The organism is Kribbella sp. NPDC051770, from assembly GCF_040681455.1.
In the GTDB taxonomy this organism is placed as follows: Bacteria; Actinomycetota; Actinomycetes; order Propionibacteriales; family Kribbellaceae; genus Kribbella.
Window position 1 is genome coordinate 57,172 of the sequence record NZ_JBFAYT010000005.1, and the last position, 55,253, is coordinate 112,424.

Genomic DNA, 55,253 nt, shown 5'->3' on the forward strand with positions numbered 1-55,253 from the left:
GCGCGGTTTGACGATGTTGTAGCAGTAGAGCAGCTCGCCGGCCGACGCGTGCCCGGACACGTGCACCAGCGCGTTGCCCTTGTGGATCACGTTCGCGCCGTGCCGGGTCAGGCCGTTGATCACCCGGTAGACCGAGTTCTCGTTGCCCGGGATCAGCGACGAGGCCAGTACGACGGTGTCGCCGGGCTGGATGTGCACGACGTGGTGGTCGTTGGCCGCGATCCGCGACAGCGCCGACATCGGCTCGCCCTGCGAACCGGTCGAGACCAGCACCACCTGCTCCGGCGGGTAGTCGTCGAGCTCGCGCATGTCGATCAGCGTGTCCCCGGGGACCTTCAGGAACCCCAGGTCCCGGGCGACGGCCATGTTGCGGACCATCGAGCGGCCGACGTACGCGACCTTGCGGCGGTGCTTCACGGCCGCGTCCATCACCTGCTGGACGCGGTGCACGTGGCTGGCGAAGCAGGCCACGATGATGCGCTGGCTCTTCGCGGCGGTGAAGACCCGGTCCAGCACCGGCGCGATGTCGCGCTCGTGGGTGGTGAACCCGGGCACCTCGGAGTTGGTCGAGTCGACGCAGAACAGGTCCACGCCCTCGTCGCCGAGCCGCGCGAACGCGTTCAGGTCGGTGATCCGGCCGTCCAGCGGCAGCTGGTCCATCTTGAAGTCGCCGGTGTGCAGCACCAGGCCGGCCGGGGTCCGGATCGCCACCGCGAGCGCGTCCGGGATCGAGTGGTTGACCGCGACGAACTCGCAGCCGAACGGGCCGAGCTGGATCGTCTCGCCCTCGACGACGGTCTGCTGCGGCACGTTGCGGTGCCGGTGCTCGCGCAGCTTGCCCTCGAGCAGCGCCAGCGTCAGCTGCGAGCCGACCACCGGGATGTCGCCGCGCTCGCGCAGCAGGTACGGCAGACCACCGATGTGGTCCTCGTGCCCGTGGGTCAGGACGACCGCCACGATGTCGTCCAAACGCTCCCGGATCGGCTCGAAGTCCGGGAGGATCAGGTCGACACCGGGCTGGTTCTCGTCCGGGAAGAGCACGCCGCAGTCGACGATCAGCAGCTTGCCGTCGTACTCGAAGACGGTCATGTTGCGACCGACCTCGCCGAGGCCGCCGAGCGGGATCACCCGCAGGGCGCCTGCGGCCAGTGGTGGTGGGGCGGACAGGTCGGGGTGGGGATGACTCATGCAACCAGTCCTGACGTCTTGAGGTCTGTGGTCAGTGCGGCGGTCTGGGCGGTGGTCGCCTCGACCAGCGGGAGCCGGACCGTCGCGTGCTCGATCACCCCGAGCAGCTTCAGCGCGGCCTTCACCATGATCGCGCCCTGGGTCCGGGTCATGATCGCCTCGACGGCCGGGATCAGCCGCCGGTCGATCTCGCGCGCGGCCACCAGGTCCTGGGCGACGGCGGCGTCGATCAGCTGCCGGTACTGCGGACTGGCGGCGTGCGCCACGACGCTGGCGATGCCGACGGCACCGATCGACAGCCAGGCGAGGTTGAGCTCGTCGGCGCCGCAGTAGTAGGCCAGGTCGGTGTTCGCCATCACCTTGGTCGCGGCGGCGACGTCGCCCTTGGCGTCCTTGACCGCGACGACGCGCGGGTGCTCGGACAACGCGATCAGCGTCTCGGTCCTGATCTCGACGCCGGCGCGGCCGGGGATGTCGTACAGCAGGTTCGGCAGGCCGGTCGCGTCGGCGACCGCGGTGAAGTGCGCGATCAGGCCTTCCTGCGGCGGCTTGTTGTAGTACGGCGTGACGACGAGCAGCCCGTGCGCGCCCGCGGCCTCGGCGGCCTTGGCCAGCTCGATCGTGTGCGCGGTGTCGTTGGTGCCGACGCCGGCGATCACCTGCGCGCGGTCGCCGACGGCCTCGACGACGGCGCGGACCAACTGGTCCTTCTCGGCGTCGCTCGTGGTCGGTGCTTCACCGGTGGTGCCGTTCACGATCAGTGCGTCGTTGCCCTGGTCGGCCAGGTACCCGGCGACCTTCTGCGCAGCGTCTACATCGAGCGAGCCGTCCGGCCGGAACGGGGTGATCATCGCGGTGGTGAGTCGGCCGAAAGGCGGCGACGTCGGGCTTGAGGACATGGGGGTCAGATTACCGCTCCGAACGCCTCAGGAAATGAGTAGGCCTGGTGGCTGTCCGCTCGGGGGTCCGGGCAGCCACCAGGCTCACTCGTCCTATCGGGTGCGGCCCAGGAGTCGTTACAGCTTTCGGGGAAAAAGTCAGAAAAAGTTTCTGTCGGAACGCTGCGTCGATCGATTTCACTCTCCGCAGCTGATTTCGGGGCCAATAGCAACCGGGAACGGCCCGGAAACGGCACAGCCATGTCAGCGTCAGTTTTCTGCCATGCCGGATTCCGCCAGGGCCGAGCCGACGACGCCCGCCGCACCGGGTGCCAGTCTGAGGCCAGTCCCGCTGGAGCCGGTTCCGCCCGGCGTACTCCTGAGGAGTGTCATGAAGAAGTTTGTGAGGCTGCCCGCCCTGGCCGCCACCCTCGGCCTCGCGGCCGCCACCGTGTCGGTGCTGCCCGCCGACGCCGCTCCGCAGGCCGGCAACCCGGTCACGCTCGAAGCGGTCACAACACTTGTCGGACCCGAGATGCTGAAGGCGTCCGATGCGCTCGAGACGACGCATTACCAGTCCGCGGTCCTCGGCGCGATCAACCCCGGTGAGTTCGTCTGCGGTACGACGCCGTTCACCAACTGGCTGGCCGGGCAGCTGACCGGCTGGTCCAACGAGCAGAAGCTGTACCTGGCCGCCTCGATCCTCAGCAACATCACCAGCTTCGCGGCCATGATCAACGTCCCGGCGCGGCCGTCGTTCGGGATCAACGGTGAGTACACCAAGAAGCTGACCAGCACCCTGCAGGGTCTGAAGGGTTTCTGGGACATCAACGGCAGCGCAATCAAGATGGTGCCGATGCACAGCTCGATCATGGGCGACCGCGCGGCGCTGGTGAAGGTGTACGAACAGATCGGCCGCCGGACCCCGGCCGAAGCCGCCGGCTTCGCCAACACGTACGCGACCTGGTACGAAGGTCTGGTCAAGCAGTTCGGCCGGAACATCCCGCTGATCAGCGCGAACGCGTTCGCCTTCAGCCCCAAGGGCGACCCGAACCCGGCGCTCGCCGCACTGCCGTACATGATCATCATGGGCGACGGGGTGCTGCAGGGCTTCGACTGGCTTCAGCTGGGCAAGGTCGCACCGCAGGCGGTGCTGGCCCACGAGTACGGCCACCAGGTGCAGTACAAGCGCTTCCTGGACGAGTCGTCGCTGACGACTCCGGAGGCGACCCGGCGGATCGAGCTGATGGCCGACGCGTTCAGCGGCTACTTCCTGGCCCACGCCAAGGGCGCGAACCTGAACCGCAAGCAGCTCAAGCTGTTCGCCGAGATGTCGTACAACATCGGTGACTGCGGCTTCGACGCCCCCGGCCACCACGGCACCCCGAACCAGCGGCTGCGGTCCAGCGAATGGGGTGCCGACCTGGCCACCGACGCCCGCAACCAGAAGAAGATCATGCCGAGCTGGAGCTTCATCGGCCGCTTCGACGCCGCGCTGCCGGTGCTCGTCGCCCCCGACGCCCCGGCGGTCCCCGCCGCGGCCTGATCCCTCGCAGGTGGCTGACCCCCTTTCCCCACGAGCGGTCACCCGCGAGTACGGCGGCTCGTGGTGCGTCACCCCAAGGACGCACCACGAGCCGCGCCAGCATTCGGCCCGCTTCGTGCCTCCCCGGGGAGGCACCGCGAGCCGCTACCGTTCTGCCGTGTCCAACCCGCTGAACGCAGCCCCTCCCCCAGCCGCGGCCTCGCTGACGCTGGTCGTCCGCACCATGCTGATGGCGATCCCGCTGATCACGATCGTCCTGTACTTCGTACTGGTGACCGACGGGTTGGGCCCGTTCCCCGCGCTCTGGGCGCCGGCCGTCGTGGTCGCCGCCGCGGCCGCGGCGTACGCACTCGCCGAACTGATCGGCTTCCGCGCCGTCCCCCTCGAGCACGGCGGCCGCCCCGCCGACGTCGAGTCCGACGCCTGGCGCCGCTTCACCGCCTCCACCTTCGTCCGCTTCGCGATCTGCGAGGCGGTCTTCCTGCTGTCGATCCCGATCGCCTTCGTGGTGAACAGCTACTGGGTCGTGCTCGTCGGCGCCGTTCTCGCCATTCCGCTGGTCGCGTACGAGGTGCTCCCTTCCCGCCGCAACCAGCAACGCTTCGCCGCGTCGCTGGAGGCCCGCGGGGTTCCGTCGTATTTGCTGGGCAGACCGCAGGACTTCACCCGCCCGCAGGACTAAGCGGCAGTCCGGTACACCAGGCAGCCCCGGCGCTCGAGCTGATGCACCCACTCGGGCACGACCGGTAGGTCCAGCCAGCGCAGGTCGAGCTTCTCCAGCGCGGGGAACGCATCAGGCCCGAGGTCAGGCAGCCAGGTGATCTGGTTGGCCCGCAGATCCAGGTGCCGCAACCGCGGCAACCTGGCGACCGCCACCGGGAAGTCCGTCAGCGCCGCACCACGCAGGCTCAGCACGCGCAGCTCGGTGAGCTGGTCGAACGTCTCCGGGATCTTCACCAGCGGATTCCCGTCGAGATGCAGCTCGCGCAACGACGCGAGGTCGCCGTACGAGTCGGGCAGCGCGGTCAGCTGGTTGCCGTACAGGCGGAGCTCGACGAGCTCGTGCAGGCGGCCGAGGGACTCGGGGACTGCCGCGAGGTTGTTGTCGGTGGCTCCGAGATACCGCAACGACGTCAGGTCGCCGAGCGTGTCGGGCAGCGCGGTGATCGCGAGGTCGCTGACGTACAGGAACTCCAGGTTCGTCAGCCGGCCGAGGGTCTCCGGCAGTGCGGAGATCGGCTGGTGACTCAGGTCGAGGATGCGTAGCTCGGGGAGGTCGCCGAGCTGGTCGGGCAGCGTGGTCAGGTGGTTGTCGTGAAGGTAGAGCTCGCGCAGGCCCGGTGACAGTGGGACCTCGGTGAGGTCGGTGGCGCCGAGGTTGAGGGTGCGGGTCATCCGCCGGCGATCCAGACCGAGGTGGTGGACCAGAGTCTGGTGGCGAGGTCGGCTGCGATCGCGAAGGCGCCGGGGAGCAGGAGGACGCTGCCGACGATGAGGGCCGGGGCGATCAGGAGGTTCTCGACCGGGCCGTTGGTGCGGAAGCGGAGGAGTTTGGGGAGGCGGATCTCGTACCAGGTCTCGCCGCGGATGGGCAGCGGCCAGAGCCAGGGGCAGCCGGAGCGGGTGAGACTGTCGCCGAGGCAGTGGACGAACATGCCGAGGGCAACGGCCACGCCGATCCAGCTGCCGATGCCGTCGAGGCCGGCGCGGAGTGCTTCGACCGCCGACGTACCGGGGAGCCAGCCGCCGATGATCGTCCAGCCGCCGGCGGCGATCACCACGAGCAGGATCCAGTCACCCAGTACGTCGGCCGCGAGGATCAGGCCGAGCAGGGCGATCGCGAGGACGGTCCGCCAGCCGCCGGCCGCGCCGGCGCTCGACGTGGCGAAGCCGAGCAGGACGGCGGCGACGACGGTGTGGCTGAAGTGCCGGTGCTGGCCGGTGCTGTCCTCGTCGCGGGGGCCCTTGGTCAGGGAGTAGAGCAGCGCGGAGAACGCGCGGATCACGTTCGAGACGAAGCCCGTCAACGGCCCGAGCAGCCGGGACGCGGACGCGCCCGGGTGATCGAGGTCGGGCAGCAACGCGTAGCCCGCCGTCGCGGCCGCGAACGGCACCACTTCGGCGACCGTCGTCAGCCCCACCAACGGCGCGACCGCCAGCCCCGCGCACCAGCCGGACAACGCATGCGAACGCCCCATCACGGCGCCCCACCCCCATCTGTCGTGAAGCGCCGATTGTTTCAGCGCCCACCGACAGATTCAGGGAGGCACAACGCTAGGCGTCGAAGTCGAGTGTGACCTTCGACGACGTCGGGTGCGACTGACACGTCAGCACGTACCCAGCCCGGATCTCGTCCGGCTCCAGCGCCCAGTTCGTGTCCATCCGGACCGACCCGTCCACGACCTTCGCCCGGCAAGTCCCGCACACCCCGCCCTTACAAGCGAACGGCGCATCCGACCGCACAGCCAGCGTCGCGTCGAGCACAGCCTTCGCGTGCTCCCCCAGCGGAAACGTCGACCGCCGCCCGTCGAGGATCACCGTCACCTCGGCCGCGTCCTCGTCGACGGCCGTCTCCTCGACCCGCGCGACCGGCGCCTCGTCGCCGACATGGAACAGCTCCGCATGCAGCTGCTCCCGCGCAACCCCCTCGCCGAGCAGCAACTCCTGCGCGCCGACCACCATCGCGTAAGGCCCACACAAGAACCACTCGTCGACGGTCTTCACCGGCAGGATCGTCGCCAGCATCCGCTGCAGCCGCTCGCTGTCGATCCGCCCGCTGAACAGCTCGACCTCGGTCGACTCCCGCGACAGCACGTGCACGAGATGCAGCCGCTCGGCGTACCGGTCCTTCAGGTCGGCCAGCTCGTCCGCGAACATCACCGATCCCGCGGTCCGGTTCCCGTAGAGCAGCGTGACGCGGCTCAGCGGCTCGACCTGCAGGATCGTCGCGACCAGCGACAGCACCGGCGTGATCCCGCTGCCCGCGGCGACGAACGCGTAGTGCTTGTCGTGCTGCGGGTCGAGCGTCGTCCCGAACCGGCCGAGCGGCGTCATCACCTCGATGGTGTCGCCGGGCTTCAGCACGTTCGCGGCGTACGACGAGAAGTCGCCGCCGGGGATCTTCTTCACCCCGATCCGCAGCACGCCCGACCCGGCGGGCGAGCAGATCGAGTAGCTGCGCCGCACGTCCTCACCAGTACGCCGTACGGTCAGGTGCTGCCCCGCCGCGAACTCGTACTCGTCGGCCAGCGCGGCCGGCACGTCGAAGGTGATCGCCACCGAGTCCTCGGTGATCGCGTCGACGGACTGCACGGTCAACGCGTGGAACGTCGCCCGGCGCTTCGGCAGAACACTCATCAGATCGCCTTGAAATGGTCGAAGGGTTCGCGGCAGGAGTTGCACCGCCACAGCGACTTGCACGACGTCGAGCCGAAGCGGCTCAGCTCGGTCGTGTCCGGCGACCCGCAGAGCGGACACCGCAGAGTCAGCGACACGGACACCGGTCCACCGACGGCCCGCGTCCCGGTCGGCGGCGCGATCCCGTACTCGGTCAGTTTCGCCTTGCCCGACTCGCTCATCCAGTCGGTCGTCCAGGCCGGCGACAGCACGGTCTCGACGCGCCCCTTGAGGTGCAGCGAGTCCAGCGTCAGCTCGACCTCGTGCCGGATCAGGTCCATCGCCGGACAGCCCGAGTACGTCGGCGTGATGGTGACGACGACCTCGTCGCCCTCGTGCCGGACCGCCCGCAGTACGCCGAGGTCCGCGATCGTCAGCACCGGCACCTCCGGGTCCGCGACCTCGCCGACGGCCTCCCAGATCGCGGTGTCGGTCACCATGTCGCCCCCGGGTGCGACCGCGCGACGTGCTGCAGCTCGGCGAGCAGGTAGCCCAGGTGCTCGGTGTGCTTGCCCTCGCGTCCACCACCGTGCTGGTACGCCGAAGCCGGCCGCTCGCAGGTCGACTCGTCGATCACCGCGTGGACGCGGCGCAGCCACTCCTCCTCGAGCCCGGCCGGGTCCACCGCGACGTCGAGCCGCTGGACCAGCGAGTCCGTCGCGAACAGCTCGGCCGTGTACGGCCACAGCGCGTCGAGCCCGGCCTGCATCCGCCGGTGGCTCTCCTCGGTGCCGTCGCCGAGCCGGAGCACCCACTGGGTCGCGTGGTCCACGTGGTACGCGACCTCCTTCACGGCCTTGCCGGCGACGCCCGCGAGCATCTCGTCGGCGCTGCCGCGCAGCACGTCGTACAGGAGGTGCTGGTACGTCGCGAAGTACAGCAGCCGTGCCATCGCGTGGCCGAAGTCGCCGTTCGGGAGCTCGCACAGCTGGACATTCAGGAAGTCGCGCTCGTCGCGGAAGTAGGCCAGGTCGTCCTCGGTGCGGCCGGCGCCCTCGACCTCGGCGGCGTACTGGAGCAGTGACCGGGCCTGGCCGAGCTGGTCCAGCCCGATGTTGCCCAGAGCAACGTCTTCCTCGAGCTGCGGGGCGGCCGCGATCCACTCGGCGGTGCGCTGCGCCGCGATCAGCGCGTCGTCGCCGAGCCTCAACGCGTAGCGGAAGAGGTCGCTCACAGGTGGTCGACGCCTTCCGGGACGGTGTAGAAGGTCGGGTGCCGGTAGACCTTGTCGCCGGCCGGGTCGAAGAACTCGTCCTTCTCGTCCGGGCTGGACGCGGTGATGTCGGCGGCGCGGACGACCCAGATCGACACGCCCTCCTGGCGGCGGGTGTAGACGTCGCGGGCGTTGCGCAGTGCCATCGTCGCGTCCGGCGCGTGCAGGCTGCCGACGTGCGTGTGCGACAGGCCGCGGCGCGACCGGACGAAGACCTCCCACAGCGGCTCGATCATGCCGCGCTCTCCTTCTTGTCGGCCTGCTTGGCGGCGTACGCCGAGGCTGCTTCGCGGACCCAGGCACCGTCCTCGTGCGCCTTCACCCGGTGCGCCAGCCGCTGCTGGTTGCACGGGCCGTTGCCCTTGACCACCTCGTACAGCTCGGCGAAGTCGGGCTCGGTGAAGCTGTAGTGCCCGGTCTCCTCGTCCAGCCGCAGCCCGTCGTCGGGCACTCGCAGGCCCAGTACGTCGGCCTGCGGCACCGTCATGTCGACGAACCGCTGCCGCAGCTCGTCGTTGCTGTGCCGCTTGATGCCCCAGGCCATCGACTGCTCGGAGTGCGTCGACGACGCGTCCGGCGGGCCGAACATCATCAGCGACGGCCACCACCAGCGGTCGAGCGCGTCCTGCGCCATCGCCTTCTGGCCGTCGGTGCCGTTGCACAGCGTGTGCAGGATCTCGAAGCCCTGCCGCTGGTGGAACGACTCCTCCTTGCAGACCCGGACCATCGCCCGCGCGTACGGCCCGTACGAGCAGCGGCACAGCGGGACCTGGTTGACGATCGCGGCGCCGTCGACCAGCCAGCCGATCGCGCCGATGTCGGCCCAGGTCAGCGTCGGGTAGTTGAAGATGCTGGAGTACTTCTGCCGGCCGCTGTGCAGCAGGTCGAGCAGTTCGGCCCGGTCGACGCCGAGGGTCTCGGCGGCGGCGTACAGGTAGAGGCCGTGGCCGGCCTCGTCCTGGACCTTGGCCATCAGGATCGCCTTGCGGCGCAGCGACGGCGCGCGGCTGATCCAGTTGCCCTCGGGCTGCATGCCGATGATCTCGGAGTGCGCGTGCTGCGCGATCTGCCGGATCAGGGTCTTGCGGTACCCCTCCGGCATCGCGTCCCGCGGCTCGATCCGGCCGTCGGCGTCGATGGTGGCCTGGAAGCTGTCCATGGTCGTCAGCATAGCCCAGTTGTGACACTTCATCGCCACTTCGAGCGGAAAGTGTCACAAGAGCGGACAGGGTGGTGGTAGCACCACCTCAGCAGGGGTGTCAGGCCGCTGGGAGGGCCGGCCCGGCGACGGCAGGATTCAGGTAACAGTTCAAAGCCTGCACAGTTTCCTGGAAGGACGAACCGCCGTGGCACACACAGCGACTCCCCCGGCCGTCGAGCACCGCGGCCCCGTCACCCGCCGGGAGCGCGCGCTCGCCCCGGACCTGATCCGCGGCGCGATGCTGCTGCTGATCGCCCTGGCCAACGCCGCCAACTTCGGATTCGCCGGCGCCCCCGGCGTGAACGGCACTCCGCACGGGCTCGAGCGGGTCTTCAACCTGCTCAAGCTGACCCTGGTCGACGCCCGGGCCTACCCGGTCTTCGGCCTGATGTTCGGGTACGGGCTGGTCCAGCTCGCCCGGCGGCAGCAGAACTCCGGCAGCTCGGTGGGTGCCGTGCGTTCGATCCTGCTGAAGCGGCACCTGTGGATGGTCGGCTTCGGCCTGGTCCACGCGACCCTGCTGTACTTCGGCGACTTCCTCGGCGCCTACGGCCTGATCGGCGTGCTCTGCACCTTGCTGCTGCTCAACCGCAGCGACAAGTTCCACCGCCTCATCATCGTGATCTGGGCCCTCCAGGTCCTGTACGCCGTAGGCACCGGCGTGCTGGCGCTGATGGCCGCGCTCAACTCGACCGGCCCGGCCGCGTCGATCACCAACAGCCCGAACCCGTCGCTGGCTGCCACGTCGTACGGGCAGAGCCTGGTCGAGCGGCTGCAGGAGTACCCGGCGCACACCGCGTTCGTCCTCGGCCTGATCGTCGTCGTCTGGCTGGGCATGTGGGCCGCCCGCCGCCAGATCCTGGAGAACCCCGCGCAGCACAAGACCCTGCTGACCCGCGTCGCCGTCCTCGGCCTCAGCATCACCGTCCTGGGCGGGCTGCCGCTCGGCCTGGTCGGCGCCGGCTGGCTGCACGTCGACTCCAGCGCCGTCAGCTCGTTCGAGTTCCTGGCCCAGATCAGCGGGCAGTTCGGTGGACCCGGGTACGTCGCCCTGTTCGGCCTGATCGTCGCCAAGCTGCTCCGCCGCCCCCAGCTGGGTCGCCCGCTGACCGCCATCTCCGCCCTGGGCCAGCGCTCGCTGAGCGGGTACCTGTTCCAGTCGGTGGCCTGGACGATCCTGCTGGCGCCGTACGGCCTGAACCTCGACCTCGGCAACACCGCCTTCACCGCGGCGGCCGCCGCGATCGCCATCTGGATCGTCTCGGTCCTCGCCGCCAACGCCATGCAGCACCGCAACTACCGCGGCCCTGCCGAGACCCTCCTCCGCCGCCTCGTCTACAACCGCTGATCCTCTCCGACCGACAAGCGGCTCGGCCCGGCCCTCCCCGGCCGGGCCGTTTGTCATGCGCTTTGCGAGGATGGAGCCATGAGCGACGAGTTCGGCGTACCGGAACCTGAGAGCCTGGCCGCGATGCACGGGGAGTCCCCGATCGCGGAGACCAGTGTGCGGTTGGCGCTTCCGGCCGAGGCGAACGCGATCGGCGAGGTGCAGGTGGCCGCGTGGCGGCGCGCGTACGAGGGGCTGCTGCCGGCGGACGTGCTGCTCGATCTCAACCCGGCACAGTTCGCCGCGCAGTGGCGGGCCGCGCTGCTGTCACCCGGTGAAGCGCGGAACCGCGTGATGGTCGCCCTCGACGGCCGCGACCTGGTCGGCTTCGCCGCGATCACCCCCTCGGACGACCCCGACGGCGACCCCCGGCACGACGCGCTGATCGCCGAGCTCGCGGTCAACCCCGAGGCCACCCGCGCCGGGCACGGCTCACGACTGCTGAACGCGGTCGTCGACACGGTCCGCGCGGACGGGTTCACCCGGGTGACGGTGTGGGTGAACGCGACCGACGACATCCTGCGGGCGTTCTACACCGAATCCGGCTGGGCCCCGGACGGCGCCCACCGCGAGCTGGACCTGTACGGCGACGCCTCGGTCCGCATCAAGCAGATCCGCCTGCACGCGGCGCCGGGCAGCGACGACTGATCAGGTCAGCGCGAAGCGGCGGCGGTACGTCGTCGGGGTGAGGCCTGTTGTGCGTTTGAGCTGGAGTCTCAGGTTGGTGGCCGTTCCCAGGCCGGACTGACGGGCGATCTTCTCCAGGGCGGGTTCGCCGCGTTCGAGGAGGCGGCAGGCCAGAGCTACGCGTTCGGTGGTGAGCCACGCGAGCGGTGTCGTGCCCAGCTCGGACTGGAAGCGGCGGTGCAGCGTCGCGACGCTGACTGCGGCGTGGTCGGCGAGGTCGGTGACGGTGAGCGGCTCGGCGAGCTGGGAGCGGGCCCAGTCGAGCAGCGGTGCCAGCGAGGTGTCCGGTACGGCGGGCACCGGCTGGTCGATGAACTGGCGCTGGCCGCCCTCGCGGTGGGCGGTGAAGACCAGGCGGCGGCTGACCGCGTTCGCGATCTCGGCGCCGTGGTCGGCGCGGACCAGGTGCAGGCCGAGATCGAGCGCGGCCGCGCTCCCGGCGGCGGTGTAGACGTTGCTGTCAGCAACAAACAGGACGTCGGGCTGGAGCTCGACCGCCGGGAACATCCGCTCGAAGGCTGCCGCCCAGCGCCAGTGGGTGGTCGCTCGCCGCCCGTCCAGTACGCCGGCCGCGGCCAGCGTGAAGGCGCCGGTGCAGAAGCTGACCAGGCGGGCGCCGCGCGCGGCGGCTCGGCGTACGGCGTCGAGGACGGCGGGGCTGACCGGCTCCTCGGGATCGGGCCGGTTCGGGACGATCACCGTGTCGGCGGTGTCGACCTCGCTGAGGTCGCCGACGCCGCTCAACGTGAAGAAGCCGAGATGCATCGGCACCTCGGGCGACGGCGTACAGAGCGCGAGCTCGTACCACGGCACGTCGAGCTCCGGGCGCCGCAGCCCGAACAGCTCGGTCGCGACACCGAGCTCGAACGGGTTGGAGCCGGCGTCGACGATCACCACGACCCGGTGCGAGAATTCTTTCGGCACGTGCCATTTCTAGCACTCACGCTGGGCCCTGTGCACCGGTCAGGCTCGAGACATGAACGAACCAGTCGACCTGCACGCCGTCCTGAAGACCTTCGACGACCTCTGGAGCCCGCGGATCGCCGCCCGCCTGAACGACTACGACGTCCGGGTGACCAAGGTGGCCGGCGAGTACATCTGGCACCTGCACGAGACGACCGACGAGTTGTTCCTGGTCCTCGACGGCAAGCTGGGCATCGGCATCCGCGACCCCGACGAGCGCACGGTCGTCCTCTCCCCCGGCTCGGTCTTCGTCGTCCCGCGCGGCGTCGAGCACCGCCCGTTCTCCGACGGCGGCGCGTCGATCGTGGTGATCGAGCCGGCCGGCATCCCGACCACCGGCGACCGGCACGACCCGATCCCCGACCACATCAAGACTCACACCGGCCTGACAATGGAGCCGTGATCTGGAGCCCGCCCAAGACCCATGAGGTCGCCGTCGGCGACCGCGTCGTCCAGTACTGCCGGTACGGCGAAGCGGGATGGGCCGAGGCGGACGCGGTGCGGGTGATCTCGCTGCACGGGACTCCCGGAACGCGCTGGGAACGGCCGGATATTGTTGCCGCGATCAACGATGCCGGGCTGCGGGTGGTCGTCCCCGGGCGGCCGGGCTACGGGTCGGCGCGGCGGGCCGGGCGCTCGGTGGCCGACGTCGCGGACGACGTACGGGCGGTGGCTGATGCGGAGGGGTGGGAGCGGTTCGCTGTCACGGGCTTCTCGGGTGGGGCGCCGCACGCGCTGGCGTGTGCGGCGCTGCTGCGGGAGCGGGTGACGTTCCGCAGCACGGTCGCGGGGATCGGGCCGCTGGAGCTGGACTGGTGGGCGGACGCCCGGAAGGGCGAGGAGCATTTGCGGAAGCACCTGAGCCGACGGGCTGACGAACTGCTCGCCGCACTCGGTGTCCGCCGACGCGGCGTCGCGGGCGAAGGCGAGGGGGACGACGGCGGGCGGTCAGTGCGGTTACGGGCGAGCCTTGTGGACGGGATCGACGGATGGATCGACGACTACCTCGCGCTGGTTCTCCCCTGGGGGTTCGATCTCGGCGAGATCCAGGCGCCGGTGTCGGTCTGGTACGGCACAGGTGACGCCAACAGCTCGATCGAGCACACGCGATGGTTGCTGGCGAACGTCCCCGGCGCGACGGCCCACGAGTACGCCGGCGGGCACGATCCCTCGGACGCCGTGCAGCGGGAGATCCTCGCGGAGCTCAGCGGCGATGGTCGCCGCGGCCCACGGCGTACGCGCGGGTGAGCCAGTCGGTGAACTCTTCGTCGACGTCCAGTGGAGTGTGAGGGGCGAAGGCGGAGAACCTCAGGCTCGGGCGCGGTAGAGGTCCCGGAGCAGCGAGATCTCGGCGCCGTGGTGGATGGTCTCGCGGTTGATGTGGGTGATCAGCGCGAGCATCGAGTCCTCGGCGAACGGGCCGCCCTTCGGGCCCAGCGGGCGAGCGAGCGCCTCCGCGTCGAGCGAGCGGATGTTGTCGTGCCAGCGGGCGTACCAGTGGTCCAGGAACGCCAGCGCGTCCGCTGCGGTGAGCGGCAGGTCCGCAGGCTCCTGGCGCGGGTCGAACATGTCCGCGTCGGCCGGTGTCGTGCCGTCGTTGAAGAACGTGTTGGCGCGGATCGCGAAGCAGCCGACGCCGATGTGGACCAGGCGCCAGGCGATCGTCGTGACCGGGGGTGGCTCCGGCGCCGGGTTCTCGAGGTCCGCGACGACCTGCCCGTCAGGACCACGCCGTACCGTCCAGGCCGGTTGCGCGGGCTCCCACAGGTACTCCTCGTCCGTCAGCCCGTCGAGCCGCGGCCGGAAGTGCACGTCCCAGTAGAACTCCAGCTGTCCGATCAGCAGTTCACCCATATACCGACCCTAGAGCCCGGCACCGACAGAACTACTCCCCCGTGAAGCACAAGCAGAACGGATGTCCCGCCGGATCGGCGTACACCGGACAGCCACCGCCCTGCGGCGGCACCTTCGTCGCACCCAGCCGAAGCGCGACCTCCTCGCGCTCCACCCGGTCGTCGGAGAACACGTCGAGATGCAGCTGCGACGGATAGTCCGGATCCGGCCACCGCGGCGCCTGGTAGTCCTCGACCCGCTGCAGCGCGATCATCGGCAGCCGCCCGTCCGGCCGGGCGATCACGATCCGGTCGGCCGTCTCCTCGACCCGCTCGGGCATTTCCAGCAGCCCGCCCCAGAAGTCAGCCAGCACGGCAGGATGCGGGCAGTCGATCACCACGCGCGCGAGCTCCCGGGTCTCGCCGGCGTACAGGCAGAAGGGATGCCCGGCCGGATCGGCGTACACCCGGAACGTCCCCGAGTCCCGCAGCTTCGTCGCACCACCAGCCAGTACGTCGGCCTCCGCCGCCTCCAGATCCGGTACGACGACGTCGAGGTGCAACTGCTGCGGGTACGCCGGATCAGGCCACCGCGGCGCCCGCCCGTACCCGTCGCCGAAGTTGAGCGGCGTGTCGACCAGCCGCTTCCAGAACGCGCGCAGCTCGTCGTGCTGCCCGTCGGCGCAGCCGATGCAGACCGCGAACCTCCAGTCCTGGACCTCGGCCGCGATGTCCAGCCCATACAACCCGTCCGCCGTCATCAGCACGGTCACGAACGCCTCACCGCCGTCGCCTTCGAGCCGGAAGCGAGCCATCCCGTCCCGAACCCGCCATCCCTCGACGACACGGCGACCGGAACCGGCCGCCGCCTCCAGCCGCGGCGCCCAGGCCTCGCGCATCCACGGACCGGGCTCCCAGTCCATCAGCCGCGCGGAGCGCGCGGCGGCGACCGCCTCGACGTCGTCCCGCTCCAACGCCTCGACCACCGACCGCGCGCGCTCCACCAAGTCATCCGCCATGGCGAACAACCCAACCAGGCCTACCGCTCATCCACCAGGTCGTACCGCTCGACCTGCGCGTCCCGCACGACGGCGAACGCCGCCTTGGCCTCCGGAAGCCCGGGCGCCACGGCGGAGACCTGGTCGAGGGCCTCGCCGGACTCCCAGCGCCAGACGTCGAGCCAGGTCTCCTCGTCGACCCGGGCCAGCCGGGTGTCGGTCAGCCCGTCGGTCGTCCGCCGGACGGCCTCGATCAGGTCGGCCCGGCGGGCCAGCATCTCGTCGGTCCGGTCGGCGTCGACGGTCAGCCGGGTCAGTCGCAGCACACTCATGAGAAACTCCTTGTAGTTGAACTCTAGTGATTGACTCTAGAGATAGACTACAAACATGAGTCAGGTCAAGAAGGTCGACGGCAGAGCCGAGAAGTCGCGGATCACCCGGGCCAAGGTGCTCGACGCGGCCGCGGAGCTGTTCGTCCGCGACGGGTACGGCGCGACCGCACTGCAGGACATGGCGGCAGCGGCCGGAGTCGCCGTCCAGACGATCTACTACAGCTTCGGCAACAAGCAGACCGTGCTGAAGGAGGTCGTCGACCGCACGATCGCCGGCGACGACGAGCCGGTCGCCACGCTCGACCGGCCGTGGTTCACCCAAGCCCTCGCCGCCGAGACCGCCCAGCAGCAGCTGCGCGCGCACATCGACGGCACGACGCAGGTGCTCGCCCGGGTCGCGCCGATCATGAAGATGCTCGAAGCGGCCACTGCCGCGGATGCGGCGATCGCCGAGCTCTGGCCGGACAGCGACCCGCGGCTCATCATCCAGACCGAGGCAGCGCAGAGCCTGCTCGGCAAGCCCGGCGCCCGCCAGGACGTCACCGCCGAGCACGCCACCGACATCCTGTACGCCGTACTGAGCACCGAGCTCTACCTGCTGCTCGTCGCCAACCGCGGCTGGACGCGCGAACGCTTCGCCGCCTGGGCCTACGACATCCTCGAGCCGCAGCTCTGCGCCTAGCAGAAGGACTTCCGTCGCCGACCCGGGGGTGGTGTTCGACCGGCGGCCGCTGACGTGACAGATTGCGACGGTCCCGTCACGTTCTGGAGGATGTATGAAGTTCCGTACCCTGGCCGCCGTCGGCCTCGGTATCAGCCTTCCCGCCCTGCTCGTCGTTCCCGGTTCCGGCGCCACCGCGGCCGTCGAGCCGGCGCCGGTGCTGAAGAGACCGGCGTACGTCGCCAATCGCTACCTGGACCAGAAGCCGGCCTGGAAGACCTGCGGCGACCCGTCGTTCCGGGTGTCGTGCGCGAAGATCACCGCGCCGCGGGACTGGTGGCACCAGGGCGACAAGGCCGACGACATCCAGCTCGCGGTCAGCAAGGTCGCGCCGAAGTCCGGCAAGCCGAGCCGGGTCGTCTTCGGCAACCCGGGCGGCCCGGGCGCCGCCGGGCTCGGGATGGCGCCGTTCCTGGCGAGCCGCGCCGCGCTCGCCAAGAGCCTGGCGGTCGGCTTCGACCCGCGCGGCACCGGCGACAGCGCGAACGTCAGCTGCGAGGGCGCCCCCGGCTACACGATGGACGCCCGCGACCGGGACCCGGCGAACCTCGGCCTGATCGCCGAGGCCAACGAGCTCAGCCACCCGTACTGCGACCGCCAGTCCCGCGGCCTGCTGCCGTACGTCGACACCGCGCAGACCGTGCAGGACATGGACCTGATCCGGCACCTGCTCGGCTTCGCCAAGATCGACTACGTCGGCTACTCGGCCGGGACCTGGCTCGGCGCGTACTACCAGACCTTCTTCCCCGAGCACGTCGGCCGGTTCGTGCTCGACTCGAACACCGACTTCACCCGGCCCTGGATCGACACCTTCGAGGCCCAGCCGCAGGCCTTCGAGCGCCGCTTCCGTGAGGACTTCGCGCCGTGGGCGGCGAAGTACGACAGCGAGCTGAAGCTCGGTAACACTCCGCGACTGGTGATCCGCACCTACGAGCGGCTGCGCGCGGACCTGAAGAAACGCCCGGCGGTCGAGGAATACCTCGACGGTTCGGTGAAGATCAGCTACGACCAGAACACCCTCGACAACATTGTCGTCGGCGATCTGTATACCAAAGCCGACTTCTTCAGCCTGGCCACCGATCTCGCATTTCTCCGCGATCTCGCCAAGGCGCAGAGCACCGGCGGGCCGCGGGCCGCGCAGCGCAAGGTCGACGCACTGTCGGTCGACCGGCAACGCCGGCTCGTGCAGCGCGCGACGAAGCCCGCGCTCGGTCTGAGCCCGCTCGGCCGGCCGTTCGCGGACGACGCGCAGCAGGCGACCTTCACCGCCGTCAGCTGCAACGACAGCGCTTGGCCCCAGGGTCGCGAGTACGGCGACGTCCTGTCGGCGAGGCTCGGCCCGCACTACCCGCTGCTCGGCTGGGCGATGAACGAGAACCCCTGCCTGGCCTGGGATCGCCCGCAGCGCACGCTGCCGACGCCGACCGGCGCCGGGCTGCCGACGACGCTGATGGTGCAGTCCGTGCACGACCCGGCGACGAACCTGTCGCTGGCCCAGTCCGCACACAGCCGGTACGCCGGCTCGCGGCTGATCACGATCGCCGGCGAGGGCGACCACGGCATCTACGGCGGGGTGAACAAGTGCGCCGACAAGCTCGTCGACGCGTTCCTCAGTACCGGCCGCGCGCCAGCCAAGGACACCACCTGCCGGGGCGAGGGCCTGCCCGGTCCGGAGATGACACCACCGCCGGCCGACGGCGACGGTACGCCGCTTCGCCGGGTGGCAGGATTCACCCGGGAAGTTTCCGGGTACCTGCACTGAATCAAAGGCCGATGAATATCCGGTAATTCCCGGTACGGACCGCCAGGTTTCCGTCACAATCCGCGAAATCCGGGCCGGTCTTTCGTTGTCAGTTCCGGTTTGTCAGGGCGATGTCAGGGTTGCGTCCCTGTGCGACGCAGCGTGACCAGGACAACCTTGAGTCAGCGCGGGAGAACCGAACGTCGACCGGGAGGGCTCGACGGACGGGGGACATCGCCGACGAGGCTTCGGCCGGCTGTGGGGTGGGGGGACTGCCTGGGGGGTCAGACAGAGACACAGCCGGCCGGGACCCGTCGCCGCACGTCCGTCCCGGCTTTGATCCCTCGCGGGGTACCTTCGATCCCCCAGGTCGTGGTGCCTCGCGAGGCCAGGTGTCGGAGACGGCGGGGCGGTCGTCTCCGATCCACCGGCCCGGGTGGTGCGCCCTGGTGGACGCACCAGCCGGGCCCCGGTGTTTTCCAGGGCCCGGTACGCCGAACAGCCAGCCTGCTCAGCGGTGTCGATCCAGGTACTGCGCCTGGTACAGCGACTGCGGGAACAGCCCCGAGCGGTTCGCACCCTCGATGTACCCGGCCGGCTGCTCGAACGGCCCGTCGCCGGTGATCACACCCTTGCACCCGATCGCGTAGTTCTGCGCCGTCGGCGGCTTCTGCACCACCAGCTTCGCCGCGCCGGTGTCGCAGTTCCACCCGACCGAGTGCGAGGTCGCCCAGCCGTGCCCGGTGCCGTAGTCGCCGCGGTTGTAGATCCCGAGCACCAGGTCCACCTTCGGCTCGCGGTCGACGAAGTTGTCCCAGAGCAGCCCCTGGCTCCAGCGCCGGTGTCCCTCGCTCGAGGCGAGCGCGCCGACCGACGTACCGCGCAGGAACACGATCCCCGACGCACTGCTGGCGCCGTTGGAGATGAACGCGTGCCGCGCCTTCGTCGCGTGGCAGTCGACGAACAGCACCTGCTGCGAGAACGCCTCGCAGTTGAAGTTGTAGCGCAGCCCGCCGGTCACCACCGACGCCGGATCGAACGCGTTGCAGTCCCGGACGGTCACCCGGGTCGCCTCGGTCGTCTCGACACCCGCCTTCGCGAAGTGCAGGAACGTGCTGTCCCGCACCCACGCGTCCTCCACGCGCCGCACCTTCACGGCGACGAAGGCGTGCGCCTCGTCGACGTCCGGGTCCCCGGCGAACTGGATGTCGATCCGCAGCCGCTCGACGCCGACCTCGGTGACCAGCCCGGCCCGGTCCCAGACGTACAGGTACGACTGCGCGAGCGAGCGGCGCAGGTGCTCGAAGACCGGTACGTCGACGGTGACGGTGTTACCGCGGATGCCGGTGATGCGGCGGTTGTAGGTGATCGGCTGACTGTCGACCGTCCAGCCGGCGTCGGTCGCCGTACCGCCGTGGTCGACCGTGGCCAGCCAGGCCTCGGTGCACGGGTGGATCATGACGATGTTGTCGCCGCGCCGCAGGCCGCTCGCGTCGGCGACCTCGAACGATCGGGAGCCGACCTTGACCCAGTCGGACGTGATGTCGGTGCGCGTCCCGGGCACCTCACCCCGCCAGTTGGTCGCCGGGCCGTCCGCACCCAGGACGACGACGTCGCGGGAGACGGGCGTGTTGCCGGTCGCCTGGATGATCGTGTCCCGGCGCGGGTCGGCGCCGTCGCCGGAGCCGCGCAGCACCACCCCGGACTGCCGCACCCGGAGCGTGCCGGCCACCGGGTAGTTGCCTGGAGCAAGCAGTACGGCGCCGCGGCGGGCGGCCGGGCGGGCGCCGACCTCGTCCAGGGCGGCCTGGAGGTGCGCGGTATTGTCGCCCTCGACGGGCTTGACGGTCTTCACCGTCGGCACGTGCGGGATCGGGCGGTCGCCGTGGTGGTACCCGGCGTGGCTGAAATCGGGGATCCGGTTGCCTTCGGCGTCCTCGCGGTAGACGAGGCGGTAGCGCGCGTCGTACCGGACCAGTTCGGACTGCCAGAGTCCGGTCGCCTCCGCGCTGCGGGTTCCCAAGGCCACTCCCCCGACGATGGCACCTCCGGCACCGAGCACCGTACGCCGGCTGAACTGTCTCGTCATCGAACACCTTCCTGATGGGCGGATCAGGAGGCACAGTCTGAGGTCAGTCACAAAGCCTTGGCAAGCGCTTACCGATGGATCGGGGACAAATTCCCGTCAGGTGGAACTACTTGTGATTTCAGAGGCGGGTAGAGCGATCCGGGGCGGGTGAGGGGGTGGTCAGAGCCTGGTTGAGCGGTCTGGTGCGGTGGCCGGGCCGGGGTAGCCGTCGGCGACCGCTGACAGCGGGGTTGCTCTTCCCGCCGACCAGGCGGCCCGGAACGCCCGCCGGTCCAGCGTCTGCTCGATCGCTCGCCTCGTCTGCGCCCGATCCGCCTTCTCGATCTCGGGAATCGGCGCTCCGATCACCTCGCGGATCCCGTCCGCCGCGCCGAGCAGGAACGCCGCGTACTCCGTCCGGTTCCGCTGCTGCGCGACCGTCGCCAGCTCCTCCAGCACGCTCGCCGACCGCCACCGATCCCCCAGGTCGCGATGCTCGGCGAGGCTCTCGTCCAGCAAATGCACCGCGCGCTCGGTCAGCCCGCGTCGCCGCTCCACGATCCCCAGCTGGTTGAGCGACCACGCAACACCTTCGCGATACCCGAGCCGCTGCGACAGCGCCAAGCTCTCCTGCAGCAGCTCCTCCGCCTCGGCCAGCTCACCGCCGTACTGCGCGATCGTGCCCAGACTGATCAGCGACCACGCCAGCCCCTCACCGTCACCGAGAGTCCGGAAGCTGTCCCGCGCCCGCTTGCAGCGCCGCGTCGCGATCTCCAGATCACCCCGCAACCACGCGACGAAGCCGAGCTGGTTGTGCGCCCACGCCATCCCCGCGCGATCGCCGAGACTCTCGAACAGGTCGTAGCTCTGGCAGTGCAGGTTCTCTGCCGTCCGGTAGTCCCCGCGCTCCCGCGCGACACTGCCAAGCCGCTGCATCACCAGCGCCGTCCCGGCGACGTCGTCCAGGTCCTTGTACTGCGCGAGCGCCGACTCCAGCCGTGCGGTCGCAACGTCGTACTCGCACTGGAGGAACGCGAGCATCCCCGCCCCGAGCTGCGCTTTCGCCTTAGCCGCGGTCAGATCGGCCCGGCCGTCGACGAGCGTGAGCGCCCGTTCGAGCCAGTCGCTGCCCTCGGCGTAGTGCCCGCGCAGGTAGCAGAACAGCCACAGCCCGCCCGCCAGCCGGATCGCCTCCGCGCTCGCCTCCGTGCGCAGCGACCAGTTCATCGCGGCGCGCAGATTGTCCAGCTCGCCTTCGAGCCGGTCGAGCCAGGACGCCTGGTTGGCGCCGCGCAGATGCGTCTCGGCCTCCTCGGCCAGGCTCAGGTAGAACGCCGCGTGGTTGCGCGCGACCTCCGCGGCCCGGCCGCTCTCCGCGAGCTGGTCGGCGGCGAACTCGCGGATCACCGCGAGCATGTCGTACCGCCCGATCCCGCCCTCGCGGCTGACCCGGATCAGCGACTTGTCGACCAGGCGACCGATCAGGTCGAGCGTCTCGGCGCGCTCGCGCGGACCGGGCGTCGTCGAACCGGTCAGGACCGCGGCGGCCGCGTTGAGCGTCCAGCCGCCGACGAACACCGACAGCTCGGCGAACAGCTCGCGCTCCGGCGCGGTGAGCAGCTCGTAGCTCCAGCCGATCGCGCCTTCGAGCGACTGCTGCCGCGGTCCCGCCGTACTGGCTCCGCCGGCGAGGATGCCGAACGAGGTCTCCAGCTCGGTTGCCAACTCCTCGACGGTCAGCACGTTGGTCCGCGCGGCGGCCAGCTCGATCGCCAGCGGCATGCCCTCCAGGCGGCGGACCACGCGGGCGACCTGCTCGATCTGCTCGCGGGGCGCATTGCCGCGGGCGGTCGCGCGGTCGACGAACAGCCGGACGGCCGGGGACGCGTCGGGCTGCTGCTCCAGCTCGGGCAGGGCGAGCGGCGGTACGACGTACACGCTCTCGCCCGGGACCCGGAGCAGCTCGCGGCTGGTGGTCAGGATCGACAGGTTCGGGCAGGACTCCAGCAGTACGCCGGAGATCTGCGCGGCCGTCGCGACGACGTGCTCGCAGTTGTCGAGGACCAGCAGGATCTTGCGCCGGCCGACCTGTTCCGCGATCTCGTCGACCAGGCGGGCGCCGTCGAGCGGGTGTACCCCGGTCGCCGTCGCGAGCGCCGAGGCGACCGCGGCCGGGTCGGCGATCGGCGCGAGCGGCACCCAGCAGACGCCGTCCTCGAACCGGTGCCCGATGCCGCCGGTCAGCGCGAGCGCGAGCTGTGTCTTGCCGACACCGCCCGGGCCGCTCAGCGTGAGCAGGCGGGTCACCTGCTCGCCGACCAGGCGGCCGGTCTCGGTCAGGTCGTCGGAGCGGCCGATCAGCTGGTTCGCCGGGACCGGCGGAGGCCGCAGCGTCGTCCGCGGACTGTCGCCGTCGCGGCGGGCGGCCGCCGCGAGCTGGGCGCGATCGGGCGCGCCGAGCTGGAGAGCGTCTCCGAGCTGCCTGAGCGTGTGCGGCCTGGGCGCCCGGCGACGACCTCGTTCGAGGGCCGCGATCGCATCGACGCTCAGCCCCGCGAGCTCCGCCAGCCCCTCCTGCGACAGCCCGGCCTCTCGCCGGTGCCGGCGCAGCAGATCACCGAAACCCGTTGTCCGAACGTCGTCCGAGCCGCGGCGAGACCCGTCAGACGGCACAGGACGGCTCCACCCAGTCTCCGACCCGTACGCGGCGGTCGCCGCGCACCCCCAAAAAGTATCGCCAACCGCCCCAGGTTGTCGCCCGCTACGCGGAGTTCCCAGCGAACTCCCAGGTACCAACGAGTTCAAACACGTGCTTGTTTGCTCGCCTGTGATCGGCTGTTGACACGTGGTGGGCAGCCGAGCAGCGGCTGTGTTTTTTGGCGGCGACTTCGTCGCCGCGGGTTTTGGGGCTTTTTCGCCCGGTCTTCCCTCGTCGGTCGGTCGCTGCGCTCCCTCCCTCCTCAGTCCAGACCGGGCGGCCCCAAAACCTTGCGGGACAGTGTTGGAGGGCAGAGGAATGGGCGGTCAGCTGTTGGCGTGGTGTGTGATGGCGGTGCGCATGGCGGCGCGGGCTCGGCGGCGATCACCGGCGGCGTCGTACGCCGTGGAGAGCCTGAACCACGCTCGCCAGTCCTCCGGCGCGGCCTCCACTTCGGCTTGGTACCGCGCAAATGCAGCGTCGGCGGCGGTGCGGTCGATGCGGCCGGACGGGCGGCGGGGGAGGTCGTCGACCGGGAGGCCGCCTTCGTGGTCGAGCTGCTGGGCGAGGGCTTCGGTGCGGCGGCCGAACTGGAGCTCGCGCCAGACCAGGTAGAGGCCGACCAGCGGGATCACCAGGACGGCGGCGCCGAGGCCGACGGCGACCGGGTCGCCGGTGCCGATCAGCAGTACGCCGCGCCAGCCGAGCAGGACGGCGTACGCGACGAAGATGACCGCGATCACGATCACCGCGCGCTTGGCGGTCACCGCGGCAGCTCCGGTCGAGGCGTCATCGGCGGCAGCTCAGTCGAGGCGTCATCGGCGGCGGCTCAGTCGAGGTCGAGGAAGTGCTCGAGGCCGACGGTCAGCCCGGGGGTGTCCACGATCCGCCGGACGCCGAGCACGACGCCGGCCATGAACGACTCCCGGTGCATCGAGTCGTGCCGGATCGTCAGCGTCTCGCCGACACCGCCGAACAGCACCTCCTGGTGCGCGACCAGGCCGCGCAGCCGGATGCCGTGCACCCGGATCCCGTCGAACTCGGCGCCGCGGGCGCCGTCCATGCCGGTCGTGGTCGCGTCCGGGATCGGCCCCGAGTGCGCCGCGCGCCGGGCCGCCGCGATCAGCTCCGCCGTACGGCGAGCCGTCCCCGACGGTGCGTCGACCTTGTCCGGGTGGTGCAGCTCGATGATCTCGACCGACTCGTAGTACTTGGCGGCCCGGGCGGCGAACTGCATCATCAGCACCGCGCCGATCGAGAAGTTCGCGGCGATCAGCACACCGGTGCCGGGGCTCCGGTCCAGCTGCCCGCGCAGCACGTCGAGCCGCTCGTCGTCGAAGCCGGTGGTGCCGACGACCGCGCTGACACCGTTCTCGATGCACCACGCGAGGTTGCCCATCACGACCTCGGGCCGGGTGAAGTCGACCACCACCTGGGCGCCGGCCTTGGCCAGCTCGGCCAGCTCGTCGCCCTGGTCGAGCCGGGCGACCAGCTCCAGCCCGTCCGCGTCCTCGACCGCCAGACACGTCTCGGCGCCCATCTTGCCCTTGGCACCCAACACCCCGACCTTGATCATCCGCACCCTTTCCACACCAGTCGTCCCGGGCAAGGATCTCATTCGCCGGGCCGGATCAGTTCAGCGACTTGGTGTAGCACAGCGCCGTCGGCTGATCGACGTACTTCCCGTACGGCGGCGTCGGCCGGTAGTCCAGCGACTCGTACAGCGCGATCGCCTCGGGCTGCCGGCTCCCCGTCGCGAGTCGCAGCGACGTCGCACCCCGGTGCCGGGCCAGCGCCTCGGCCGAACCGATCAGCCGGCGCGCGATCCCCTGCCCACGCTGGTCCGGCCGCACGTACATCCGCTTGATCTCGCCGACGCCTTCGACCACCGGCATCAGGCCGATGCAGCCGACCGCGTCGCCGCGGTGGTCGGCGACCAGGAACGAGGTCGCCGGATCCACCGGGTGCGAGGAAGTGGCCGGGTACCGGGTGAACAGTTCCTTCAGCGCCAGGTCGAGCAGCAGCACCAGCCCGAGGTCGTCCCGGGGCCGCGGCTCGATCAGTACTCGGGTCTGCACGCGGTCAGGATGCCACGCCGGTGGTGTAACTCGCCTGTGCTTTCTCGGCGAAGTGGCAGGCCACCTGCTGCCCGGATTCCAGCACCCGCAGCTCCGGTACGTCGACCGAGCACTTCGCCTCGGCCTGCAGGCAACGGGTGTGGAAGCGGCAGCCGGACGGCGGCGAGACCGGTGACGGCGGATCGCCCGCGAGGATGATCCGGCGCCGCCCGCCGGCCCGCGCGAGTCCGGGCTCGGCGGACAGCAGCGCTTGCGTGTAAGGGTGCGCCGGTACGTCGTACACCTCGTGGTGGCGGCCGAGCTCGGCGACCTTGCCCAGGTACATCACCGCGACCCGGTCGGAGACGTGCCGGACCACCGACAGGTCGTGGGCGACGAAGATGATGCTCAGGCCGAGCTCGCGCTGCAGCCGCATCAGCAGGTTGACCACCTGAGCCTGGACGGAGAGGTCGAGCGCGGACACCGGTTCGTCGCAGAGCAGCACGTCGGGGTTGAGCGCGATCGCGCGGGCGATCCCGATTCGTTGCCGCTGGCCACCGGAGAACTGGTGCGGGAACTTCGTCTCATCCTCGGCGCGCAGGCCGACCAGCTCCAGCAGCTCGCGGACCCGCTTGCGGATGTCCATGCCCTTCGAGACGTCCGGGTGGACCTCCAGCGGCTCGGCCACGATCTCGCCGACGCGCATCCGCGGGTTCAGGCTCGAGTACGGGTCCTGGAAGACGACCTGGACGTTGCGCCGCCAGCGCCGCAGCTCGCGGCCCTTCAGCTTGGCGACATCGGCACCGTCGTACAGCAGTGAGCCGTCGGTCGGCTTCTCCAGCGCCGCGAGCAGCCGCACCAACGTCGACTTGCCACAGCCGGACTCGCCGACGATCCCGAGCGACTCGCCCTTGCGCAGGACGAGATCCACGCCGTCGACGGCCCGGACCAGAGTCCTGGTCCCGAACGACAGTGCCGGGCTGATGTCGTAGTGCTTCACCAGATTCGTTGCTACCAGCAACTCGTCGGTCATCCGACCTCCTTCAGGTCAGCACTTGTACGCCGAATGCAGGCGGCGTCGCGGCCCGGCGCGACGGTCAGCAGCGGCGGGACCTCGTGGGCGCACTCGGCGATCGCGAGCTTGCAGCGGGTCCGGAACGCGCAGCCGGACGGGATCGCCCGCAGCGACGGCGGCGTACCGGGGATGGTCGGCAGCTCCTGGCCCTTCAGGTCCGCGGACGGCATCGAGCCGAGCAGGCCTTCGGTGTACGGGTGCATCGGCTGCTCGAGCGCGGCGGCGGTCGAGGCCCGCTCGACCACGTGGCCGGCGTACATCACGACGACGTTGTCGGCGACGTCGGCGACGACGCCGAGGTCGTGGGTGATCAGCACGACGCCCATGTCCCGCTCGGCCTGCAGCTCGGCGATCAGCTCCAGGATCTGCGCCTGCACGGTGACGTCGAGCGCCGTGGTCGGCTCGTCGGCAATCAGTACGTCGGGGTCGAGCGCGAGCGCCATCGCGAGCATCACCCGCTGCCGCATGCCGCCGGAGAACTCGTGCGGGTAGTCGTTCACGCGTTTGGCGGCCGCCGGGATCCGCACCCGGTCGAGCATCTCCGCGGCCCGTTTCATCGCGTCGGTCTTCGACATCCCGCGGTGCACCCGGTAGCACTCGGCGATCTGCTTCCCGACCGACTGCACCGGGTTCAGCGCCGACAGCGAGTCCTGGAAGACCATGGTGATCCGGTCGCCGACGATCCGCCGGCGTTCCTTCACCGACATCGCGATCAGGTCGTCACCGCGGTACTTCGCCGTACCGGAGACGATCCGTCCCGGCGGCATCTCCAGGATCCCGGTCAGCGCCTGCGTCGAGACCGATTTTCCGGACCCGGACTCCCCCAGGATCGCGAGCGTCTCGCCCGCCCGCACCTGCCAGGAGACACCGTCGACCGCCCGTACGGTTCCGTGCGGAGTGTCGAACTCGACACTCAGATCCTCGACCTGCAACAAGATTTCGTTCATTTCATCAACTTCGGGTCGAGGGCATCGCGGATCGAGTCGCCGATGATCATGAACGAGATCGTCATCGTCGAGATGAACAGCGCCGGCCAGAGGAACAGGTGCGGGGTGTCGCGGTACGCCGCAGCGACGCCGAACTGCGAGCCCCAGGAGATCGACGGCGGCTGCAGGCCGACACCGAGGAAGGTGAGCACCGCCTCCAGCCCGACCAGTCCGCCGATGCCGAGCGTGGTCATCGCCAGCAGCGGTGCCATCGCGTTCGGGAACACGTGCTTGCGCAGGATCCTCAGCGGCGGTACGCCGACCGACCGCGCCGCGAGCACGTACTCGCGGTTGCGCACCGAGAACACCGTCGAGCGCATCACCCGCATGCCCTGCGGCCACCAGGTGAGCAGGATGACCGCGACGATGATCCAGATGCTCCGGTTCGGCACCGAGTTCAGGATCACGATCAGCGCGATCAGCCCGGGCAGCGCGAACAGTACGTCGGCCACCCGCGAGATCACCGTGTCGACGGCGCCCGGGAAGTACCCGGCCAGAAGCCCGAGGATCCCGGCCACCAGGAACCCGCCGATCCCGGCGACCAGGCTGACCAGCACCGACGGGCGGGCGCCGTAGATGACGTTCGCGAAGTAGTCGCAGCCCTGGATGTCGAAGCCGAACGGGTGCCCGGGCTCGCGGCCGTGCTGGGTCTTGGCCAGCTCGCAGAACCGCGGGTCCACCGACGTGAACAGCTTCGGGAAGGCCGCCATCACGAAGAAGGTCAGCACCAGTACCGTGCAGAGCACGAACTGCGGTTTGCGCAGCAGCGCGCGGAGCAGCTCGGTGTTGGACAGCGTCCGGCCTTCGAGGTCGGCCGTCTCGGTCCCGAAGACCTGCTGGGCCTCAGACATTGCGCACCCTCGGATCGATCGCGCCGTAGACGATGTCGACGACCAGGTTGATCACGATGAACATCACGAAGGCCAGCGTGGACAGCAGCACCACCACACCACCTTCCTTGAACCGGATCGCGGAGAACATGAACTGCCCGAGCCCCGGCAGGTTGAAGATCGACTCGGCCAGCACCGCGCCGGCGAAGATCCCGGCGAAGTCGATCCCCATCAGCGTGACGACCGGCAGCAGCGCGTTCGGCATCACGTGCCGCCACAGGATCCGCTGCTCCCCCAGGCCCTTGGCCCGGGCGGTCTTCACGAAGTCGGCGTTCGCGGTGTCGACGATCGAGGTCCGGGTCAACCGCGCCATCCCGGCGAAGCCGCTGATCGCGATGCAGACCGCGGGCAGCAGGTACGCGAGCGGCCAGCCGTCCGCCGTACCGGAGACCGGCAGCCATTTCAGCTCGACGCCGAACACGTACTGCCCCGCGAAGTACAGGACCAGCCCCGGTACGGCGAGCACCACCAGCGTGGACAGCAGCAGCATCCGGTCGACCAGGCCGTTGCGCCGGAAGCCGGCGTACAGGCCGAACAGCAGGCCCGCGATCCACTGCAGCGCGAGGCTCATCGTGGCCAGCTTCAGCGTGACCGGGATCCGCAGCTTGAGCTGACCGGCGATGTCGGCACCGGCGAACGTCGTCCCGAAGTGCCCGGTGAAGATGTCCTTCATCGACAGCAGGTACTGGACGACGAACGGCTCGTCGAGGTGGAACTGGGCCCGCTTGGCAGCCAGCACGGCCGCCGGGATCGGCTTGTCACCGGCCAGCTCACGCAGGGGGTCCCCGGGCATCGCGAACACGAGCGCGAAGACCCCGAGCGTGACGATCAGCCCGATCGGAACCGCCGTCAGGATCCGGCGGAGAACGAAGCGCGTCACTTGAACGTCGAGTACAGCGCCTGGACGCCGGTGTACTTCGACACCCGGGGCTCGATCTTGGCCGAGTGCAGGTAGGCGTTCTGCTTGGTGTAGAGCGGGATCAGCGGCATGTCCTCGAGGGCGATGTCCTCGGCCTGCTGGTAGAGCTTGATGGCCTTGTCCGGGTCGGGCTCGGAGTCGCCCTTGGCCAGGACGGCGTCCAGGGCGGGGTTGGCGTAGCCGGCGAAGTTCGCGTCGCCGGACGACTTGAACATCGGCGTCAGGTAGTCCTCGATCGACGGGTAGTCGTGGCCCCAGCCGGAGAACCGCAGGCCGTCGAGCTTGCGGGTGTCGGCCAGCGTGGTGATCTCGGAGGCCTGCTTGCCGGTGTACTTGACCTCGAGGCCGAGATTCTGGCGCAGCATGTTGCCGATCGCCTCGGCGAAGATCTGGCCGGTGGCCGACGTGGTGCTGTAGTTGATGTTCAGCGGGCCGGAGAAGCCACCGGCCTCCTGGAGCAGCTGCTTGGCCGCGGCCGCGTCGAAGCCGCAGTACTTGCAGGCGTCGGCGCGGTAGCCGTTGATGTCCGGCGCGATCAGGCCCGACGCCGGGCTCGACAGACCGACGAGGTCGGCCATCGCCTTGCGGTCGATCGCCATCGAGAACGCGTGCCGCAGCTTCGGGTTCTTGAACCGGGCGTCCCAGGCGGGCAGCGTCAGGTAGTTGGCGCCGGAGGGCTCCGCCGTCACCCAGCCGTCGGGCGCGTCGGTCTTGAAGGTCTTCACCTTGGTCGGCGGTACGTCGACGAAGTCGACGCTGCCGGCCAGGAACTCGTTGTACGCCGTGTCGGCGTTCGGGATGAACCGGTACGTGAGCGCGGTCGCCTCGGGCGCGTTCGGGCCCTTGTAGCCGTCCCACTTGACCAGCTTGATGTCGTCACCGGGGTTCCAGGCGCCGTCGAGCTTGAACGGGCCGTTGCCGATCGGCTTGCGCTTGTACGCGTCGGGGTCCTTGCGGACCTCCTCCGGCAGCGGCGCCAGGCCGAGGTACTGCAGGGTCAGCCCGAACTGCGAGAACGGGACCTTGAGCTTGATCGAGAAGGTCAGGTCGTCGATCTGCTTCAGCCCGCTGAGCGTCTTGACCGAGGTCGGCTTCGGCGTCGCGCCGTCCGGCGTCGGCGGGTTCAGCGCCTCGTAGCCCTCGACCTTGGAGAAGAACCCGTTGTTCTTCCAGGCGGTCGAGCCCTGGGCGGTCAGGTTCCAGCTGTCGACGTAGTCCTTGGCGGTCAGCTTCTGGCCGTTCTGGAACGTGTTGCCCGGCTTGAGCTTGATCGTCCAGGTCTGGCTGGTCTTGTCCGGCGTCACCGAGTCGGCGAGCACGTTGACGGTCTTGCCGGTGTTCGGGTCGGTCGCGACCAGCGGCGCGAAGACGGCCTGGGCGATCTGGATCCCCGGGCTGCCGTTCTCGTTCAGCGGGTTGATGTACTCCAGCGGGTCGGCGGCGATCGCGATCACCGCGCTCTTCACCCCACCCCCGGCGCTGCCGTCACCACTGCCGCTGCCGCTGTCACCACAGGCGCCGAGCACCAGGGCCAGCCCCAGCGACAGCCCCACTAGACCAGTCACACGTCGCACGGTCGAACCAACTTTCCCTTGGGCGGGCGGAATGTGGTCGCCATCGTGGCTGGTCGTTACTGCGCATGTCAACGTTGTCAGTGACAAAAAAGCCTGCCGTAACAAGGAAGTTACTCGACGGGAGAACAGGCCTAGACCTCAGAGCACCTGGAGTGGCCACAGGCGTCCGCCTCGACCATAGACCCATCCGCAGGCCGAAGTCATCAGACCAAAGCTCAGTTCTTCGCCTGATCGGCGAAGAGCTGAGCGAACCGCCCGTCCTGGCGATCGAGCAGTTCGCCGTACCGCCCGACCTGCACCACCACGCCGTCGTCGAGCACGTAAATGCGGTCCATCTCGCGTAGCGTCCAGGCCCGGTGCGACACCACGACGGTGATCCGCTCGTGCCGGGTCCGGCGCAGCTCGGAGAAGATCTCCCGCTCCGCTTCGGCGTCGATCGCCGACGTCGGCTCGTCGAGGATCCAGACCCCGGCTCCGCGCAGGTAGATCCGGGCCAGGGCGAGGCGTTGCCACTGGCCGCCGGAGACGCCGGTTCCGGCCCACTGCTGCCCGAGCTGGGTGTCGAGGCCGGACGGCATCCGATCGGTGAAGGCCTGCGCCTCCGCCGAAACCAGCGCACGGCGTACGGCGTCGTCGGTGACCGGGCCCGGCGCGCCGAGCGCGACCACGTCGCGCAGGCTGAACTCGAACTTGCCGAACTCCTGGACCAGCAGGCCGAAGTGGCCGAGCCGCTCCGACTCGGTCAGGGCAGCAGCGTCGCAGCCGTCGAGCAGAACGCGGCCGCTGGACGGCGCCAGGGTGCCGACGAGGGCATTGACCGCCGTTGTCTTTCCGGCACCGTTGACTCCGACCAGCGCGATCATCTCACCGCGTTCGGCGCGGATGGACACGTGGTGCAGCGCGGGACGGGCCGCGCCGGGATATCTGTAGGAGACGGCATCGAGCTCGACCGACCGCACCGAACGCGCGACCACCTGCGGATCGGCGGGTGGGACCGAGGCGACGAAGCGGCGGTAGCTCCGCGCCTGCGGCGACGCGGTGATGATCGTGCCCAACGCGTACCCACACAGGCGAATCGCGTTCAGCCCCGAGATCGTCCCGGCCACGGCGGCCGCCGTACCGGCCCCGGAGGCGTCAGCGTGGACCAGCGCGACAAGCGCTCCACCGAAGAGCACGGCGGTCGCCAGTGCGGCCGCGAACTCCCACCGCATCGCCGTGCCGATCATCCGGTCCAGCACCTTGGTCGCTTCGGTGCGTCGACCGGCGATCAAGTCCGCGACCTTCCCGCCGGTGCCCAAGACCGCCAGTTCGGTCCCCGAGCGTTGCTGGACAAGCTGCTCGGTCGCGTACGCCGCCCGCCGGTCCGCCGCGGCGACCGCCGGCCAGCCGCGCGCTTCCATCCGTGAGATGCCCGTGAACGCGAGCACCGTCGGTGCGAGCGCGGCGAGGACCAGGATGCCGGACACCGGGTTGATCTCCCCCACCACGGCACACAGCACCGCCGAGGTCACGCCGGCCCCGAGCACCTGGAGCGTCTTGCCCGCCACGGCATCCATCACCGCGGTCGCCGCCTGGCCGGCTTCCAGATCGGTCGTCACGTCGGCCCGGGCCAACCGGCTCGGCGCCAGTCGGGCGGCGGCGTGTGCCAGGTCCACGCGGTACCGCAGCCGGAGCCGCAGCCCCAGGCGCTGCGTCGCCGCCAGCCCGATCTGCCCGAGTGGATACATCCCGCCGACGACCGCCGTCAGCCCGGTCAACGATCCCCACGACGGCCGCCCAGCCGACAGCCCGTCGACCAACCGCTCCAAGAACACCACCTGCGCCGCGGGCAAGGCGGCCTGCACCAGGAGGAGAACCGCCGACACCACCAGCCAGCCGCGTGCCCACCGCGCGGCGTCGCTCAGCGATTCGGTGGCGGTACGGGCGGAGTCCCGGAGGGCGTCACGGGTCGACAGGCCGGACATACAGGTCCTCTTTCATCGCAGGCCGAAGTCCCAGCCGGTGAACCGGCGGGACACGTTGGGCCGCTAAATGCGATGTGATTCTGATCAGCGAATCCAGAGGCAGATAACGTACGGCGGTGTCGCCGCTGCTGATTCTTCCGCACCTGGGCGACTTGCGCACCCCGGCGACGCCCCGGGTCTAGGAGGAGCGCTGCGCCAGCCGGGTCAGCAGGTCTCGGCTGGCTGCTGCCATTGCGGGGGTGACGCCCAGCTCGCGGAGCATTTCTGTGGCCGCGGCCATCTCGTCGGCCCGGCGTACGGCGTGCTGGTGCGTTCCTTCGACCAGGCGGTCCACTGTCGAGGCGTCGGCGCGGGTGAGTTCCTCGGTGATGTTGGCGCGTAGCCAGTCCTCCAGGCCGGCGGCGCGGGCGGCTTGCAGGGCCTCGACGACGGCGGCGGCCCAGCCCTTGAAGAAGACACTGCGAAGGAGTTTGCGCTCGGCGGCGAGGCCGGCTTCTCCTTCGAGTACGTCGACGGACGCGCCCAAGGGTCTGAGGAGTTCGGCGACTTGGGCGGCGGCTGCTCCGCTGGTCAGTAGCGGGGTCCGCAGTCCTCGGCCGGGTACGGGAGCCATGATGGAGACGTCGGCGAACGGTACGCCGGCCTCCGCTGCGACCGCGGCTAGTTCGCGCTTCAGGGCGGGCGACGCTGTGTTCAGGTCGGCCCAGATCCCTGTGCAGCCGTGGAGTCCGGCGCGCAGTGCGTCGAGCGCGGCCTTCGAGCTGTTGACGCTGAGCACGAGATCCGCGCCGGTTGCGGCCGCTGCCTCGTCGGCGGTGTCAGTCACTCCGGCAGGTGCGGGAACGGCTGGGTCGTAGCCGCGGACGACGGCGCCGGCTGCTACAAGATCGAGCGCGATCGCGCTGCCGGCCTCGCCGAACCCCAGCACCGCTACGGTCACCGGAACGTGCTGCGCCATCGACGCCTCCTCTCGACGGTCGGACGCTACACTAAAACCCCGCCAATATTGGCGACAATTTTGGTTTGTGAGATGGAAGGAGCCGGACGTGACAGTGGGCCGCGGCGAGCGGAGTGACGCACCACCGGCGGTGGCCGCCATCCGGGCGGCGATCGTGAGCGGGCAGTTCGTGCCGAACCAGCGACTGGTCGAGGCCGACCTGTCCGAGCAGTTCGCGATCAGCCGGGCCGCCGTGCGCTCGGCGCTGCTCGAGCTGACCAACGAGGGCCTGGTCGAGCGGGTGCAGAACCGCGGCGCCCGGGTCCGCGCGGTGTCGCTCGACGAGGCGATCGAGATCTCCGAGGTGCGGATGGCGCTCGAAGGGCTCTGCGCCGCGAAGGCGGCCGAGCTGGTCACCGCGGAGGAGATCAAGGAGCTGAAGGCGATCGGCAAGGCGATGCGCAAGGCGGTCGCCGGTGGGGACCTGCTCGGGTACTCGCAGCTGAACCAGAACCTGCACCGACGGGTGCGCGAGCTGAGCGGGCAGGAGACCGCCCTGAACGTGCTGGAGCGGCTGCGAGCACAGAGCGTGCGGCACCAGTTCAAGCTCGCGATGCATCCGGGCCGGCCGAACGTGTCGCTGCCCGAGCACCTGGCGATCATCGAGGGCATCTGCACGCACGACCCGGTCGCCGCCGAGGAGGCCGCTCGCGCTCACCTGCGCAGCGTGATCGCCGCCCTGCGCGAGGTCGACCAAGCCGGCAACCGGCTCCACTCCTTGCCCTAGGCAACACCCTGCAGCTCCGGAAGCTCAAAGTAGTCCTTGACGCTTGTCACCAAGATTGTTAACAATTTAGGCGAAAATCTTGGCTGCAGAGGAGCGACATGAGCGAGCATCCGCGTCCGTCCGACCATGCCCGGCTGCTGGTCCGCGGCGCGTACGACGTACACATCCACGTGGCCCCGGACGTGATGCGCCGGCTGATCGACGACGTCACGCTGGCCGACCGGTTCGCCGCCGAGGGGCTGGCCGGGTTCGTGCTGAAGTCCCACTACGTCCCGACCACCGAGCGGGCCGCCGTCGTCCGCCGGGCCCACCCCGGGATCGACGCGGTCGGAGCGATCACGCTGAACGCGTCGGTCGGCGGCCTGAACCCGATCGCCGTCGAGATCGCCGGTCGCGGCGGCGCGAAGGTGGTCTGGCTGCCGACCGTGGACAGCTCGAACCAGCGGCACTGCCAGGCGACCGAGCCCGAGGGCGCCACTCCCCCGATGTGGGCGCAGCTGCAGGACGACCTGCGCGCGGCCGGGATGGCCGCCGAGCCGGTCGAGGTGCTCGACCCCGACGGCACGGTCAACCAGCCGATGCATCAGGTACTGCGGCTGATCGCGAAGCACGACATGGCGCTGGCCACCGGTCACCTGCACCAGGACGAGTCGATCCGGGTGGTCGACGCCGCCGTCGAGGAGGGGGTCCGGCGGATCGTCATCACGCACCCCGAGTTCACCTCGCAGCGGATCGGCCTGGACCGCCAGCGTGACCTGGCCGAGAAGGGCGCGCTGCTCGAGCGCTGCCTGACCACGCCGTACACCGGCAAGGTGGCCTGGGACCTGTGGTTCGGCAACATCCGCGACGCCGGCCCGGAGAACTCCGTGCTGTCCAGCGACCTGGGCCAGCCCTTCAACCCACCCGTCGAGCACGGTCTCGCGCTCTGTGCGGACAAGCTGCTGGCCGCCGGTTTCAGCGACGACGAGATCCGCACGATGGCCGTCCACAACAGCCGCTGGCTGGTCGGCGCACCACCGTTGCCGGACGCCCCTTCCCACCACAGGTCCGCCAGTGCGGCGGCCCCCGACCTGACGGCAGGTTCCCGAGGATGAACGAACGAAGGATGCTCGTGGTCGGCGCGCACAGCGCGGACTTCGTCTGGCGCTCGGCGGGCGCGGTCGCCGCACACACCACAGCCGGGGGCTCGGCCCTGGTCGTCGCCCTCTCGTACGGCGAACGCGGCGAGTCCGGCGAGCTGTGGAAGACCGAGGGCCAGACCGAGGCCAACGTGAAGCGGATCCGGCACGAGGAGGCGACCAAGGCGGCCGCGGCCGTCGGGGCCGACTTCCACGCGCTCGACCTCGGCGACTACCCGCTGGAGGTCGGTCCGGAGGCGAACGACCGGCTGGTCGAGCTGCTGCGCGACTTCGCGCCGCACGTCGTACTGACCCACCCGGACAAGGACCCGTTCAACCCCGATCACCCGGCCGCGCACGCCGCCGTCGCGCGAGCCCGCCTGCTCACGTCGGGCGCCGGTGTCGCCAGCGGTTTCAAGACCGCGCCGCCGACCGAGTTCCTGGCCTTCGAGCCGCACCAGCCGGAGCTGTGCGGGTTCGTCCCCAGCGTCTTCGTGGACATCACGGCCGTCTTCGGCCAGAAGGTGGAGGCGATGCAGCACATGGCCGCCCAGCAGTACCTGCAGGAGTACTACGCGCAGCGCGCCGAGCACCGCGGGAACCACGCCCGCAAGGTGACCGGCAACTCCGCGATCCGCCAGGCCGAGGCGTTCCAGCGCCTGGTCCCGAACGTGGTGGGGGCGCTGTGAGCGTCGACAGCAAGGTCTGCCAGGAGCTGGCCGAGGCCGGCGTGGCCACCGTGTACGAGGCGTACGGGCGGCGCGGGCTGCTCGACGTCGACTGGATCCCGATCGCGCCCGGTCGCAGTGCGGCCGGTCCGGCGCGGATCGCGTTGTGCGGCCAGGACGACAACCGCGCGGTGCACGAGGCGATGTCCCACCTGCAGGCCGGGGAGATCCTGGTCGCGACGATGCCCGAGGCGGCGCCGGTCGCGCTCGTCGGCGACCTGCTGGCGACGCAGGCGGTGGCTCGTCAGGCGGCCGGCGTACTGGTTGATGCGTCGGTACGGGACAGCGCCGATCTGGCGACGTTCGACGTACCGGTGTGGGCGCGCTGGCGGCGGTCGCGGGGCGCGACGAAGAACGAGCGCGGCAGTATCGACGTACCGGTGACGATCGGCGGGACGGTCATCAACCCCGGCGACATCGTCGTCCTGGACGACGACGGCGCGACCGTCGTCGCGGCAGCCGATGTGGACAGCCTGCTGGTGGCGGTCCGCGAGCGGCTGGCCAAGGAGGACGGGCTGCGCCGGCGCTGGGCCGCCGGTGAGCTGAGCTACGACGCCTACGGGCTACGTGCCGAGGACGAGGCACGGGCATGACCGCCGTACTGCAGGCAGACGGGCTGGGTCAGCAGTTCCAGAAGGACGACGAGGCCGTCGTCGCGCTGCGGGACTTCTCGCTGAGCATCGAGGAGGGCAGCTTCGTCTCCGTGCTCGGTCGCAGTGGTTGCGGCAAGTCGACGATGCTCAACCTGCTGGCCGGTCTGACCCGGCCGAGCCAGGGCGGCGTGCGATACCGCGACAAGCTGCTCGACGGGCCGGACGTCGAGATCGGCTATCTCACCCAGTCCGACACGTTGATGCCGTGGCGCGACGTACTGCGCAACGTCGAGATGCCGCTGGAGATCCAGGGTGTCCCGGCCGCCAAACGCAAGCAGGTCGCGAGCGAGCTGGTACGCCGGGTCGGCCTGGCCGGCTTCGAGAAGCACTACCCGCGCGAGCTGTCCGGCGGCATGCGGCGCCGGGCCAGCCTCGCCCGGATGCTGGCCGGTTCGCCCGAGACGCTGCTGCTGGACGAGCCGTTCGGCGCGCTCGACGCGCAGCTGCGGACCGAGCTGCAGGAGGAGCTGCTCACGCTCTGGCAGGGCAGCGGCCAGACGGTGGTGTTCGTGACGCACGACATCGAGGAGGCGCTGCTGCTCGGCGACCGGGTGATCGTGCTCGGCCGGCTCGGCCGCATCCTGCTCGACCGGCCGGTCGACCTGGACCGGCCGCGGCCTGTCGACGAGGTGCGCGTCGACCCACGGTTCGTCGCGCTGCACGCCGAGCTGGCGGCGGCGCTGAAGGAGGGGACGCGATGAGCGCCACCCGAGTCGACCACAGCCCAGCTGAGGACTTGGGCCACGGCCCGGTCCGGATCGCCGTACCGCGGACCTGGTGGCAGCGGCACGGCATCACCACGACCGTCTGGCTCGTCCGGGTGGCCATCGTCGTCGCCGTCCTCGTGCTGTGGGAGCTCGCGGCCGACCGGTGGATCGACATCACCTTCATCAGCCGGCCGAGCGACATCGTGCAGCGGCTCGGCGAGTGGAGCGGTGACGGTACGCTCTGGTCGAACTCGTGGATCACCATCCAGGAGATCGTCTACGGCTTCCTGCTCGGGGCCGCCGCCGGAGCGCTGGCCGGGTTCGTGCTCGCGTCGCTGAGCTTCGTGTACCGGGTGCTCGACCCGTTCGTGATGGCGCTGTACTCGATCCCGAAGGTCGCGCTGGCGCCGCTGTTCATCGTCTGGTTCGGCATCGGCATGCACATGAAGGTGCTGCTGGCCGCCGCGACCGTGTTCTTCCTGGTCTTCCTGAACACCGCGGCCGGCGTCCGCGACGTCGACCGCGGCCTGATCGACGCGGTCCGGCTGATGGGTGGCACCCGCTGGGACGTCGCCCGCCGGGTGGTCCTGCCGTCGTCGATGACCGGGGTCCTGACCGGGCTCAAGGTCGCGATCCCGTACGCGCTGATCGGCGCGGTGATCGGTGAGCTGGTCGCGTCCAACCGCGGCCTGGGCTACCTGATCAACGACGCCGCGTCGCAGTTCGACACCGCGGGCGTGTTCGCGACGCTGGTGGTGCTGAGCGTCATCGCCGGCGTGCTGAACGTCCTGGTCGGGCTGGTCGGCAAGCGCGTCAACCGCTGGAAGCCGATCGATGACTGAGCGGCTCGGACGCCGGAGCGTCCTCAAGGGGCTGGCCGCCGTACCGGTCGTGCTGGCCGCGGGCGGCTGCGCGCAACGCCACTCGACCACGCCGCCCGGCGTGCTGAACATCGGCCAGATCAGCAACTCGGTCGCGTTCCTGCCGCTGTTCGTCGCCGAGAAGAACGGCTACTTCACCCAGGAGGGCATCACGCTCGGCGACCGGCCGCGGCTGGGCACCGGCGCGAAGGTCGCGGCGGCGCTCAAGTCCGGCAGCGTCGACCTGGGCGCGGGCGTCATCACCGACGCCTTCAACCTGGGCAAGATCGACGAGGGGATGCGGATCGTGTCCAGCCTGGTCACCGAGTACTACGTCGACATCGTGGTCCCGCCGTGGTTTCGCGGACCGACCGACTCCGCCCCGATCGAGCAGAAGATCGCCGCGCTGGTCGGCAAGTCGATCGGGATCACCGGACCGGCGAGTGGGACCGAGGCGCTGGTCACCTACCTGTTCCGCAGCATCGGGCGGAACGCGACCACCGACTCGACCCTGGTGAATCTCGGCAGCGCGACCACGTCGGCGATCGGTGCGCTGAAGTCGCGCCGGGTGGACGCGCTCGCGTTCTTCCAGCCGATCGCGCAGCAGGCCGCCGCGGCCAAGGTCGGCAGCGTGTACATCTCGCCTGCCCGTGGCGACGTCCCGAGTCTGCGCGGTGCACTGCACGGCGTCGTGTTCAGCACCAAGAAGCTGCTCGACCGCAAGCACGACGAGCTGGCCGGGTTCCAGCGCGCGATGCAGCGGGCGCTGGACGACATCCACGGCGACCCGAAGAAGGCCCGGGCGCTGCTCGGCGCCTACCTCAAGGACAGCAACCCGGCCGCGCTCGACGCGCTGGTGCCGATCCTGGCCAAGGAGGTGCCGGCGTCCCCCGCCGTCGAGCGGGGGCCGTACGACATCGCGCTGAAGTTCCACCTGGACAGCGGGCTGATCAAGAAGGGCCCGGAGTACGCGGCCGTCGTGCGGGACCTGCCGCCGCTCGCCTGATCAGAGGTCGAACGCCGTGGTGGACTCGTCGAACGGGCCCATCACGGTCAGGGCCGGCGTCCCGGCGTACAGCTCGGTGGCCAGCTGGTGCACGTCGTCGAGGGTGACGGCGTCGATCCGGTCCAGGATCTCGTCGACGGTCGGCAGCTCGCCGTAGACGAGCTCGGCCTTCGCGATCCGGGTCATCTTGGCGCCGGTGTCCTCCATGCCCATCACCACCGAGCCGCGCATCTGGCCCTTGCCGCGGAGCAGTTCGTCGGGCGTGATGCCGCCGGCCGCGATCGTCTCCAGCTCGCCCCGGATCACGTCCAGCACCTCGGGCGCCTTCTTCGGCAGGCAGCCGGCGTACACGCCGACCATGCCGGAGTCGGCGTACGCCGAACCGAAGGTGAACACCGAGTACGCCAGGCCGCGCTTCTCGCGGACCTCCTGGAACAGCCGCGACGACATGCCGCCGCCGACGATTCCGTGCAGCACGCCGGCGACGTACCGGCGGTCGTCGTTGCGGACCAGGCCGGGCATGCCGAGCACCAGGTGTGCCTGCTCGACGTCGCGGTGGTGCACCTGCACTCCCCCGTACGTCGGGAGCCGGCGACCCGACCCCTTGCGCACCGGAGCGGGCTCCGCCTCGCCGGTGACCCAGTGCCGCTCGAACGCCTTGCGGACCAGGCGAACGACGTCCGCGTGCTCCACGTTGCCGGCCACCGAGACGACGATGTTCTCCGGGCGGTAGCGGCGCCGGTACCAGCCGATCACCTGGCGGCGGGTCAGCCCGGCCACCGACTCCGGCGTACCGGTGATGGAGCGGCCGAGCGGGGTCGGGCCCCACAGCTGCTCGGCGAACAGGTCGTGGATGTGGTCGGAGGTCTCGTCGGCGTGCATCGCGATCTCCTCGTCGATCACGTCACGCTCGGACTCCACGTCCTCCGGCGTCAGCGTCGCCGAGGTGATCATGTCGCAGATCACGTCGACGGCCAGCGGGAGGTCGGAGTCCAGCACCCGCGCGTAGTAGCAGGTGTACTCCTTGCCGGTGAAGGCGTTCATCTCCCCGCCGACCGCGTCCAGCGACGCGGAGATCTCCAGCGCGTCGCGGCGTTCGGTGCCCTTGAACAGCAGGTGCTCGAGGAAGTGCGTGGCGCCGGACAGCTGCACCGGTTCGTCGCGCGAACCGACCCCGACCCAGACGCCGAAGGTGACCGAGCGGAAGCCCGGTACGGACTGGGAGAGCACGCGGAGCCCGGAGGGCAGGACGGTCCGTTTGACCGGACCGCCCTCCTCCGGGCTCAGCAACGTGCTGGTGGCGGCTCGACTCACTCGGCGGCAGCGGCCTCGTTGTCGTCGGCCTTGTCGTCGGCCTTCGCGCCCTCTTCGCCCTCGATCACCGGGATCAGCGACAGCTTGCCCCGGTCGTCGATCTCGGCGATCTCGACCTGCAGCTTCTGGCCGACCGAGAGGATGTCCTCGACGGCCTCGACCCGCTTGCCACCGGCCAGCGGCCGCAGCTTCGAGATGTGCAGCAGACCGTCCTTGCCCGGCAGCAGGCTGATGAACGCCCCGAAGTTGGTCGTCTTCACGACCGTGCCCAGGTAGCGCTCGCCCTTCTCCGGCATGGTCGGGTTGGCGATCGCGTTGATCATCGCGCGCGCCGCGTCGGCCGAGGGGCCGTCCGTCGCACCGATGTACACCGTGCCGTCGTCCTCGATGGAGATGTCGGCACCGGTCTCGTCGGTGATCTGGTTGATCATCTTGCCCTTCGGGCCGATGACCTCTCCGATCTTGTCCACCGGGACCTTCACCGAGATGACCCGCGGCGCGAACTCGCTCATCTCACCCGGTGCGTCGATGGCCTTCGACATCACGTCCAGGATGGTCAGGCGGGCTTCCTTGGCCTGGGTCAGCGCACCGGCCAGGACGCTGGCCGGGATGCCGTCCAGCTTGGTGTCCAGCTGCAGGGCGGTGACGAAGTCCTTGGTGCCGGCGACCTTGAAGTCCATGTCGCCGAACGCGTCCTCCGCGCCCAGGATGTCGGTCAGCGCGACGTACTCGGTCTCGCCGTTGACCTCACCGGAGATGAGGCCCATCGCGATACCCGCGACCGGCGCCTTCAGCGGCACACCGGCCGACAGCAGCGACAGCGTCGAGGCGCAGACCGAACCCATCGAGGTCGAGCCGTTCGAGCCCAGCGCCTCGGAGACCTGACGCAGCGCGTACGGGAAGTCCTCGCGCGACGGCAGCACCGGAACCAGCGCGCGCTCGGCGAGAGCACCGTGGCCGATCTCGCGACGCTTCGGCGAACCGACCCGGCCGGTCTCACCGGTCGAGTACGGCGGGAAGTTGTAGTTGTGCATGTAGCGCTTGCGCGTCTCCGGGGAGAGCGTGTCCAGCTGCTGCTCCATCCGGAGCATGTTCAGCGTGGTGACACCCATGATCTGGGTCTCGCCGCGCTCGAACAGCGCCGAGCCGTGCACCCGCGGGAGCACCTTGACCTGCGCCTTGAGCGGCCGGATGTCGGCCAGCCCGCGGCCGTCGATGCGGATCTTGTCCTTGAGCACGCGCTGCCGGACCAGCTTCTTGGTCAGCGAGCGGAACGCCGCGGACAGCTCCTTCTCGCGGCCCTCGAAGTCGGCGGCCAGCTTGTCGACCACGGCGGCCTTGACGGCGTCGGTGGCCTCCTCGCGGTCGTGCTTGCCGGCGATGGTCAGCGCCTGCGACAGCTCGTCGGTGGCGGCGGCCTCGACGGCGGCGAACGCGTCGTCCTGGTAGTCCGGGAACACCGGGAACTCACCGGTCGGCTTGGACGCGGCGGCGGCCAGCGCGGCCTGCGCCTCGACCAGGGTCTTGATGAAGCCCTTCGAGGCCTCGAGGCCCTCGGCCACGATCTCCTCGGTCGGCGCCTGCTTGCCGGCGGCAACGGCGTCGAAGGTGCCCGGGGTGGACTCGGCCTCGACCATCATGATCGCGACGTCACCGGAGTCGGTGACGCGACCCGCGACCACCATGTCGAAGACGGCGTCCTCGAGCTCGGTGTGGGTCGGGAAGGCCACCCACTGCTTGTCGATCAGGGCGACGCGGGTGGCGCCGATCGGGCCCGAGAACGGCAGCCCGGCGATCTGGGTGGACATCGACGCGGCGTTGATCGCCAGCACGTCGTACAGCTTGTCCGGGTTCAGGGCCAGGACGGTGATGACGACCTGGATCTCGTTGCGCAGGCCGGAGACGAACGACGGCCGCAGCGGGCGGTCGATCAGCCGGCAGGTCAGGATGGCTTCCTCCGACGGTCGGCCCTCACGACGGAAGAACGAGCCCGGGATGCGGCCGGCGGCGTACATCCGCTCCTCGACGTCCACCGTCAGCGGGAAGAAGTCGAACTGGTCCTTGGGCTTCTTGCTGGCCGTGGTGGCCGAGAGCACCATGGTGTCGCCGTCGAGGTAGGCGGCGGCCGAGCCGGCCGCCTGCTGGGCCAGCCGGCCCGTCTCGAAGCGGATGGTGCGGGTGCCGAAGCTGCCGTTGTCGATCACGGCTTCGGCGTACTGAGCGCCCTCCATGGGCGCGGTGGTGGATCCCGTCACGGGATACCCCTCTCTCACTCTGAGACGACGTGAGGCGCGGGCTCCGGGGGTGTGCCGGTCTTCGATCGAGGCCCGCGGGGGATTTCGCTCCCGAAGGCCACTACCGAGGACCGGTCGTCGTCCCGGTACGCGGGTCGCGTCGTCTCGTTGTCGTTTAGCTGTTCAGTTGTGCCGGGCCCGGGTCCCGGGCACGGATACGCGAGAAGCGGCCACCGGAGTGCGGTGGCCGCTTCTCACGACGTCATCGGCGCAGACCGAGCCGCTCGATCAGGGAGCGGTAACGGTTGATGTCCTTCTTCGCCAGGTAGTTCAGCAGCCGGCGGCGCTGACCGACCAGGAGGAGCAGACCACGACGGCTGTGGTGGTCGTGCTTGTGCTCCTTCAGGTGCTCGGTCAGGTCGGCGATGCGGTGCGTGAGCAGCGCGACCTGGACCTCGGGGGAACCGGTGTCGCCCTCGGTCAGGGCGTACTCGCCGATGATCTTCTTCTTCGCCTCAGGATTGGCAGACGACACTATTGATCCTCTCGATGTCCGTTGCGCGGCGCACCGGGGCTTTTGTCACCCGGGCACTCTCGATCCGCGGCCGTTCAGACGGCAGCGCCCAGAGTATCAGCCTGTGGACAACGGGTGCGAATCAGCCCTGCTCCGGGGTGTCACCGCTGAGCAGCTGCCGGGCCTGGTCGACGTCGGTCTTCATCTGCACCAGCAGCGCCTCGATGGTGTCGAAGCGGATCTGCGAGCCGCGCAGCCGGGCCACGAAGTCGACCGCGATCCGCGACCCGTACAGCTCCAGGTCGTCGCGGTCGAGCACGTAGGACTCCACCCGCCGGTCGATCCCGTCGAAGGTCGGGTTGCTGCCGACGCTGATCGCGGCCGGGAAGGGCTGCTCGTACGCCGGGGCGCCGGGCGCCGGGTCGAGCACCCGCAGCCAACCGGCGTACACGCCGTCGAGCGGGATCGCGTAGCCGGCCTCGGCCGGGATGTTCGCCGTCGGGTAGCCGAGCTCGCGGCCGCGCTTGTCGCCCTCGACCACGGTGCCGGTGACGCGCAGCGGGCGGCCGAGCGCGACCGCGGCCTGCTCGACGTCACCGGCCGCGATCAGCCCGCGGATGTACGTCGACGACCACGGCTGCTCGTCACCGCGCAGCTGCAGCCCCTCGACCTCGAACCCGGCGGTCGCGCCGGCCTCGACCAGGGTGTCGACGTGCCCGGCGGCCTTGTGGCCGAAGCGGAAGTTCTCGCCGACCACGACCGCCCTGACGTGCAGCGTCCCGACCAGGACCCGGTCGATGAACTCCTGCGGCGACCAGTTCGACGTCTCCTTGTCGAACGGCAGGATCAGCACCGCGTCGGCCCCCGCGGCGCCGAGCAGCTTGGCCCGCTCCTCGGGGTCGCTGATCGTCGCGGGCGCCTTGTCGGGCCGCAGCACCGCCATCGGGTGCGGGTTGAAGGTCAGGGCGACCACCGGCAGCCCACCGAGCCGCTCGGCCCGCGCTCGCGCGTGCGCCAGCACCTCCTGGTGGCCGCGGTGCACGCCGTCGAAGTTGCCGATGGTGACGACCGACGGACCGTAGTCAGGGCCCACCTCGTCCAAACCGTGCCAGACACGCATAGGCGCAAGGATTCCACGAATCCCCGCGGGCCGTTGCACCAGGTCCCCGGTCACCCCTTGTAATCGCCCCGTCACTCAACTTACTGTGGGCCGCACTGTCCCTTCCCCGGAGGTCACGTGAAGCATTTCCGTGCAGTCGCCGCGTTCACCGCGCTGGCCACCCTCGGCGCGCTGTCCGTCACCGGACCCGCCGAGGCCGCCGCCCCGGACCGGCCGCCGGCCCCGCCGAAGGCGGCGTACACCAAGTACGTCGCGCTCGGTGACTCCTACACCTCCGCTCCCTTGGTCCCGCTGCCGGAGCTGCTCTCGCTGGGCTGCCTGCGCTCGACCAGCAACTACCCGAAGCTGCTCGCCGGGATGCTGCACATCTGGAACGTCACCGACGTCAGCTGCGGCGGCGCCGACACCACGAACATGACCCAGTCGCAGAGCACCCCGCTCGGCGTCGCGGCCCCGCAGTTCAACGCGCTGACCAAGGACACCGATCTGGTCACGCTCGGGATCGGCGGCAACGACTTCGGCGTCTTCGGCCGGATCATCGACACCTGCCCCAAGCTGCGTGACAGCGACAGCAAGGGCGCGCCCTGCAAGGCCCACTTCACCGTCGACGGCGTCGACACCCTGAAGGCCGACATCGCCAAGACCCAGGGCCGGATCACCGAGGTCGCCAAGGCGATCAAGGTGAAGTCGCCGAAGGCCACCGTGGTCCTGATCGGGTACCCGAAGATCGCGCCGGAGAAGGGCACCTGCCCCGACATCCTGCCGTTCGCCGACGGCGACTACGGCTACCTGTACTCGATCGAGCAGGAGCTGAACAAGGCCGTCGCGAACGCGGCGAAGGCGGCCGGCGCGCAGTACCTGGACACCTTCGGGCCGTCCACCGGGCACGACGCCTGCGCTCCCGACGGCCAGGCCTGGATCCAGGGCAAGGACGTGAACCTGCTCCGCGCCTTCAACTACCACCCGCGGTTCGAGGGTCAGGCCGGCGTCGCGTCGCTGACCTACAAGAAGCTGTCCGGCGCACCGCAGACGGTGAGCGCGGACGAACAGGCCGGGTTCGCGCGGCAGGCGCGCGAGCTGAGCAGCAAGGCCGCGAAGACCAGCCTGCCGGAGGGCTACCAGGCCCACCTGAACCGCCTACGGACCGGCGCGCAACGCTGACCCTTTCCAATCCGTACGGCGGACGCCGGGCCGGCTCACTTCACGCGTGAGCCGGCCCGGCGCTTTGTTCAGCCCAGCGCGTTGGTCAGCTCGGTCAGCGCCGCGCCCAGCGGCAGGTCCACGCGGTGCGTCGCGAGCGGGTCTCCCCTGGTGATGCCGTGGTTGATGATCAGCACCGGCTTGCCCGCCTTCGCGGCGTACCGGACGAAACGGAAACCGGACATCACGGTCAGGGACGAGCCCAGGACCAGCATCGACTCGGCCGCGTCGATCAGCTGGTAGCACCGGTCGACCCGCGGCTTCGGCACGTTCTCCCCGAAGAACACCACGTCCGGCTTCAGCAGCGCCGAGCCGCAGTTGCGGCACGGCACCAGCCGGAACTCGCGGACCGTCTCCTCCGGCAGGTCGACGTCGCCGTCGGGGTTGATCCGCAGCGCCTCACCCTCGAAGTCCGGGTTCGCCGCGCGGAACCGCCGGTCCAGCTCCTCGCGCGGGCTGGTGTCGCCGCAGTCCAGGCAGATCACGCGGTCCAGGTTCCCGTGCAGCTCGATCACGTCGCGGGCGCCGGCGGCCTGGTGCAGGCCGTCCACGTTCTGGGTGATCACACCGCTCACGTACCCGCGCGCCTGCAGGGTCGCGACCGCCTGGTGCCCGGCGTTCGGGTCGGCGCGGGCGATGGTCCGCCAGCCGAGGTGGCTGCGCGCCCAGTACCGCTGGCGGCCCGCCTCGCTGCCGACGAAGTCGCCGTACGTCATCGGGGTGTGCGTCCGCAGGCTCCCGCTCGCTCCCCGGTAGTCCGGGATGCCGGACTCGGTCGAGAGCCCCGCGCCGGACAGGACGACGACTCCCCCGGACGCGACCGCGTCGATCACCGGCGCGAGGTCCGCCGTACCGGGGGCGAGCGCGAGCACCTCAGGACCGGGAGTCCAGCTCAACGTAGGTCGGGAACGCACAGCTCCAGCCTACTGACCGCGTTCGACCCCGAGGGTCGCGATCAGGTCCTCGTGCAGCTCGAACCAGACCGTGTGGCAGGAGTCCTTGCCGCTGCCGTCGACCCAGGTGGGGTCGCGCGGGACCTTGCCGAGCGCCGCCGCGAACCGCAGGTCGTACCCACCCATCCGATCCAGTACGCCGGACAACCGCTGCACCAGCTCATCCAGCCGCAGGCTGAGCGCCGTCAGCGCCTTCACCACGCGCGCGTCCCACGCCGGGTCGGTGTGGTCGTTGAACGCCATCGGGTCGTCCTCGGACGGCCGCAGCTGCCACTCCGTACAGGCTTGCTGGAGGCGCGCGTTGAGCGGCAGGAACTCCTGGTAGACCTCGCGCAGCACACCTGCGTCGCCGCGCTCGGCGGCGAGCTGCCGCTCGTTCTCCACCCGCCCGGCAGGTGTGAGCGACCAGCCCCGCGTTCCGGCGAACTCGCTCCAGGACACCCAGCCGTAGGCCTGGTAGTCCAGCAGCAGCTCACTCACCGTCGCCTGGTCGAGCAGGAACCGAGCCGCCACGGCTTTGTCGTCGGCCATCCCCTTCAGCCGTACGGCGTGCAGCACCAGCAGCTCCTGCGTGGAAGCGCGGCTCATGAGCGCGCTCCCCCGGGTCCGCCGTCCGCCGGCGGCTGCTCCTCGGTCGGCTTGTCCGTGCGGCTCAGCAGCCGGTCCAGCCGCTGCTGCGACGCCTGCGGCGAGTTCAGCCCGAGCGCCTGCGCCATCTGCGCCCACGTCAACCCCAGCCCGCGCGCCGCGAACAACAACCCGGTCTCCAGCTGATCGATCTCCGCCCGCGCCGCCGGCAACAGCTGCAGCGCGGCCAGCGCCGCCTCCTTCTCGTCGCCCTTCCACAGGAAGAACTGGATCAGGTCGACAGCCGACGGCGGAATCGGCGCAGGCTGCCAGGGCCGCCGGTCGAGCCCGTCCGCGCCGCGGTCGAGCAGCGTCTGCCGGGCCAGCGTCTCCCGCCCGGCCTGCTCGTGATCGTTGCTTTGCACTCCCGAACGGTCCATCATCAACAGATCGTTGTCAACATTCTGTTGAAAGGATGCCCATGCTGAGAGGCACCCCAGGCAGCGCCGGTACGGCGACCGGCCCGGCCCGGATCGTCCACGGCCCCGACGACTTCCACCGGGTCCGCCGCGGCGACGTGCTGATCTGCCGCTTCACCGACCCGGCCTGGACGCCGCTGTTCAGCGTCGTCGCGGCGGTGGTCACCGAGGTCGGCGGCCGCCTCTCGCACGCGGCAATCGTGGCACGCGAGCAACACATCCCCGCGGTACTGGGCGTCGCCGCCGCGACGACCGAGCTCACCGACGGCGAACGAACCACTGTCGACGGCACGGCCGGAACGGTCAGCCGGCCCGCGAGCACCGCGACAAGCAGCTAGCCGACGAACACTGCGCTCGGCTTGGCCAGCGGCCCCTGCGCGCTGTACAGCGCCAGGAACGTCCCGTCCGGCGCGAACATCGCCGTCTCCCCCGCCGACAGCTTCAACCCGGCCAACGGTCGCCCGGTCCGGATCGCCGCCTCTTGCTCAGCATCCGCGTCGAACCGCGGGAACGTCTCCGCCGCCACATCAGCGATCGGCAGCAGCGCGAACTGCTCCCCGAGCTCCTCCAGCGTGTGGGCCGCCGTCAGCCCGAACCCACCGACCCGCGTCCGCCGCAGCGCCGTCAGATGCCCCCCGACGCCCAGCCGAGCGCCGAGGTCCCGAGCGAGCGCCCGGATGTACGTCCCGCTGGAACAGTCCACCGAGATGTCCACCTCGACGCCCTGCTCGCCCCGGCGGACCGCCAGTACGTCGTACCGGCTGATCGTGACGCTGCGCGGCTTGAGCTCGATCTCCTCGCCGGCCCGGACCCGCTCGTACGCGCGCTTGCCGTCGACCTTGATCGCCGACACCTTCGACGGGATCTGCGAGATCTCGCCCCGGAAGGCCGGCAGCTCAGCCTCGATCGCCGCCTCGGTCACCGCCGCGAGCGCCTCGGGCGAGGCCTGCGTGAGCAGCTCGCCCTCGGCGTCGTCGGTCGTGGTGGTGGCGCCGAGCAGCATCGTCGCGTCGTACGACTTGTCGGCGAGCTGCAGGTGACCGAGCAGCCGGGTCGCCCGGTTCACCCCGACCACCAGGACGCCGGTGGCCATCGGGTCGAGCGTTCCGGCGTGCCCGACCTTGCGGGTGCCGGCCAGCCGCCGGACCCGCGCGACCACGGTGTGCGAGGTCAGCCCGGCCGGCTTGTCGACGACAACGATGCCGTCGGCAACGATCGGTTCACTCGTCGTCGTCATCGTCCTCGCGGCGCTTGTACGGGTCGGCCTCACCGGCCGGCTTGGCCCCCGCGGCGGCCTTGGCCACCTCGGCGTCGGCCTCGCGGGCTTTGGCCAGCAGCTCCTCGATCTGGCCGGCCGTCTCCGGGACGGCGTCCAGGTAGAACGCGACGCTCGGCGCCCGGCGCAGACCGAGCGCCTTGCCGACCTCGCTGCGGATCAGCCCGCGGGCCGACTCCAGCGCGGCCGCCGTCGAGGCCCGCTCCTGCTCGTCGCCGTACACCGTGTAGAAGACGCTGGCCTCACCGAGGTCGGCGGTCAGCTTGGCATCCGTCACGGTCACGAAGCCCAGCCGCGGGTCCTTGACCCGGCGCTCGAGCAGTTCCGCGACCAGGACCTGGATCCGGTCGGCCAGCTGCTTCGCCCTTGCTTCACCCATCCGGGCTCACTCCCTCATTCATGCGTAACGTCCGGAGCGGCGACGCGTGGCCGCCGCTCCGGACGTTACTCCGCGAGCCGTCCGCCGGGACCGATGGATCCCGGCGGACCGCTCAGTGTCAGTTGCGCGGCTTCTCGCGCAGCTCGAACGACTCGACGATGTCGCCGATCTTGATGTCGTTGAAGTTGTTCACCGTCAGACCGCACTCGAAGCCCTCGCGGACCTCGGACGCGTCGTCCTTGAACCTCTTCAGCGACGACAGCTCGCCGTTGTCGACGATCACCGCACCGTCGCGGATCAACCGCATCTTGGCGTTGCGGCGGACCAGCCCACTGGTCACCCAGCAACCGGCGATGTTTCCGACCTTCGAGGAGCGGAAGATCTCGCGGATCTCCGCCTGGCCGAGCACGACCTCCTCGTAGATCGGCTTCAGCATGCCCTTCAGGGCCGCCTCGATGTCGTCGATCGCGGAGTAGATCACCGAGTAGTACCGGATGTCGACACCCTCGCGCTCGGCCACGTCGCCGGCCTTGCCGGCCGGCCGCACGTTGAAGCCGATGATGACCGCGTTCGAGGCCATCGCCAGGTTGACGTCGTTCTCGTTGATCGCGCCGACGCCGCGGTCGATCACCCGGAGGTTGACCTCGTCGTCGATCTCGATCCGGACCAGCGCGTCTTCCAGCGCCTCGACCGAACCGGACACGTCGCCCTTCAGGATGAGCAGCAGTTCCTGCGTCTCGCCCTTCTCCATCGAGGCCATGAAGTCCTCGAGGGTACGACGCGCGCGCCGCTTCGCGTTGGCCGCGGCACGAGCCCGGGCTTCCCGCTTCTCGGCGATCTGGCGAGCCATCCGGTCGTCGTCGACGACCAGGAACTTGTCGCCGGCGCCCGGGACCGCGGTCAGACCGAGGACCAGGACCGGACGCGACGGCGTGGCCTCTTCGACCGGGTCGCCGTGCTCGTCCAGCATCGCCCGCACGCGTCCGTACGCCGGACCCGCGACCATCGAGTCGCCGACCCGCAGCGTTCCGCGCTGCACCAGCACGGTCGCCACCGGACCACGGCCCTTGTCGAGGTTCGCCTCGATCGCGATGCCCTGGGCCGGCATGTTCGGGTTGGCCCGCAGGTCGAGCGCCGCGTCCGCGGTCAGCACGACACTCTCGAGCAGCCCGTCGATGTTGATCCGGGACTTCGCCGAGACGTCGACGAACATCGTGTCGCCGCCGTACTCCTCGGGGACCAGGCCGTACTCGGTCAGCTGACCGCGCACCTTGGTCGGGTCCGCCGCCGGGACGTCGATCTTGTTGACCGCGACCACGATCGGCACACCGGCCGCGCGGGCGTGGTTCAGCGCCTCGATCGTCTGCGGCATCACGCCGTCGTCGGCCGCGACCACCAGGATGACGATGTCGGTGGCCTGCGCACCACGGGCCCGCATGGCGGTGAACGCCTCGTGACCCGGGGTGTCGACGAAGGTGATCGCGCGCTGCACGCCGTCGACCTCGGTGGTCACCTGGTAGGCACCGATGTGCTGGGTGATGCCACCGGCTTCCTTGGCGACCACGTTGGCTTCGCGGACCGCGTCCAGCAGCTTGGTCTTACCGTGGTCGACGTGACCCATCACGGTCACCACCGGCGGCCGCTTGACCAGGTCGCCCTCGTCGCCCTCGTTGGTCCCGAAGTCGATGTCGAACGACTGCAGCAGCTCGCGGTCCTCGTCCTCCGGGGACACGATCTGCACGTCGTACTCGAGCTCGGTGCCGAGCAGCTGCAGGGTCTCCTCGTTGACCGACTGGGTCGCGGTCACCATCTCACCGAGGTGGAACAGCACCTGCACCAGCGACGCCGGGTCCGCGCCGACCTTCTCGGCGAAGTCCGTCAGCGAGGCACCGCGGGCGAGCTTGACGACCTCGCCGTTACCGTGCCGGACGCGGACGCCGCCGACGGCCGGAGCCTGCATGTTGTCGAACTCCTGGCGCTTCGCGCGCTTGGACTTGCGACCACGACGGGCCGGACCGCCCGGACGCCCGAAGGCACCCTGCGTCCCGCCCCGGCCCCGGTTGCCCGGGCCCGGACGACCGCCGCCACCACCGGGGGGACCGCTCGGGCCACCACCGGGACGGAAACCGCCGCCACCGCCACCGCCGCCACCGCGCGGACCGGCACCCGGTCCACCCGGACCGCCGCCACCGGGGCGGCCACGGCCACCGCCGCCGCCACCCGCCGGAGCGGACGGGCGACCGGTGAACGTTCCGGCCGAGGACTTCGGCATCATCGCCGGGTTCGGCCGGGGAGCACCCGGTACGCCGCCCGGACGCGGGCGGTCGTTACCGCCGCTGCGGGCCTGCGGCGGGCGCGGCGGCATGCCGGCCGGGCTCGCGCCCGCCGGTGCCTGCGAACCGCCACCGCCCTGACCCGGACGGGCGCCACCGCGCTGCATGCCCTGGGTCGAGCTGAACGGGTTGTTGCCCGGACGCGGAGCACCCGGACGGGGACCACCGGGGCCACCGGCCGCGGGTCCACCCGGACGACCGCCGCCGGGACGCGGAGCGCCACCCGGACGGGGGGCACCACCGGGACGCGGCGCGGAGCTCGAGCCACCCGGACGGGGAGCCGAACCCGGACGCGGACCGGCGCCCGGCGTACCGGGACGGGGGCCCGGACGGGAGTCCTCGGCCGGACGCGGCGCGCGCGCCGCCGGAGCCTCGGCCGCCGACTCCTGGGTCGGCTGACCGGCTGCCGCCTGACCGGCCGACGGCCGGCTGGTGGCTGCCTGCTCGGTCGACGCCACCGGCGCCGCGCTCGCGGCCGGAGCCTCGAACGCGGGAGCGGCCGAACCGCTGCCGGAGTCGTCCCGGCCGGCGGCCGGAGCGCTCTCGGTCCGCGGACCAGGCCGCGGGCCGGGGCGAGGACCAGGGCGAGCCGACGTGCCCGGAGCGGGCGCGGCGGCAGCGCTGTCGCCACCCGCACGGGCAGCAGGCGCGGCGGCCGGAGCCTCGGTCGCCGGGGCAGCCGGAGCTTCCGCCGCGGGGGCGGAGACCTCGGGAGCCTTCGGCGCGGCCGGGGCCGGAGCGGCCTCGGCGGCCGGCGCGGCAGCGCGCTCGGCGGGTGCCACGGGGGCAGGGGCTGCCTTCTTCGCGGCGGGCTCCGCCGGGGTGACCGGAGCGGTCGCCTGCGGCGCGGCGGACGTGCTGGCGGCGGCCTTCTTGGCCGCGCGCTTCTTCGGCGGGTTCTTCTCGAACTCCTCCGCCAACCTACGGACTACGGGTGCCTCGATCGTCGAAGACGCCGATCGGACGAACTCTCCCATGTCGTTCAGCCTGGTCAGGACGACCTTGCTGGTAACTCCGAGCTCTTTCGCGAGCTCGTAGACCCGGACCTTTGCCACTACTCTCCCTCTGGTCCGAGCCTGGGGCGCGGACCGTTAGTTGACGTACGTGCTCATCGCATTGCACTCATCGTTCGACACTCATCGAGTGGTCATGAGTCGATGACCCGCCTTCATGTCTTCACGGCAAGTCTTGCCGTGGGCGGCCGGGCGGCCGCACTTGGTGGTGCTCATTTTCTCACTGCTCCCCGACCTGTGCCCGCACGAGGGTCAGGTCAAGCGGTCCCGGGACCCGGAAGGCCCGTGGGAACGCCTTGCGCCGCTCGGCGAGGTCGAGGCACCCGGTCACCGGGTGCAAGTGCGCCCCACGGCCGGGTGCTCGATGCGCGGGGTCCGGGAGGACAAGTCCTCCGGACACCGTCATCCGCAGCAGACCGGTCGGACTGTCCCGCTTCCGGCACCCGATACAGGTGCGCTCCCGGAGCTTCTCAGGGCGCGCGTCTGCAGTTCTTGGCACAGTTCCTCAGGGTGTGGTTGCGACTCAGTCGACCGACCGAGAGATCAGTCTACCTTCTCGTCCCCACGAGTCACATCAGTATCCGGCCGGATGTCGATCCGCCACCCGGTCAGGCGGGCGGCCAGGCGGGCGTTCTGCCCCTCCTTGCCGATCGCCAGCGACAGCTGGTAGTCCGGTACGACGACCCGCGCGGCGCGCGCGGCGGCGTCCACGACCTCCACCGAGGAAACCTGCGCCGGCGAGAGCGCATTCCCGACGAAGGTCGCCGGGTCGTCGCTGTGGTCGATGATGTCGATCTTCTCACCGTGCAGCTCATGCATGATGTTGCGCACCCGCTGGCCCATCGGGCCGATGCAGGCCCCCTTGCCGTTCACCGACGGGTTCAGCGTCCGGACCGCGATCTTGGTCCGGTGGCCGGCCTCGCGGGCGATCGCGGTGATCTCGACGGTGCCGTCGGCGATCTCCGGCACCTCCAGCGCGAACAGCTTCTTGACCAGGTTCGGGTGCGTGCGCGAGACGGTGATCTGCGGACCCTTGAAGCCCTTGCGGACGCCGACCACGTAGACCCGAAGCCGCGAACCGTGCTCGTACTTCTCCCCCGGCACCTGCTCCGGCGCCGGCAGCACGGCCTCGATCTTGCCCAGGTCGACCATCACCGACCGCGGGTCGCGGCCCTGCTGGACGATGCCGGACACGATGTCGCCCTCCTTGCCGGAGAACTCGCCGTAGCGCACCTCGTCCTCGGCGTCGCGCAGCCGCTGCAGGATGACCTGCTTGGCGGTGGTGGCCGCGATCCGGCCGAAGTCGGCCGGGGTGTCGTCGTACTCGCGGACCAGGTTGCCCTCGTCGTCGAGCTCACGGGCCAGCACCGAGACGTGCCCGGTCTTGCGGTCCAGCTCCGCACGGGCGTGCTGCTGGGCGCCCTCGGTCCGGTGGTACGCGACCAGCAGGGCCTGCTCGATCGCCTCCACCACGACGTCGAAGGCGATGTCCTTCTCCCGCTCCAGCGAGCGCAGGACGGCCATGTCGATGTCCATCAGTTCTCCTCCACCGTGCCGTCAGCAGCGCCGGCGTCTTCGTCTTCGTGGTCTTCCAGGGCTACTTCGTCTTTGCCGGCCGGCCGGTTGAACTCGATCTGGACCTTGGCCTTGGCCACGTCGGCGAACGTCACCGTGCGGGTCCGGCCCTTCACGTCCAGCTCGGCGGTCTCCTCGGAGACCGTGCTGACCCGGCCGGTGAACTTGTCGCCGCTGACCAGCGTGACCGCGACCAGCCGGGTGAGGTTGCGCCGCCAGTGCCGCGGCTGCGTGAGCGGCCGGTCGACGCCGGGGCTGGAGACCTCCAGGGTGTACGCGCCGCCGCCGATGATGTCGTCGGCGTCCAGCGCCTTGGAGATCGCGCGGGTGACGTCGGCGACGTCGTCCAGGCTGATCCCGCCGTCGCGGTCGACCAGCACCCGCAGCAGCCGGCGCTTGCCGGCCGGGGTGATCTCGGCGTCCTCCAGGTCGCAGCCGAACTGCGCGACGATCGGCCGGAGGAAGTTCTCGAGGCTCGTGGTGTCCGTGTGGTCGGTCTTTCGGCTCACAGGTAAACCTGCCTCTCTCCAGTTGTGCACCCGTTGTGCCCCGATCCGCAGGGCAGTAGCCAACCTTATCCGGCCCGGGCGGTTGTCCTGACCAACGGCTCGACCGAGCTCACGAGCAGTTAGGGTTTCCGGCATGCCGCACGTCCCCTTTCTCCTGTCGCGCCGTGCTGCCCTGCGGACGGTCGCGGCAGTGGCGGGTGCCTCCGTTCTGGCCACTGGCTGCGACGACGACAAGCCCGCCACCGGTACGCCGGACGCCTCGAAGGGCCCGGACGGCGCGGTCCAGCCTCCTGCCCCCAGCACCGACCCGGCGGTCGTGGCCGCTCTGACGGTCGCGGCGACCCAGGTCGAGCAGCTGGCGCTGCGAGTCAGCGCCGCCGGTCAGGCCCTGCCCGCGCTGCGCGCCCAGCTGGCGCCGGCGGTCCAGAGCCACGCCGCGCACGTCGCCAAGCTCAAGGAGCTGGGCGACTTCGACCCGCCGCAGCCCGGCAAGCTCCCGGCGCTCCCGAAGACCACGACCGCCGTGCTGGCCGACCTGGCCGCGCGGGAGCAGCGACTGTCCGTCGCCCACGCCACCGCGGCCGGGAAGCTGAGCGGCGAAGCCGCCCGGGCGATGGCGATGATCGCCGCCTCCGAGAGCCAGCTGGCCGCCGTACTGACTCCGAAGAAGAAGGCCT

At 70.3% G+C, this 55,253-nt stretch carries 56 protein-coding genes (2 of these 56 only partly in view); 18 read left to right on the forward strand and 38 right to left on the reverse strand.

The features are described 5' to 3' along the window. Both AB0M01_RS18055 and dapA read right to left on the reverse strand, forming a co-directional pair. A protein-coding gene (locus tag AB0M01_RS18055) for a ribonuclease J (protein ID WP_363670708.1) crosses the window boundary here: on the reverse strand, nt 1-1,188 show its 5' portion. 507 nt of this gene lie to the left of the window's left edge; 1,188 of the gene's 1,695 nt are visible here — the first part of the coding sequence; it begins with the start codon at nt 1,186-1,188; its stop codon lies off the left edge, out of view. Beyond that, nucleotides 1,185-2,087, reverse strand: coding sequence for a 4-hydroxy-tetrahydrodipicolinate synthase (dapA, locus tag AB0M01_RS18060; RefSeq protein ID WP_363670710.1), 903 nt, complete (start codon nt 2,085-2,087; stop codon nt 1,185-1,187). Before dapA ends, AB0M01_RS18055 begins: the two co-directional genes overlap by 4 nt. A gap of 370 nt (nt 2,088-2,457) precedes the next feature. Here dapA and AB0M01_RS18065 point away from each other — a divergent pair, with 370 nt between their 5' ends. After that, on the forward strand, nt 2,458-3,612 hold the full coding sequence (locus tag AB0M01_RS18065) for a hypothetical protein (RefSeq protein WP_363670713.1): 1,155 nt from the start codon (nt 2,458-2,460) through the stop codon (nt 3,610-3,612). Between the two features lie 157 nt (nt 3,613-3,769). Further along, nucleotides 3,770-4,294: a hypothetical protein gene (locus tag AB0M01_RS18070; protein WP_363670715.1), complete on the forward strand. Its 525-nt coding sequence runs from the start codon at nt 3,770-3,772 to the stop codon at nt 4,292-4,294. On the opposite strand, the gene AB0M01_RS18075 is transcribed toward AB0M01_RS18070, so the two are convergent. The 7 genes from AB0M01_RS18075 to paaA form a co-directional block, all read right to left on the reverse strand. Next, nucleotides 4,291-5,007 (reverse strand): leucine-rich repeat domain-containing protein, encoded by a 717-nt coding sequence (locus AB0M01_RS18075; protein WP_363670717.1) that lies wholly within the window; start codon nt 5,005-5,007, stop codon nt 4,291-4,293. The two genes, AB0M01_RS18070 and AB0M01_RS18075, sit on opposite strands and share 4 nt — an antisense overlap. After that, nucleotides 5,004-5,810: a metal-dependent hydrolase gene (locus AB0M01_RS18080; RefSeq protein WP_363670719.1), complete on the reverse strand. Its 807-nt coding sequence runs from the start codon at nt 5,808-5,810 to the stop codon at nt 5,004-5,006. The genes AB0M01_RS18075 and AB0M01_RS18080 overlap by 4 nt, the downstream gene beginning before the upstream one ends. A gap of 76 nt (nt 5,811-5,886) precedes the next feature. Further along, the gene (gene paaE, locus AB0M01_RS18085) at nt 5,887-6,969 is read right to left on the reverse strand and encodes a 1,2-phenylacetyl-CoA epoxidase subunit PaaE (RefSeq protein WP_363670721.1); all 1,083 of its coding nucleotides are present in this window, start codon (nt 6,967-6,969) and stop codon (nt 5,887-5,889) included. After that, nucleotides 6,969-7,448: a 1,2-phenylacetyl-CoA epoxidase subunit PaaD gene (gene paaD, locus AB0M01_RS18090; protein WP_363670723.1), complete on the reverse strand. Its 480-nt coding sequence runs from the start codon at nt 7,446-7,448 to the stop codon at nt 6,969-6,971. The genes paaE and paaD overlap by 1 nt, the downstream gene beginning before the upstream one ends. Beyond that, complete coding sequence (gene paaC, locus AB0M01_RS18095) at nt 7,442-8,182, reverse strand: 1,2-phenylacetyl-CoA epoxidase subunit PaaC (RefSeq protein WP_363670725.1); 741 nt, start codon at nt 8,180-8,182, stop codon at nt 7,442-7,444. Before paaC ends, paaD begins: the two co-directional genes overlap by 7 nt. Next, on the reverse strand, nt 8,179-8,457 hold the full coding sequence (gene paaB, locus AB0M01_RS18100) for a 1,2-phenylacetyl-CoA epoxidase subunit PaaB (protein WP_363670727.1): 279 nt from the start codon (nt 8,455-8,457) through the stop codon (nt 8,179-8,181). Before paaB ends, paaC begins: the two co-directional genes overlap by 4 nt. After that, nucleotides 8,454-9,380 carry a 1,2-phenylacetyl-CoA epoxidase subunit PaaA gene (gene paaA, locus AB0M01_RS18105; protein WP_363670729.1) on the reverse strand — a complete coding sequence of 309 codons (927 nt, stop codon included), beginning with the start codon at nt 9,378-9,380 and terminating at the stop codon, nt 8,454-8,456. The genes paaB and paaA overlap by 4 nt, the downstream gene beginning before the upstream one ends. Nucleotides 9,381-9,567: 187 nt before the next feature. On the opposite strand from paaA, the gene AB0M01_RS18110 reads away from it, so the two are divergent. After that, nucleotides 9,568-10,770 carry a DUF418 domain-containing protein gene (locus AB0M01_RS18110; protein ID WP_363670731.1) on the forward strand — a complete coding sequence of 401 codons (1,203 nt, stop codon included), beginning with the start codon at nt 9,568-9,570 and terminating at the stop codon, nt 10,768-10,770. Between the two features lie 78 nt (nt 10,771-10,848). Further along, the gene (locus AB0M01_RS18115; protein WP_363670733.1) at nt 10,849-11,457 is read left to right on the forward strand and encodes a GNAT family N-acetyltransferase; all 609 of its coding nucleotides are present in this window, start codon (nt 10,849-10,851) and stop codon (nt 11,455-11,457) included. Here AB0M01_RS18115 and AB0M01_RS18120 read toward each other — a convergent pair whose 3' ends face one another. Further along, nucleotides 11,458-12,420: a helix-turn-helix domain-containing protein gene (locus tag AB0M01_RS18120; protein WP_363670735.1), complete on the reverse strand. Its 963-nt coding sequence runs from the start codon at nt 12,418-12,420 to the stop codon at nt 11,458-11,460. It abuts the gene before it with no gap. 52 nt (nt 12,421-12,472) lie between these two features. Between AB0M01_RS18120 and AB0M01_RS18125 the strand changes: the two genes are divergently transcribed. Next, complete coding sequence (locus AB0M01_RS18125) at nt 12,473-12,862, forward strand: cupin domain-containing protein (protein ID WP_363670737.1); 390 nt, start codon at nt 12,473-12,475, stop codon at nt 12,860-12,862. Beyond that, nucleotides 12,859-13,707, forward strand: a complete 849-nt coding sequence (locus AB0M01_RS18130; RefSeq protein WP_363670739.1) for an alpha/beta hydrolase — start codon at nt 12,859-12,861, stop codon at nt 13,705-13,707. The genes AB0M01_RS18125 and AB0M01_RS18130 overlap by 4 nt, the downstream gene beginning before the upstream one ends. Nucleotides 13,708-13,767: 60 nt before the next feature. Here the strand turns inward: AB0M01_RS18130 and AB0M01_RS18135 are convergent, their stop codons facing one another. Genes AB0M01_RS18135 through AB0M01_RS18145 form a run of 3 tightly spaced genes read right to left on the reverse strand, consistent with a single transcriptional unit; the run spans nt 13,768 to nt 15,621 of the window. Continuing rightward, nucleotides 13,768-14,313 carry a DinB family protein gene (locus tag AB0M01_RS18135; RefSeq protein WP_363670741.1) on the reverse strand — a complete coding sequence of 182 codons (546 nt, stop codon included), beginning with the start codon at nt 14,311-14,313 and terminating at the stop codon, nt 13,768-13,770. Nucleotides 14,314-14,344: 31 nt separating this feature from the next. Continuing rightward, a complete protein-coding gene (locus AB0M01_RS18140; protein ID WP_363670742.1) occupies nt 14,345-15,310 on the reverse strand; it encodes a VOC family protein in 966 nt (321 codons plus the stop codon). 20 nt (nt 15,311-15,330) lie between these two features. Further along, entirely contained in the window at nt 15,331-15,621 is a 291-nt protein-coding gene (locus AB0M01_RS18145) for an antibiotic biosynthesis monooxygenase (protein ID WP_363670744.1), read from the reverse strand. 55 nt (nt 15,622-15,676) lie between these two features. Here AB0M01_RS18145 and AB0M01_RS18150 point away from each other — a divergent pair, with 55 nt between their 5' ends. Further along, nucleotides 15,677-16,303, forward strand: a complete 627-nt coding sequence (locus AB0M01_RS18150; protein ID WP_363670745.1) for a TetR/AcrR family transcriptional regulator — start codon at nt 15,677-15,679, stop codon at nt 16,301-16,303. A 94-nt stretch (nt 16,304-16,397) separates the two neighbouring features. Next, the gene (locus AB0M01_RS18155; RefSeq protein WP_363670747.1) at nt 16,398-18,104 is read left to right on the forward strand and encodes an alpha/beta hydrolase; all 1,707 of its coding nucleotides are present in this window, start codon (nt 16,398-16,400) and stop codon (nt 18,102-18,104) included. A gap of 490 nt (nt 18,105-18,594) precedes the next feature. On the opposite strand, the gene AB0M01_RS18160 is transcribed toward AB0M01_RS18155, so the two are convergent. The 12 genes from AB0M01_RS18160 to AB0M01_RS18215 all read right to left on the reverse strand — a co-directional run bounded on the left by AB0M01_RS18160 (nt 18,595) and on the right by AB0M01_RS18215 (nt 33,272). Then, the gene (locus AB0M01_RS18160; RefSeq protein WP_363670749.1) at nt 18,595-20,172 is read right to left on the reverse strand and encodes a hypothetical protein; all 1,578 of its coding nucleotides are present in this window, start codon (nt 20,170-20,172) and stop codon (nt 18,595-18,597) included. 159 nt (nt 20,173-20,331) lie between these two features. Then, nucleotides 20,332-22,824: a tetratricopeptide repeat protein gene (locus tag AB0M01_RS18165; RefSeq protein ID WP_363670751.1), complete on the reverse strand. Its 2,493-nt coding sequence runs from the start codon at nt 22,822-22,824 to the stop codon at nt 20,332-20,334. A gap of 351 nt (nt 22,825-23,175) precedes the next feature. Continuing rightward, nucleotides 23,176-23,616, reverse strand: a complete 441-nt coding sequence (locus tag AB0M01_RS18170; RefSeq protein WP_363670753.1) for a hypothetical protein — start codon at nt 23,614-23,616, stop codon at nt 23,176-23,178. 62 nt (nt 23,617-23,678) lie between these two features. Continuing rightward, nucleotides 23,679-24,425: a 4-hydroxy-tetrahydrodipicolinate reductase gene (gene dapB, locus AB0M01_RS18175; protein ID WP_363670755.1), complete on the reverse strand. Its 747-nt coding sequence runs from the start codon at nt 24,423-24,425 to the stop codon at nt 23,679-23,681. A gap of 55 nt (nt 24,426-24,480) precedes the next feature. Continuing rightward, entirely contained in the window at nt 24,481-24,927 is a 447-nt protein-coding gene (locus tag AB0M01_RS18180; protein WP_363670757.1) for a GNAT family N-acetyltransferase, read from the reverse strand. Between the two features lie 4 nt (nt 24,928-24,931). Continuing rightward, a complete protein-coding gene (locus AB0M01_RS18185; RefSeq protein ID WP_363670759.1) occupies nt 24,932-25,939 on the reverse strand; it encodes a dipeptide ABC transporter ATP-binding protein in 1,008 nt (335 codons plus the stop codon). After that, entirely contained in the window at nt 25,936-26,928 is a 993-nt protein-coding gene (locus AB0M01_RS18190) for an ABC transporter ATP-binding protein (protein WP_363670761.1), read from the reverse strand. The genes AB0M01_RS18185 and AB0M01_RS18190 overlap by 4 nt, the downstream gene beginning before the upstream one ends. Then, nucleotides 26,925-27,818: an ABC transporter permease gene (locus AB0M01_RS18195; protein WP_363670763.1), complete on the reverse strand. Its 894-nt coding sequence runs from the start codon at nt 27,816-27,818 to the stop codon at nt 26,925-26,927. Before AB0M01_RS18195 ends, AB0M01_RS18190 begins: the two co-directional genes overlap by 4 nt. Then, a complete protein-coding gene (locus tag AB0M01_RS18200) occupies nt 27,811-28,737 on the reverse strand; it encodes an ABC transporter permease (RefSeq protein ID WP_363670765.1) in 927 nt (308 codons plus the stop codon). The genes AB0M01_RS18195 and AB0M01_RS18200 overlap by 8 nt, the downstream gene beginning before the upstream one ends. After that, nucleotides 28,734-30,341 carry an ABC transporter substrate-binding protein gene (locus tag AB0M01_RS18205; RefSeq protein WP_363670767.1) on the reverse strand — a complete coding sequence of 536 codons (1,608 nt, stop codon included), beginning with the start codon at nt 30,339-30,341 and terminating at the stop codon, nt 28,734-28,736. Before AB0M01_RS18205 ends, AB0M01_RS18200 begins: the two co-directional genes overlap by 4 nt. Nucleotides 30,342-30,565: 224 nt before the next feature. Then, nucleotides 30,566-32,314 (reverse strand): ATP-binding cassette domain-containing protein, encoded by a 1,749-nt coding sequence (locus tag AB0M01_RS18210; protein WP_363670769.1) that lies wholly within the window; start codon nt 32,312-32,314, stop codon nt 30,566-30,568. A 178-nt stretch (nt 32,315-32,492) separates the two neighbouring features. Next, a complete protein-coding gene (locus AB0M01_RS18215) occupies nt 32,493-33,272 on the reverse strand; it encodes a DUF1932 domain-containing protein (protein WP_363670771.1) in 780 nt (259 codons plus the stop codon). Between the two features lie 88 nt (nt 33,273-33,360). Between AB0M01_RS18215 and AB0M01_RS18220 the strand changes: the two genes are divergently transcribed. From AB0M01_RS18220 to AB0M01_RS18250, 7 genes are all read left to right on the forward strand, one after another. Continuing rightward, a complete protein-coding gene (locus AB0M01_RS18220; RefSeq protein ID WP_363670773.1) occupies nt 33,361-34,038 on the forward strand; it encodes a GntR family transcriptional regulator in 678 nt (225 codons plus the stop codon). A gap of 98 nt (nt 34,039-34,136) precedes the next feature. Next, nucleotides 34,137-35,132 (forward strand): DUF6282 family protein, encoded by a 996-nt coding sequence (locus AB0M01_RS18225; RefSeq protein ID WP_363670775.1) that lies wholly within the window; start codon nt 34,137-34,139, stop codon nt 35,130-35,132. Continuing rightward, a complete protein-coding gene (locus AB0M01_RS18230; RefSeq protein ID WP_363670777.1) occupies nt 35,129-35,845 on the forward strand; it encodes a PIG-L deacetylase family protein in 717 nt (238 codons plus the stop codon). The genes AB0M01_RS18225 and AB0M01_RS18230 overlap by 4 nt, the downstream gene beginning before the upstream one ends. Then, on the forward strand, nt 35,842-36,477 hold the full coding sequence (locus AB0M01_RS18235; RefSeq protein ID WP_363670779.1) for a 4-carboxy-4-hydroxy-2-oxoadipate aldolase/oxaloacetate decarboxylase: 636 nt from the start codon (nt 35,842-35,844) through the stop codon (nt 36,475-36,477). The genes AB0M01_RS18230 and AB0M01_RS18235 overlap by 4 nt, the downstream gene beginning before the upstream one ends. Continuing rightward, nucleotides 36,474-37,238, forward strand: a complete 765-nt coding sequence (locus AB0M01_RS18240) for an ABC transporter ATP-binding protein (RefSeq protein ID WP_363670781.1) — start codon at nt 36,474-36,476, stop codon at nt 37,236-37,238. Before AB0M01_RS18235 ends, AB0M01_RS18240 begins: the two co-directional genes overlap by 4 nt. After that, complete coding sequence (locus AB0M01_RS18245) at nt 37,235-38,086, forward strand: ABC transporter permease (RefSeq protein ID WP_363670783.1); 852 nt, start codon at nt 37,235-37,237, stop codon at nt 38,084-38,086. Before AB0M01_RS18240 ends, AB0M01_RS18245 begins: the two co-directional genes overlap by 4 nt. Continuing rightward, a complete protein-coding gene (locus AB0M01_RS18250; protein ID WP_363670785.1) occupies nt 38,079-39,110 on the forward strand; it encodes an ABC transporter substrate-binding protein in 1,032 nt (343 codons plus the stop codon). The genes AB0M01_RS18245 and AB0M01_RS18250 overlap by 8 nt, the downstream gene beginning before the upstream one ends. Here AB0M01_RS18250 and AB0M01_RS18255 read toward each other — a convergent pair whose 3' ends face one another. The 4 genes from AB0M01_RS18255 to AB0M01_RS18270 all read right to left on the reverse strand — a co-directional run bounded on the left by AB0M01_RS18255 (nt 39,111) and on the right by AB0M01_RS18270 (nt 44,292). Beyond that, nucleotides 39,111-40,424 (reverse strand): pitrilysin family protein, encoded by a 1,314-nt coding sequence (locus AB0M01_RS18255; protein WP_363670787.1) that lies wholly within the window; start codon nt 40,422-40,424, stop codon nt 39,111-39,113. Continuing rightward, complete coding sequence (locus AB0M01_RS18260; RefSeq protein WP_363671582.1) at nt 40,421-42,655, reverse strand: polyribonucleotide nucleotidyltransferase; 2,235 nt, start codon at nt 42,653-42,655, stop codon at nt 40,421-40,423. The genes AB0M01_RS18255 and AB0M01_RS18260 overlap by 4 nt, the downstream gene beginning before the upstream one ends. 265 nt (nt 42,656-42,920) lie before the next feature. After that, on the reverse strand, nt 42,921-43,193 hold the full coding sequence (rpsO, locus tag AB0M01_RS18265; RefSeq protein WP_012920573.1) for a 30S ribosomal protein S15: 273 nt from the start codon (nt 43,191-43,193) through the stop codon (nt 42,921-42,923). A 121-nt stretch (nt 43,194-43,314) separates the two neighbouring features. Next, nucleotides 43,315-44,292 carry a bifunctional riboflavin kinase/FAD synthetase gene (locus AB0M01_RS18270; protein ID WP_363670789.1) on the reverse strand — a complete coding sequence of 326 codons (978 nt, stop codon included), beginning with the start codon at nt 44,290-44,292 and terminating at the stop codon, nt 43,315-43,317. Nucleotides 44,293-44,409: 117 nt separating this feature from the next. Between AB0M01_RS18270 and AB0M01_RS18275 the strand changes: the two genes are divergently transcribed. Next, nucleotides 44,410-45,453: an SGNH/GDSL hydrolase family protein gene (locus AB0M01_RS18275; RefSeq protein WP_363670791.1), complete on the forward strand. Its 1,044-nt coding sequence runs from the start codon at nt 44,410-44,412 to the stop codon at nt 45,451-45,453. 68 nt (nt 45,454-45,521) lie between these two features. Here AB0M01_RS18275 and AB0M01_RS18280 read toward each other — a convergent pair whose 3' ends face one another. The 3 genes from AB0M01_RS18280 to AB0M01_RS18290 are packed head-to-tail and all read right to left on the reverse strand — an operon-like array spanning nt 45,522 to nt 47,437. Then, nucleotides 45,522-46,406 carry an NAD-dependent protein deacetylase gene (locus AB0M01_RS18280; protein WP_363670793.1) on the reverse strand — a complete coding sequence of 295 codons (885 nt, stop codon included), beginning with the start codon at nt 46,404-46,406 and terminating at the stop codon, nt 45,522-45,524. 9 nt (nt 46,407-46,415) lie between these two features. Beyond that, on the reverse strand, nt 46,416-47,033 hold the full coding sequence (locus AB0M01_RS18285) for a transcriptional regulator (protein ID WP_363670796.1): 618 nt from the start codon (nt 47,031-47,033) through the stop codon (nt 46,416-46,418). Beyond that, a complete protein-coding gene (locus AB0M01_RS18290; protein ID WP_363670798.1) occupies nt 47,030-47,437 on the reverse strand; it encodes a hypothetical protein in 408 nt (135 codons plus the stop codon). The genes AB0M01_RS18285 and AB0M01_RS18290 overlap by 4 nt, the downstream gene beginning before the upstream one ends. Nucleotides 47,438-47,493: 56 nt before the next feature. Between AB0M01_RS18290 and AB0M01_RS18295 the strand changes: the two genes are divergently transcribed. After that, complete coding sequence (locus AB0M01_RS18295; protein ID WP_363670800.1) at nt 47,494-47,829, forward strand: PEP-utilizing enzyme; 336 nt, start codon at nt 47,494-47,496, stop codon at nt 47,827-47,829. On the opposite strand, the gene truB is transcribed toward AB0M01_RS18295, so the two are convergent. The 6 genes from truB to rimP all read right to left on the reverse strand — a co-directional run bounded on the left by truB (nt 47,826) and on the right by rimP (nt 54,576). Then, the gene (gene truB, locus AB0M01_RS18300; protein WP_363670802.1) at nt 47,826-48,728 is read right to left on the reverse strand and encodes a tRNA pseudouridine(55) synthase TruB; all 903 of its coding nucleotides are present in this window, start codon (nt 48,726-48,728) and stop codon (nt 47,826-47,828) included. The two genes, AB0M01_RS18295 and truB, sit on opposite strands and share 4 nt — an antisense overlap. Beyond that, nucleotides 48,712-49,146, reverse strand: coding sequence for a 30S ribosome-binding factor RbfA (gene rbfA, locus AB0M01_RS18305; RefSeq protein WP_363670804.1), 435 nt, complete (start codon nt 49,144-49,146; stop codon nt 48,712-48,714). The genes truB and rbfA overlap by 17 nt, the downstream gene beginning before the upstream one ends. A 118-nt stretch (nt 49,147-49,264) precedes the next feature. Beyond that, nucleotides 49,265-52,534 (reverse strand): translation initiation factor IF-2, encoded by a 3,270-nt coding sequence (gene infB / locus AB0M01_RS18310; RefSeq protein WP_363670806.1) that lies wholly within the window; start codon nt 52,532-52,534, stop codon nt 49,265-49,267. A 178-nt stretch (nt 52,535-52,712) separates the two neighbouring features. Beyond that, entirely contained in the window at nt 52,713-52,991 is a 279-nt protein-coding gene (locus AB0M01_RS18315) for a YlxR family protein (protein WP_363670807.1), read from the reverse strand. Nucleotides 52,992-53,035: 44 nt separating this feature from the next. Continuing rightward, nucleotides 53,036-54,028: a transcription termination factor NusA gene (gene nusA / locus AB0M01_RS18320; protein WP_363670809.1), complete on the reverse strand. Its 993-nt coding sequence runs from the start codon at nt 54,026-54,028 to the stop codon at nt 53,036-53,038. After that, nucleotides 54,028-54,576, reverse strand: a complete 549-nt coding sequence (gene rimP, locus AB0M01_RS18325; protein ID WP_363670811.1) for a ribosome maturation factor RimP — start codon at nt 54,574-54,576, stop codon at nt 54,028-54,030. Before rimP ends, nusA begins: the two co-directional genes overlap by 1 nt. A gap of 133 nt (nt 54,577-54,709) precedes the next feature. On the opposite strand from rimP, the gene AB0M01_RS18330 reads away from it, so the two are divergent. Then, nucleotides 54,710-55,253: the 5' portion of a cell division protein FtsK gene (locus tag AB0M01_RS18330; RefSeq protein WP_363670813.1), read on the forward strand. It continues 8 nt past the right edge of the window; the window shows 544 of its 552 coding nt (coding positions 1-544); the start codon lies at nt 54,710-54,712; the stop codon falls past the right edge of the window.

What these genes read in the sequence shown, in the direction of transcription:
- AB0M01_RS18250 (WP_363670785.1), top strand. Translation starts at nt 38,079, where the DNA reads ATGACTGAGCGGCTCGGACGCCGGAGCGTCCTCAAGGGGCTGGCCGCC.
- paaA (WP_363670729.1), bottom strand. Translation starts at nt 9,380, where the DNA reads ATGGACAGCTTCCAGGCCACCATCGACGCCGACGGCCGGATCGAGCCG.
- AB0M01_RS18240 (WP_363670781.1), top strand. Translation starts at nt 36,474, where the DNA reads ATGACCGCCGTACTGCAGGCAGACGGGCTGGGTCAGCAGTTCCAGAAG.
- truB (WP_363670802.1), bottom strand. Translation starts at nt 48,728, where the DNA reads ATGACGACGACGAGTGAACCGATCGTTGCCGACGGCATCGTTGTCGTC.
- AB0M01_RS18215 (WP_363670771.1), bottom strand. Translation starts at nt 33,272, where the DNA reads ATGGCGCAGCACGTTCCGGTGACCGTAGCGGTGCTGGGGTTCGGCGAG.
- AB0M01_RS18155 (WP_363670747.1), top strand. Translation starts at nt 16,398, where the DNA reads ATGAAGTTCCGTACCCTGGCCGCCGTCGGCCTCGGTATCAGCCTTCCC.
- AB0M01_RS18135 (WP_363670741.1), bottom strand. Translation starts at nt 14,313, where the DNA reads ATGGGTGAACTGCTGATCGGACAGCTGGAGTTCTACTGGGACGTGCAC.
- AB0M01_RS18195 (WP_363670763.1), bottom strand. Translation starts at nt 27,818, where the DNA reads ATGTCTGAGGCCCAGCAGGTCTTCGGGACCGAGACGGCCGACCTCGAA.
- nusA (WP_363670809.1), bottom strand. Translation starts at nt 54,028, where the DNA reads ATGGACATCGACATGGCCGTCCTGCGCTCGCTGGAGCGGGAGAAGGAC.
- AB0M01_RS18145 (WP_363670744.1), bottom strand. Translation starts at nt 15,621, where the DNA reads ATGAGTGTGCTGCGACTGACCCGGCTGACCGTCGACGCCGACCGGACC.
- dapB (WP_363670755.1), bottom strand. Translation starts at nt 24,425, where the DNA reads ATGATCAAGGTCGGGGTGTTGGGTGCCAAGGGCAAGATGGGCGCCGAG.
- AB0M01_RS18260 (WP_363671582.1), bottom strand. Translation starts at nt 42,655, where the DNA reads ATGGAGGGCGCTCAGTACGCCGAAGCCGTGATCGACAACGGCAGCTTC.
- AB0M01_RS18285 (WP_363670796.1), bottom strand. Translation starts at nt 47,033, where the DNA reads ATGAGCCGCGCTTCCACGCAGGAGCTGCTGGTGCTGCACGCCGTACGG.
- AB0M01_RS18160 (WP_363670749.1), bottom strand. Translation starts at nt 20,172, where the DNA reads ATGACGAGACAGTTCAGCCGGCGTACGGTGCTCGGTGCCGGAGGTGCC.
- dapA (WP_363670710.1), bottom strand. Translation starts at nt 2,087, where the DNA reads ATGTCCTCAAGCCCGACGTCGCCGCCTTTCGGCCGACTCACCACCGCG.
- AB0M01_RS18065 (WP_363670713.1), top strand. Translation starts at nt 2,458, where the DNA reads ATGAAGAAGTTTGTGAGGCTGCCCGCCCTGGCCGCCACCCTCGGCCTC.
- AB0M01_RS18295 (WP_363670800.1), top strand. Translation starts at nt 47,494, where the DNA reads ATGCTGAGAGGCACCCCAGGCAGCGCCGGTACGGCGACCGGCCCGGCC.
- AB0M01_RS18190 (WP_363670761.1), bottom strand. Translation starts at nt 26,928, where the DNA reads ATGAACGAAATCTTGTTGCAGGTCGAGGATCTGAGTGTCGAGTTCGAC.
- paaB (WP_363670727.1), bottom strand. Translation starts at nt 8,457, where the DNA reads ATGATCGAGCCGCTGTGGGAGGTCTTCGTCCGGTCGCGCCGCGGCCTG.
- paaE (WP_363670721.1), bottom strand. Translation starts at nt 6,969, where the DNA reads ATGAGTGTTCTGCCGAAGCGCCGGGCGACGTTCCACGCGTTGACCGTG.
- AB0M01_RS18140 (WP_363670742.1), bottom strand. Translation starts at nt 15,310, where the DNA reads ATGGCGGATGACTTGGTGGAGCGCGCGCGGTCGGTGGTCGAGGCGTTG.
- AB0M01_RS18115 (WP_363670733.1), top strand. Translation starts at nt 10,849, where the DNA reads ATGAGCGACGAGTTCGGCGTACCGGAACCTGAGAGCCTGGCCGCGATG.
- AB0M01_RS18080 (WP_363670719.1), bottom strand. Translation starts at nt 5,810, where the DNA reads ATGGGGCGTTCGCATGCGTTGTCCGGCTGGTGCGCGGGGCTGGCGGTC.
- AB0M01_RS18125 (WP_363670737.1), top strand. Translation starts at nt 12,473, where the DNA reads ATGAACGAACCAGTCGACCTGCACGCCGTCCTGAAGACCTTCGACGAC.
- AB0M01_RS18185 (WP_363670759.1), bottom strand. Translation starts at nt 25,939, where the DNA reads ATGACCGACGAGTTGCTGGTAGCAACGAATCTGGTGAAGCACTACGAC.
- paaD (WP_363670723.1), bottom strand. Translation starts at nt 7,448, where the DNA reads ATGGTGACCGACACCGCGATCTGGGAGGCCGTCGGCGAGGTCGCGGAC.
- AB0M01_RS18270 (WP_363670789.1), bottom strand. Translation starts at nt 44,292, where the DNA reads ATGCGTGTCTGGCACGGTTTGGACGAGGTGGGCCCTGACTACGGTCCG.
- AB0M01_RS18150 (WP_363670745.1), top strand. Translation starts at nt 15,677, where the DNA reads ATGAGTCAGGTCAAGAAGGTCGACGGCAGAGCCGAGAAGTCGCGGATC.
- AB0M01_RS18075 (WP_363670717.1), bottom strand. Translation starts at nt 5,007, where the DNA reads ATGACCCGCACCCTCAACCTCGGCGCCACCGACCTCACCGAGGTCCCA.
- AB0M01_RS18225 (WP_363670775.1), top strand. Translation starts at nt 34,137, where the DNA reads ATGAGCGAGCATCCGCGTCCGTCCGACCATGCCCGGCTGCTGGTCCGC.
- rbfA (WP_363670804.1), bottom strand. Translation starts at nt 49,146, where the DNA reads ATGGGTGAAGCAAGGGCGAAGCAGCTGGCCGACCGGATCCAGGTCCTG.
- AB0M01_RS18230 (WP_363670777.1), top strand. Translation starts at nt 35,129, where the DNA reads ATGAACGAACGAAGGATGCTCGTGGTCGGCGCGCACAGCGCGGACTTC.
- AB0M01_RS18210 (WP_363670769.1), bottom strand. Translation starts at nt 32,314, where the DNA reads ATGTCCGGCCTGTCGACCCGTGACGCCCTCCGGGACTCCGCCCGTACC.
- AB0M01_RS18245 (WP_363670783.1), top strand. Translation starts at nt 37,235, where the DNA reads ATGAGCGCCACCCGAGTCGACCACAGCCCAGCTGAGGACTTGGGCCAC.